Source organism: Ancylobacter sp. (genome assembly GCF_965249975.1).
Lineage (GTDB): Bacteria > Pseudomonadota > Alphaproteobacteria > Rhizobiales > Xanthobacteraceae > Ancylobacter.
The window spans coordinates 1-55,257 of the sequence record NZ_CBDFNE010000014.1; the positions used below are offsets into that span (position 1 = coordinate 1).

Here is a 55,257-nt window from a genome sequence, read left to right on the forward strand (position 1 = left end):
CTCGCTCCCCTGCCCTTCATCGTCATCGTGGTCGACGAAATGGCCGACCTGATGATGGTGGCGGGCAAGGAGATCGAAGGCGCCATCCAGCGCCTCGCCCAGATGGCCCGCGCCGCCGGCATCCATCTCATCATGGCGACGCAGCGCCCGTCGGTGGATGTAATCACCCGCAGCATCAAGGCCAATTTCCCGACCCGTATTTCCTTCCAGGTGACGAGCAAGATCGACAGCCGCACTATCCTCGGCGAGATGGGTGCCGAACAGCTGCTCGGCCAGGGCGACATGCTCTACATGGCCGGCGGCGGGCGCATTTCCCGCGTCCACGGGCCTTTCGTCTCCGATCAGGAGGTCGAGCGCGTGGTCGAGCACCTCAAGAGCCAGGCCCGGCCGGAATATCTCGAAGAAGTCACGGCCGACGAGGACGAGGAGCCGGTGGTCGAGGACGCGGCCGTGTTCGACAAGTCGGCCATGGGTGCCGAGGATACCGGCGATCTCTACGATCAGGCGGTCGCCACCGTGCTGCGCGACAAGAAGGCGTCCACCTCCTACATCCAGCGCCGGCTGCAGATCGGCTACAACCGCGCCGCCTCGCTGATGGAGCGGATGGAGAACGAAGGCATTGTCGGCCCGGCCAACCATGCCGGCAAGCGCGACATCCTGCGGCGACACGCGCTGAACCTTCCCCGCCCGGCCGCGCATCGGCCGGGCGTCCCCACGACGGAACGGGCGCATGCGGCCTCCCCTGTCCTGCGCCTGTCGGCCTTCGGCGCCGTCATGGACTTCGACGGCGCCGACCCCACCGCGCGCCTCGCCTGTACAGGCTGCCTCCCTCGACCGCCCGCGCTCTGGGCGCCACCGCTGCCAAGAGCCTCGCCGCCGGCCTCGTGCTCAGCGTGATGATGCCGACCCGGCAGGCGGCGGCCTCGGGGGAATCGTGCGGCAGCCTCGGTGAAGAGGACTGCCGTGCAGCCTCGGGCTGCGCGTGGATCGGCCTATGCTTCCCAGTCGAACCCTGATCCGCTCCCATGCTCATGCGGCGACGCTGATCTTCGACGATGAATGCGTCAGCTGCTCGGCACTGACGCAGCTCATCGGCGTGCGGGCGCCTGAAATGGCGCGGGTGAGCGTCTGTTCGCCCAGGGCGCAGATCCTGCTGCGCCGGCATTTTCCGCAGGGCTAGGCGATCCGCCCCTATCTGATCGTCGGCGAGGGCGAGCACGAGCGCGTGGTCAGCGGCGCCGCCCTGCTGTTCCGGGTCGCGCGCCTGCTCGGCCCGGCCGGCATGGTGAAAGCCGCTCAGGCGCTGCTGCGCCGGGCGCGGCGGGAGAAGGCGCGCGGCGGCTGGAAGGCCAACCCCACGGCGCAGATGCGCGCCTATTCCCCCGCCAAGCCCCGCCGAAGCGGCCGCCTTTGCCAGCGAGCCGCTGCTGCTGCCCCGCCGCGCAGCCCGGCCTCGGCTTCGAGCGTATTCTGCCATGGTACAATCTGCACGGCGCCTTCCAGACCGCGAGCTACTGGACCCATGGCACCACCGGCACGCTGGTGCTGGAACAGGTGCACCGCCCCTCGCCGCCACCTGCCGTCGAGGGACTGGCGGGCGAGGAGGTGGCGCTCGGCGCGGGGCGCACCGCCCTTCTGCACGTGGCAAATGCCGCTGACGGCGCGACGGCGCTGACCTTGATGGTGCCCCTGCCGGCGGAACGCTGGCTCTCACTGCGCGCCACCGGCATGAACCGGGCCACGCTGCTTTCGCGGCGCCAGACCGCCTATAATCGCGTCTTTTACTCGCCCCCTGCCGGCCGGTCTGCCGGTGGCACTGCACTGGGCGCTCGGCGACAGGGTCGGCCAGGCGGACCGCACCGCGCTTCTGCACGCGCTGTGGGCGGAGGCGGAAAGAGCCGAGATCGGCGGCGCCCCCTTCCTCGTGCCGAGCCGGCGGCTTCTGCCGCTCTATCTCTGCCACCACCTCGAACAGCATCTGTTCGACACGCCGCTGACCCATGGTCTGGGACCTCGCCGAGGTGCTGGAACAGGCCGGCGGCGACATCGGCACGCCGGAATTCGGACGCCTGTGCGACCGCTTCGGCCTGCGCAGGGGGGCGCAGGCGGCGCTGCATCTGACCAGCGCCTGCCTCGCCCTGCCCACCCCCCATGGCGCCGCTGCCGGCGGAAGTGAGCACGCTGCTTCCCGACGTGGTCGCCAATCTCGGGCGGCACCCATCAACGCCGGCGGACGAGCCGAGCCCTGATCTGGTGCTGCTGACCTCTGCTTCCACGCCGTGGCGGGTGCGGCGGGCAGGTGCTGCGCCGGCAGCTGTTTCCCCCGCGCCTGGCGGTGGCGGACGACCGCGCCGGGCCGATCGCCTATGCCGCGCTGTGGCGCGATGTGCTGAGGCGCTTCCTGCGCCTGAGAGTGATGCGGCGGTTCACGACGCCGCCCTCGCTCGCTCGCCCGCGCCGCGCCGCACGGCTCAGCGCCTGGCTGCGCTGAGCCTCCCTCGCCCGGCCGAAACGGCAACCGATGCCCCTACGGCAGCCCCTCGCGCCCCCTTCCCGTCCGGCGTCGCGAGCATTAGGTATGCGGCCAGCATCCTGTCGTGAAAGGTTCGGCCATGCCCCATTCCGTGTCCTACCCCGAGGTTCAGCTCTTTATTGACGGCCAATGGCGCGGGGGCAGTGACCATGGCGGCGCGCCCGCCAGCGAGAACGTCATCAACCCCGCGACCGAAGAGGTGCTCGGCACGCTCGCTCATGCCAGCCGCGCCGATCTCGACGCTGCGCTCGCCGCCGCCGAAAAGGGCTTCGCGGTGTGGCGCCACACGCCGGCGCATGAGCGCTACAAGATCATGCGCAAGGCGGCGGAACTCCTGCGCGAGCGCCATGAGGCCATCTCCACCCTGATGACGCTGGAACAGGGCAAGCCCCTGCCCGAGGCGCGGGTGGAAACGCTGGCGGCCGCCGACATCATCGACTGGTTCGCCGAGGAAGGGCGCCGGCAATATGGCCGGCTCATTCCCGCCCGCGCCGCCGGCGTGCAGCAGGTGGTGCACCGCGAGCCGGTGGGTGTGGTCGCCGCCTTCACCCCGTGGAACTTCCCGATCAACCAGGCGGTGCGCAAGGTCTCGGCCGCGCTGGCTGCCGGCTGCGCGGTGATCCTCAAGGGACCGGAAGAGACCCCGGCGAGCTGCGCCGAGCTGGTGCGCGCCTATGCCGATGCCGGCGTGCCGGCGGGCGTGGTCAATCTGGTCTTCGGCGTGCCGGCGGAGATTTCGCAGTATCTGATCCCGCACCCGGTGGTGAAGAAGATCTCCTTCACCGGCTCCACGGTGGTCGGCAAGCAGCTGGCCGCTCTGGCCGGCGCGCATATGAAGCGCGTCACCATGGAACTGGGCGGCCATGCCCCGGCCGTGGTGTTCGAGGATGCGGATGTGGAAGTGGCGATCAAGCTGCTCTCCGGCGCCAAGTTCCGCAATGCCGGGCAGGTCTGCGTCTCGCCGACCCGCTTCCTCGTGCATGAAGACCTCTATTCCCGTTTCGTCGACGGCTTCACCGAGGCTGTGCAGGCGATGAAGGTCGGCAATGGGCTTGAGGACGGCGTGCGCATGGGCCCGCTGGCCAATTCGCGCCGGGTCGAGGCGATGGAGGCGCTGACCGCCGACGCCCTCGCCAAGGGCGCCACCCTGCACACGGGCGGCTCGCGCATCGGCAATAAGGGCTATTTCTTCGCGCCGACCGTGCTCACCGGCCTTTCCCCGGATGCGCGCATCCTCAATGAGGAGCCCTTCGGCCCGGTCGTGCCGATCATGCCCTTCACCTCCACCGAGGCGGTCATCGCCGAGGCCAACCGCCTGCCCTATGGCCTGGCGGCCTATGCCTACACCACCTCCTCCGCCCGCGCCGACGAGTTCGCCCGCCGGGTGGAAAGCGGCATGGTGTCGATCAACCATCACGGCCTCGCTTTGCCTGAGGTGCCGTTCGGCGGCATCAAGGATTCCGGCTATGGCTCGGAAGGCGGCACCGAGGCGATGGAAGCCTATGTGAACACCAAGTTCGTCACCCAGCTCGGGGTCTGACGCGCCCTCGCCAGCGGCCGCGATGTGGGGTAACGACGTAGTGTCCCCATCGCGGCCCTGTCATGGACCTTGCTGTTCTTCTCGTCGTGCTGCTGTCGGCCCTTCTGCAGGCCGGCTGGAACGTGCTGCTGAAGCTGCGGCTCGATCCGCTCTCGGCGCTTACTCTCGTCGTGCTCGGCGGCGGGGTGGTGGCGCTGCCGGTGGCGCTGGCGCTCGGCCCGCCGGAGCCGGCGCTGTGGCCGTGGATGGCGGGCTCGATGAGCGCGCATCTCGCCTTCTATGGGTGCCTCGTCGGCGCCTATGCGCGGGCCGATCTCGGCCTCGTCTATCCCGTCGCGCGCGGCGGTGCGCTGCTGATGACCGCCGCCGTCGCGATTCTTGTGCTGCACGAGCCGGTGCGCCCCATCGGCGTCGCCGGCATCGCGCTTCTTTCCGCCAGCGTGCTGGTCACCGGCTGGCGCAGCCGGGGCGAAGCCGCGCAGGCGGCCGCGCTCGCGCTGGCGCTCGGCTCGGGGGCAGCGGTCACCGCCTTTTCGCTCATCGACGGCACGGCGGGGCGGCTCGGCTCACCTTCGGTCTATACGGCGTGGCTGTTCGTCGCCGATGCCGTACTGGTGGCTTTGGGCCTGCTGCTGTGGAAGGGCACCGCCTTTTTCGCGCCGGTGCGGCGGCATTGGGGGCTGGCGCTGATCGGCGGCGCCATGCTGTTCGTCAGCTATTATCTGTGCGTCTGGGCGATGACGCGGGCGCCGATCAGCCTGGTGGCGGCGGTGCGCGAGTCGAGCGTGCTGTTCAGCGCCGGCTTCGCCGTGTGGGTGCTGCACGAGAAGCTGCGCCCCGAACGCCTCCTTGCCGCCCTGCTGGTGGTGGCCGGGGTGACGCTGATCAAGCTGCATTGAGCAAGGAACCTCAATTCCCCTCAGAGCCGGTGCGAAAATTCGATAGTCGGATGGGGAACTGGCACTTAACTGTCCATCAGCTCTTTTCGGGCTCGTTGCCACTCCTCCCAGCAATTTTCGGGATCGATATCGAGGTAACCTCTTGCCTCATCGATCTTCCGGGCAACGTCGGACGGAACGGCAACCGCTTCGCAATTGTCGCGGATCTGGATCACCTCTTCCTCTGTCAAAGGGCTTCCCTTGGCTCGCTCCCGGTTGATTAGAGTGGCGACAAGACTTGGAATTGGATAGATAATGAGATACTCGTCCTTGCTCATGGAACATCCTTCAAAGCGGTGACTCATCTTGGCTTGAAGGCGGCTGTAGAGCCCTGAGCAAACAGCCCACTTCTGCGAGAACAGCGAGGCTGAATTCATAGGGGCGATCTCGCCCGCCAATGCAAAACTTGATTGTAGCAATGCTATTCCGAGCAAGAGCAACCTCATACCCCACCTCTCCCCTGAATAGCGCGACGATAGAACTCCCCTGAACCTAACGTCAACGTCAGTCCGGCAACCGATGACATAGTTCTCCCGCAGATGGCCGGAATTTTCGCCTAACTACTGATTCCAGGCCGACTTATGCCTAAACGGAAACGCTATGTGGAACCCGACCACCCGGCGACAGTATAGTCGCAATCGGCCACGATACGAAGCCGACCTGACGCATGCTGAATGGGAAGTGATCGCTCCGCTTCTTCCAGACCGAGCGTCGAGAGGGCGTAAACCAGTCCGGCCGCTGCGCGAAATCTTCAACGCCATCTTCTATGTTCTGCGGGGCGGCATCCCATGGCGTATGATCCCGAAAAACCTTCCTCCCAAGAGAACTGTGTTTGGCTATTTCTGCCACTGGCGCGACGCTGGCGTCTTCACGCGCATCAATCATCGTCTCGGCATGATGGATCGAGAGCGGACAGTCCGAGAGGCATCACCAAGCGCCGCTGTTCTGGATAGTCAGAGCGTCAAAACCACCGAGAGTGGTGGACCTTGCGGTTACGATGAAGGGAAGAAGGTCAAGGGCCGCAAACGTCAAGCTATGGTTGATACGGATGGTCGCGCTCTCGTTCTTGATCCCCAACCATCTGACGTCGGGGATCGGGATGGCGCGATCCCGGTTCTGCCCCTGTTGCGCAAGTCCTTTCCGTTCGTGGTAAAAGCTTTTGCAGACATGGGCTATTCCGGTGGCAAGCCGCGCAACGCGACACTTGTCGATGTTGATATCCTCCGGAAACCGCCAGATCAGATTGGCTTTGCAGTCCATCTCAGGCGGTGGGTCGTTGAACGGTTCTTCGCATGGATCAACCGGAACCGGCGTCTTTGGAAAGACCCAGAAGCGACTATGGAATCCGCCAAGACGCTTCTCTACGCTGCATCCATCATGACACTCGTCAGACGCATTGCTCGCGTACCGTGAATTATCGGACGGACTCTCACGCTCTTCATCATTTGAATTCGTCACAATATGAATAGCAAATAAACAACAATAACAATAATTGCCAATACTGAATAATAGAACTTGTTGCTCCACATCAATTCCGGCACGACACGCTCCTTCACGTCCGACGCGAGCGACTGTTACGCTGCGTCATCACGCCGACGAGGTAGCCGTCGAGCCGATCATCGATAAGTGGTGAATCTACGTAAATCGGAGCGCCACCGGGACGGCTCCCGCGGCCCCACGCATCCGTGATCTGCCCACTTCCCCTAGGGACGGCGAGGATCGACTGGAAGCTGCGGGCTTCGGGCGCCACGTTCCAACCCTTGACGGGGCTGTGGCGCGACTCCTACCACCTGCTCTGCATCGCCGCCCTTCGCGAGCCGTCATCCGATGCGGCGTTCGAGCGCCTGAAGGCTCTGCTCTGCCTGCCGGAACCGAGCCCCTGACGGGATCACACAGCGCGCCCCCTCGTCGCCGGCGTGGCCCTGATCAAGAGCCATGGACGCGATAATTCTCGGCAGGGCGAACGGAATCGGGTAGAGCCCGGCCTCCCTCCTCCGGCCGGTCGCCCCATGGACCTTTCCGTCTTCCTCGCCGTCATCGCCGCCGCCGCGATGCATGCCGGCTGGAACGCGGTGCTGAAAATCCGGCTCGATCCGTTTCTCGCCGTGGTGCTGGTCAATGCCGCCTGCGGCGTGCTCGCCCTGCCGGTGGCGCTGCATCTCGGTCCGCCGGCGGCGCATGTGTGGCCGTGGATCGCCGCCTCGGTCGCCATCCATCTCGTCTATTACCTCACGCTCTCCGGCGCCTATCGCCGCGCCGATATGGGGCAGGTCTACCCGCTGGCGCGCGGCAGCGCGCCGCTGCTCACCACCGTGCTCTCGGTGACGCTGGTAGGCGAGGCGGTGGATGCGCAGGGCTTTCTCGGGGTCGGGCTACTGGCGCTCGGCATCCTGTCCCTCGCCTGGCCGCGCGCCGGCATCGCCGCCATCGACCGCACCGCGCTGCGCCTCGCCCTGATGTGCGGCGTGTCGATCAGCGCCTACACGCTGGTGGACGGGCTCGGCGCCCGCAGCGCCAGTTCGGCGCATGTCTACACCTCCTGGCTGTTCGTCGCCGACAGCCTGGTCATCACCCTGTTCGGCCTCGCCTGGAAGGGGCCGCGCGCGCTGGCGCCGACCCTTTCCTTCCTCGGCCCGGGCCTTGCTGGCGGGGCGATGTCGCTCGCCGCCTACTGGATCTCCATCTGGGCGATGACCAAGGCGCCGATCGGGCTGGTGGCGGCCGTGCGGGAATCGAGCGTGCTGTTCGGCGCGGTGATCGCGGTGGTGGTGCTGCACGAGCCGCTGCGGCGCGAACGCCTCATCGCCGCCGCGCTCATTGTCGCCGGGCTGGTGCTGATCAAGCTGCATTGACGGCCTCGGATTGACCGTCCGCGCGCGCCAGTCGCCCCGCCGGGCCTCCTGTGCTCCATTGCGCCGATGAACGAGAAAGCCGCCCTGCCGATTCGCCCTTCCCTCCCCGCCGATGCCTTTGCCGGGCCGCTCGCGCTGGTCGGTTCCGGTGCGCCGCTCATCATGGTGCTGGGCGGCGCCGGCACGGGGAAGACGACCTTCCTGCACGCGCTGCGCAAGCATGGCGGGGGCAATCAGGCGTTTCTGGCCCCCACCGGCGTCGCGGCGCTGCAACTCGGCGGGCAGACCATCCATTCCTTCTTCGGCCTGCCGCCCCGGTTGATGGACCCCGACCAGGTGCGCCCGCGCTCGCCGAAGCGCACGCTGATGAAGAAGCTGGAACGCCTCGTCATCGACGAGATTTCCATGGTCCGCGCCGATGTGCTCGACGCGGTGGACCGCAGCCTGCGCATTGCCCGCGGCAATCCCGAGCCGTTCGGCGGGGTGCAGGTGGTGCTGGTCGGCGATTTCCTGCAATTGCCGCCGGTCGTGCCGCAGGCCGAACGGGAGATACTCGGCCATCTCGGCTATGAGGGCCCCTTCGCCTTCGATGCCCGCGTGCTGCGCGAGGTGGAGCCGGCGCGGCTGCCCTTCCTGCAGGTCTACCGCCAGACCGACGACACCTTCGTCCAGCATCTGGCGGAACTGCGCACCGGCCGCTTTGTCGGCGATGCCATCGCCGCCATCAACGCCGCCTCGCATCGCGACCACCGCCCCGGGCGCATCCCGGTCGTGCTGGCGCCGACCAATGCGCGGGTGGACGCCTATAACCGGCGCGGCATGGAAGCGCTGTACGACGACGGCCGGCTGTTCGAGGGCAAGAGCGAGGGTGAGTTCGATCTCGCCAATGACCGCCTGCCGGTGCCGGAAACGCTGGCGCTGAAGGTCGGCGCCCGCGTCATGACGGTGCGCAACCATCCCGAGCGGCAATGGGTCAACGGTTCGGTCGGCACCATTACCGGCCTCGCTCCGGACCGCGCCTATGTCCGGCTCGACGGCGGCGGCATCGTCGAGATCGAGCGCACCAGCTGGGAGCGCATCCGCTATGACTGGGACGACGCCACCGGCAAGGTCGCGGCCAAGGTGGTCGGCACCTATACCCAGCTGCCCCTCGTGCCGGCCTGGGCGGTGACAGTCCACAAGGCGCAGGGACTGACGCTGGAGGATGTGCGGATCGACTTCGACGCCGGCGCCTTCGCCGCCGGCCAGGCCTATGTCGCCCTTTCGCGCGCCCGCTCGCTGGAAGGGCTGTCGCTGGCCCGGCCGCTGCGCGCCTCCGACATCCGCATCGACCGCCGCGTCGCCGCCTTCACCGCCGCGTTCGAGGGCAATGGCAATCTGATGACCGCCGCGCGCGGGCTGGATGACGACTGACCCTTTACATATTCCTACATGGTCGATAGATTACTCTCCGACTGGAGAGTGACCATGAGCCAGACCGGCCTCCGCCGCACCCGCGACAAGCTGCTATTCGCCTTGGCCTATGGCGCCGTCATCGCCGCCGTGCTGTTCCTGCATCCCGTGCCGGAAACGCGCGACGCGGGCAAGCTTGCCGCCAATGTCGAGACGGGCGCCGCTGCGCGCTGACCGCCGGCACGGCACTGGCCGAATCGGCGCCGGTCGCTCATTTTGCCGGCAAGGACGGCGGTGCCCGGCTCCGCCCGCCCTTCCATCCAACCCCGGGGGCGGCGACATGACGAAGCGGACATGCTGACCAACAAGGGCAAATACGGCCTGAAGGCGATGCTCTATCTCGCCCGGCTCGAACCGGGCGCGAGCGCGATGGGGCAGGAGATCGCCACCGCCAACCACATCCCGAAGAAATTCCTCGACGCCATTCTGCTTGAACTGCGCAACGCCGGCATGCTGCGCTCCAAGAAGGGGCCGGGTGGCGGCTATGCGCTGGCCAAGACCCCGCGCGAGATCCGCATCGGCCATATCATCCGCGTGCTCGACGGCCCGCTGGCCCCGCTCAGCTGCGCCAGCAAGAGCGCCTATGTGGCCTGCGACGACTGCGAGGACCTCGCCACCTGCTCGGTGCGCATCACCATGAGCAAGGTACGCGACGCCATGTCCGATATTCTCGACGGCATGTCGCTGCACGACATGGTCATCTTCTCCCACGCCCCCAATGCCGACCTGATGTACAGCATCTGAGCGGAGGCGGCCTCCGGTCGCATTGCACTCACACCGGTCATCCCGGCCGAAGCGAAGCGCAGAGCCGCCATCGCGCCCCGAACAGCCTTCACGTCACGCGATCCCGGAGAGGACCTGACGGTCCTTCCGGGATGACGGCTGTCGGATGACGAACAAGTCGCGCTCAGAAGAACGCCTGATGCCCGGTGATAGCCCGGCCGAGGATCAGCGCGTGGATGTCGTGCGTGCCCTCATAGGTGTTCACCGTTTCCAGGTTCACCATGTGGCGCATGACCGGGAACTCGCCGGAAATGCCGTTGCCGCCATGCATGTCGCGGGCGGCGCGGGCGATGTCGAGCGCCTTGCCGCAATTGTTGCGCTTGAGCATGGAGATGGTCTCCACCGGCAGCTGTCCGGCGTCGAACAGCCGGCCCGCGCGCAGGGCGAGTTGCAGGCCGAGCGTGATCTCGGTCGCCATGTCGGCGAGCTTCTTCTGGATCAGCTGCGTCGCCGCCAGCGGCTTGCCGAACTGCTTGCGGTCAAGCGTGTACTGGCGCGCGGCGCTGTAGCAGGCTTCCGCCGCCCCCATCGTGCCCCAGCCAATGCCGAAGCGGGCGCGGTTGAGGCAGCCGAAGGGGCCCTTCAGGCCGGAAACGTTCGGCAGCAGGTTCTCTTCCGGCAATTCGACCCCATCCAGCACGATCTCGCCGGTGATGGAGGCGCGCAGCGAAAGCTTGTGCTCGATCTTCGGGGTGGTGAACCCCTTCATGCCGCGCTCCACCAGGAAGCCGCGAATCTCGTCGCCATGGGCGGCGGACTTGGCCCACACCACCGCGACATCGGCGATCGGCGAATTGGTGATCCACATCTTGGCGCCGGAGAGGCGGTAGCCGCCGTCGATCTTCTCGGCGCGGGTGCGCATGCCGGCGGGGTCGGAGCCGGCATCCGGCTCGGTCAGGCCGAAGCAGCCGACAAGTTCGCCCGTGGCGAGCTTCGGCAGGAATTTTCGCTTCTGCTCCTCGCTGCCATAGGCGTTGATGGGGTGCATCACCAGCGAGGACTGCACGCTCATCGCCGAGCGGTAGCCCGAATCGACCCGCTCCACCTCGCGCGCCACCAGCCCGTAGGAGACATAGCCGAGACCCGCCCCGCCATATTCCTCGGGGATCGTGGGGCCGAGCAGGCCGAGCGCGCCCATCTCGCTCATGATCTCGCGATCGAAGCGCTCCTCCATATAGGCGGCGGTCACGCGCGGCTGCAGCTTTTCCTGCGCATAGTCGCGCGCCGTATCGCGCACCAGGCGTTCTTCCTCGGTCAGCTGCGCATCGAAATCGACCGGATCGGCCCAGTCGAAGGAAACCTTGGCGGCGGACGGCGCGGCACTCATGCGACTTCTCCCGGACGTACCGGCACCCGAGGCCGGCCGCCTCTCTTACAACGTCGTGCGGCGCTGTGCATCCGCCCTTCGACGGAAGGCGCGATCCCGTGAATGACGCTAGGGAATACGACTTAGGTCGGGGGGTGGGGTACGATTGCGCAATAGTGGGACACGTGTTTCAGTTGTGAAATCGGACCGTCGCGATGACGCAATAGGCCGGCCCAAACAATGGGCACGGATCGCGCGGTTCATGAGAGGGGAATTCAGAGATGCCGGCTTTTCCTGCCAAGGCAGCCCTTGCGGCTGCAATGCTCGTGGCGCTGTGCGCGCCGTCCTACGCCGCCAAGACGCTGGTCTATTGCTCCGAAGGGAGCCCGGAGAACTTCACCCCCGCCCTGAACACCACCGGCACCAGCTTCGACGCCGCCCGCCCGGTATACAACCAGCTCGTCGAGTTCGAGCGTGGCACGACCAAGGTCGTTCCCTCCCTCGCCGAGAGCTGGACGGTGAGCGACGACGGGAAGGAAATCACCTTCAAGCTGCGCAAGGGCGTGAAGTTTCATTCCGGCGTGAACGGCTTCACCCCGACCCGCGATTTCAACGCGGACGACGTGCTGTTCTCGTTCGAGCGCCAGTGGAAGCCGGAAAACCCGTACCACAAGGTCACCGGCGGCGCGTATGACTACTTCAACGACATGAGCATGCCCGATCTGCTCAAGTCGATCGACAAGGTGGACGATTACACCGTCAAATTCGTGCTCACCGAGCCGAATTCGCCGATGCTGGCGAATCTCGCCATGGATTTCGGCACCATCACCTCGAAGGAATATGCCGACTTCCTGCTCAAGAAGGGCACGCCCGAGCAGTATGACCAGATTCCGGTCGGCACCGGCCCGTTCTCCTTCGTCAACTACCAGAAGGACGCGGTGATCCGTTACAAGGCCAACCCGGCCTATTTCGCCGGCAAGCCGGCGCTGGACAATCTCGTCTATGCCATCACCCCGGACCCGACCGCGCGCTACGCCAAGCTGAAGAAGGGCGAGTGCCATGTGATGATCGCGCCGAACCCGGCCGACATCGCCGGCATGAAGACCGATCCGGTGGTCAACCTGATCTCCCAGCCGGGCCTCAACATCGGCTATCTCTCCTTCAACACGCAGAAGCCGCCCTTCGACAAGAAGGAAGTCCGGCAGGCCTTCAACATGGCGATCGACAAGGCCGCCATCATCAAGGACGTGTATCAGGGCGCCGGCCAGGCGGCGATCAACCCGATCCCGCCGACCATCTGGTCCTACAACACCGCGATCAAGGACTACCCCTACGATCCGGAGAAGGCCAAGAAGATGCTGGCCGATGCCGGGGTGAAGACGCCGCTCGACATCGATCTGTGGTGGATGCCGGTGCAGCGCCCCTACAACCCGAACGCCAAGCGCATCGCCGAGATCATGCAGGCGGACCTCGCCAAGATCGGCGTCAACGCCAAGCTCGTCTCCTATGAGTGGGGCGAGTACCGCAAGCGGCTGCAGCAGGGCGAGCACATGACCGGCCAGCTCGGCTGGACCGGCGACAATGGCGACCCGGACAACTTCTTCTTCCTGCTCGGCTGCGCCGCGGCCCGCCCGGGCGGCCAGAACCTGTCCAAATGGTGCAACAAGGACTTCGACGCGCTGATCAACAAGGCGAAGACCATTTCGGACACCGCCGAGCGCACCAAGCTCTATGAGCAGGCGCAGGTGATCGTGAAGGAAGAGGCGCCCTGGTTCACCATCGCCCATTCGGTGGTCTATGAGCCGACCCGCAAGGAAGTGGTGGACTACAAGGTCAGCCCGCTCGGCCGCCACGAATTCTACGGCGTCGATCTGAAGTGACCGGCCGGCCGGGGCCGCAAGCCCCGGCATGCCCCGCCTCCCGGACGCGGCCCGCCGCGTTCGGGGACACTCCGCCCGCTGAGACGTCGCGCCGCCCTGCGCTCCCCGGAGTGCCGCCGCGCGGCGTCCGGGACGACGGCGCCTTTCCGGGAAAGGCCCGACCCATGGGTACGCCCCCCACATGCTGAAACTCATCCTCCGACGCGTCGCGCTGACCGTGCCGACTTTCGTGGCGCTGATGTTCGTCACCTTCGTCGCCGTGCGCCTCGTGCCCGGCGACCCCATCGAGGCGCGCACCGGCGAGCGCGGCATCGCCCCGGAGCGGCTGGCGGCGCTGCGCCACGAGCTCGGCCTCGACCAGCCGGTGTGGAAGCAGTTCCTCGATTACGTCTACGCCCTGCTGCACGGCGATTTCGGCGTCTCCATCGTCACCAAGACGCCGGTGCTGCACGAATTCCTCATCCTGTTCCCGGCGACGCTGGAACTCGCGCTCTGCGCCCTCGTCTTCGCCGTGGTGCTCGGCGTGCCCGCCGGCGTGCTGGCGGCGGTGCGGCGTGGCTCGGTGCTGGACCATTCGGTCATGGCGGTGGCGCTGGCGGGCTATTCCATGCCCATTTTCTGGTGGGGCCTGCTGCTCATCATGTTCATGTCGGAATATCTGGGCCTGACCCCGGTCTCCGGCCGCATGGACCTCATCAACTATTATTTCGAGCCCGTGACCGGCTTCATGCTGATCGACAGCCTGCTGTCGGGCGAGGACGGCGCCTTCAGCGCGGCGGTGGCGCATCTCATCCTGCCCACCATCGTGCTCGGCACCATTCCGCTGGCGGTGATCGCGCGCATGACGCGCTCCTCCATGCTGGAGGTGCTCGGCGAGGATTATGTGCGCACCGCCCGCGCCAAGGGCCTCTCGCCGCTGCGTGTGGTCGGGCTGCACGCGCTGCGCAACGCGCTGATCCCCGTCGTCACCGTGGTCGGGCTGCAGACCGGCACGCTGCTCGCCGGCGCGGTGCTCACCGAGACCATCTTCGCCTGGCCGGGCGTGGGCAAATGGCTGATCGAATCGATCTCCCGCCGCGACTATCCGGCGCTGCAGGGCGGCATCATGCTGATCTCCGCCATCGTCATCCTCGTCAATCTCATCGTCGACATGCTCTATGTCGCGATCAACCCGAGGATCCGGCATGGCTGAGGAAAACGCCATCGACGATCCGATGCCGACCGCGCCCGAGCGGCTGCTCGTCAGCGATTCCGGCCTCAGCCTCAGCGCCGCCGCCGTAGCGGAGGTGGAGCCGGTGGGCGCCGAGCCCTCGCCGCTGCGGGCCTTCTGGTCCGCCTTCAGCGAGAATCGCGGCGCCGTTCTCGGCCTCGCCGTCGTCGTGTTCATCACCCTGCTGGCGCTGTTCGCGCCCTTCGTGGCGCCGCATTCGCCGATCGAGCAGTTCCGCCAGAGCGTGCTGCTGCCCCCGGTCTGGGCCGGCGGCAACTGGACCTTCCCGTTCGGCACGGATGCGGTGGGGCGCGACGTGCTCTCCCGCCTGATCTATGGCGCGCGCATCTCGCTCGGCATCGGCCTGTCGGTGATGGTCGTCTCGGTGGCGCTCGGCATCGTGCTCGGCCTCGCGAGCGCCTTCCTGCGCGGCCTCGTCGAGGTGGTGATCATGCGCGTCATGGACATGGTGGTGGCGATCCCCAGTCTCGTGCTCGCCATCCTCATCGTCGCCGTGCTCGGCCCCAGCCTCACCAACACCATCGTGGCGGTGACGGTGGTGTATCTGCCGCGCTATGTGCGCCTCGTGCGTGCCGCGGCGCTGGCGGAACTGTCGAAGGAATATGTCGTCGCCGCGCAGGTGGCCGGCGTCGGCCGGCTGCGGCTGATGTTCGTCACCGTGCTGCCGAACTGCCTCGCCCCGCTCATCGTGCAGGCCGCGCTCGGCATTTCCGACGCCATTCTGGAAGCGGCGGCGCTCGGCTTCCTCGGCCTCGGCGCACAGCCGCCGACGCCGGAATGGGGCGCCATGCTGGCCGATGCGCGCGAATTCATCCGCTCCGCCCCGTGGATCGTGACCCTGCCCGGCCTCGCCATTCTCGTCACCGTGGTCGCCATCAACCTGATGGGCGACGGCCTGCGCGACGCGCTCGACCCGAAGCTGAGGCGCAGCTGATGTCCCTGCTCTCCATCCGCAATCTCTCCGTCACCTTCGCCACCGGGCGCGGGCCGTTCCGCGCCGTGGACAAGGTGGACCTCGATGTCGCCCCGGGCGAACTCGTCGCCATTGTCGGCGAATCCGGTTCCGGCAAGTCGGTGGCGATGCTGGCGGTGATGGGGCTCCTGCCTTGGATCGCCACCGTCACCGCCGACCGGATGATGTTCGACGGGCGCGACCTGCTCGCTCTCTCCGCCCGCGAGCGGCGCAAGATCATCGGGCGCGACCTCGCCATGATCTTCCAGGAGCCGATGTCGAGCCTCAACCCGTGCTTCACCGTGGGCTTCCAGATCCGCGAAGCCATGGCCGCGCATCTCGATCTCTCCCGCGCCCAGCGTCAGGCGCGCGCGGTGGAATTGCTCGAACTCGTCGGCATTCCCGAGCCGGAGCGGCGGCTCAAGGCGTTTCCGCACCAGCTGTCCGGAGGCATGAGCCAGCGGGTGATGATCGCCATGGCGCTCGCCTGCAACCCCAAGCTCATCATCGCCGACGAGCCCACCACCGCGCTCGATGTCACCATCCAGGCGCAGATTCTCGATCTGCTGCTGAAGCTGCAGAAGGAGAGCGGCGTCGGCCTCGTGCTCATCACCCATGATATGGGCGTGGTGGCGGAGACGGCGCAGCGCGTCTGTGTGCATTATGCCGGCCAGCAGGTGGAGATGCAGGACACGCGCGGCCTGTTCCGCGACCCGCACCATCCCTACACCGCCGCGCTGCTGGCGGCGCTGCCGGAGCGGGCGCAGGGCCGGCTGCTGCCTTCCATTCCCGGCATCGTGCCGGGGCTGGCGGACCGGCCGGCGGGCTGCCTGTTCTCGCCGCGCTGCCGCTTCGCCACCGAGACCTGCCGCACCGTGCCGCCGCCGCGGGCGGGGGCGGAACTCGGCCTCGCCCTCTGCCACACGCCGCTCATTGCCGGTGTGCCCCAGCGCCGGGAGTTCGCGGCATGAACGCGCCCCTGTCCCACGCCACCCCGCCGGCCGACGCGGTGATGGAAGCCATCGATCTCGCCCAGAGCTACGAGGTCTCGCGCGGCATATTCGCCGCATCCGCCACCGTGAAGGCGGTGGCCGGCATCAGCTTCCGCCTCGCCGCGCGCTCCACCCTGGCGGTGGTGGGCGAATCCGGTTCCGGCAAATCGACGCTGGCCCGCATGCTCACGCTGATCGAGCGGCCGGGCCAGGGCTCGCTGCGGCTCGACGATGTCGATGTCGCGGAGGCGGATGCGCGCACGCTGCGGCGCTACCGCGGCGAGGTGCAGATGGTGTTCCAGAATCCGTTCGGCTCGCTCAACCCGCGCCAGACCATCGGCAAGGCGATCGAGGAGCCGCTGCTGGTCAACACGTCGCTTTCCGCCGCCGAGCGCCGCGCGCGGGCGCTGGACATGATGACCCGCGTCGGGCTGCGGCCCGAACATCACGGCCGCTACCCGCATATGTTTTCCGGCGGCCAGCGCCAGCGCATCGCCATCGCCCGCGCGCTGGTGCTGCGGCCGAAAATCCTGGTGCTGGACGAGCCGGTCTCCGCGCTCGACGTGTCGGTGCGGGCCCAGGTGCTGAACCTCTTGGTGGAGCTGCAGGAACAGCTCGGCGTCGCCTATGTCTTCGTCAGCCATGATCTCGGCGTGGTGCGGCACATGGCGGACGAGGTGCTGGTGATGTATCTCGGCCGCGCCGTCGAGCACGGCCCGCGCGACGCCATTTTCGACGCGCCGCTGCACCCCTATACGCGCGCGCTGCTCTCGGCCACGCCGGTCGCGGACCCGGAAGCGAAGAAGGAGCGCATCGTGCTGGAGGGCGAATTGCCCTCGCCCTTCAACCCGCCACGCGGCTGCCCCTTCAACCCGCGCTGCCCGCTGGTGGTGGAGCGCTGCCGGGTGGAGATGCCGCCGCTGGCCGCCAAGGGCGCGCAGCGCGTGGCCTGCTGGGTCACCGGCGCCGACGCGCCGGCCGCCAGCCCCTCCCTCACCTGAGGCTGAACAGCACCGGGACGGTGAAGGTGATGGTGCTGCCGGCGACTTCCGGCGGCGGGGGCGGTACCGGGGAGGCGCGGCGCACCATGGCCACCGCCTCCTCATCGAAGCGCGGATTGCCGGACGAGCCCGCCAGCCGCGCCGAGAGCACCTGCCCCGCCCGGTTGATCGAGAACGCCACCCGCGCCTTGCCGCTGGCGCTCTCCCCACCGGGATAGCGCTTGTGCCGGTTGAGATGCGCCATCAGCCGCGTGCGCCAATTGGCCGGCACCCGGCTGTTGGAGGTCGCCGCGCCCGCCGTCGGGGCGGCGATGCGCTCGGAATTCTGCGCGTCGATCGCCGGCGCGGCCGAGGTGCGCGGCGCGGGGGGAAGATCGCTCTTCTTCTCCTTCTTCGGCTTCGGCTTGGGCTTCGGCTGCTCCTTGGGCGGCTCCGGCTTTTCCTCCGGCGGGGGAATTTCCTGCACCAGCGGCGGGGGCGGCGGCAGCGGCACCTCGATATCCTTGGCCGGGCTTTCCGCGACCTCGGGTATCGGCTCTTCCGGCGGCAGCGGCTCGGGCGGCGGGGTGTCCTCCACCTCCTCGGCCAGCGGGTCGGGCGGGGTCTCTTCCTCCACCTTCTCCTGCGCCTCGACCATTTGCGGGCCGGGCGGCAGCTCGGTCGGCTCGGCCGCCGGCGCCACCGGCATTTCCGCCAGCTCGATCATGATCGCCGCCGGCTCCTCGGTCATGACGACCGGGGGATCGGTCAGCATGTAGCCGAGCGCGCCGCCATGCAGGACCAGCACCACGGCGCCGCAGCCGAGCCACAGCCCGGCCTCGCGCAGGCGATGCCCGCCACCGCCCCGGACCAGCAGCAGGCTCATGGCACTGGCGCTCCAGATGCGGGCGCTCCGGGCGCGGGCACGGCGGGTGCGGCCGGGGCCGGCAGAGGCGCGGTGCCGGGCGCGGTCCCGGTGGCGGGCGCGGGCGCGGCGGCAGCCGGTTGGCCCGTCATCTCGATGCCGACCAGCGCGATCTTGAGATAGCCGGCGGCGCGCAACAGGTTCATCACCTCCATCAGCGCGCCATAGTCGACGGTCTTGTCGGCGCGCAGGAAGATGCGGGTGTCGCGCTTGCCCTCGGTGGTCCGGTCCAGCGTCGCCCCCAGCGTCTCGCGCGCCACATCGTCATTGCCGATGGCGAGCACGAGGTCGCTCTTGACGGTGAGATAGACCGGCTTGTCCGGGCGCGGCTGCACCTGCGCGTTCGAGGCCGGCAAATCCACCGCCACATCGACGGTGGAAAGCGGCGCCGCCACCATGAAGATGATCAGCAGCACCAGAATCACGTCGATGAACGGGGTGACGTTGATCTCGTGGTTCTCGACCAGATCGTCGCTCTCGGTGCTCTGCAGCTTGGCGCCCATGGCGGCTCACTCCGCCGCCGCGCGCACGCGCTGCGGGGCGGCGCGGGCGGCGTCGCGGCGGTCGAGATCGCGCGAGAGCAGCCGCAGCACTTCGGCCGAGGCATCGCCCATCAGCACGCGATAGCCCGACACCTGGCGCGAGAAATGATTGTAGATCACCACCGCCGGAATGGCGGCGACGAGGCCGATGGCGGTGGCGAGCAGCGCCTCGGCGATGCCGGGCGCCACCACGGCGAGATTGGTGGTCTGCGCCTTCGAGATGCCGATGAACGAGTTCATGATGCCCCACACCGTGCCGAACAGGCCGACGAAGGGCGCGGTGGCGCCGATGGTGGCGAGAAGGCCAGTGCCACGGGTGATCGCCCGCCCGGCCGCCACCTCGATGCGGGTGAGCGAGATCGACACGCGCTCCTTGATGCCGTCGGCCGGCAAGGGGCCGGAGCGCTTCAGTTCCAGATCGGTGGCGCGCAGCATCGCCCCGGCCGGCCCGCGCGGATCGACGCGGCGTGCCTCCTCCAGCGTGGCGCTGGCGAGATAGCCCTTCAGCGCCCGCCGCAGCCGGCCCTTGGCGACGGCGAGTTCCATCGTCTTGGCCAGCCACACCGTCCAGGTCACGACCGAGGCGAAGGCAAGGCCGATCATCACCGCCTTCACCACCCAGTCCGCCGCCATGAACATGCCCCAGGGGGACAGGTCATGCGGGAGTTGGGCGGCGACGCTGGCATCTTCGCCCGCCTCGGGCGTAACGCCCGCCGCCGGGTCGGCTGCCGCATCTGCGGTGGCAGGAACGGCGGCAGAGGGAGCGTCAGCGGGCGCGGCAATGGGTGCGGCCTCGCCGGCCGGCGGCGGCACAGCGGCGCCGCCGGTGGCCGGAGCCGTGGTGCCGGAAGCCGGCGGCACCAGCGGATCAAACGCCGGGGCAGAGGGTGTGGTCGCCGCCGGCGGCGCGGAGAGGGCGGGCGACGCCGGTGCCGTTTCCTGCGCCCACGCCCCTACCGGGCCGGCGACCAGCAGCGCCAGCGCCAGAACGAGGTTCAGCGCGCGGCGCAGGGCGGTGGTCTTGGGTGTCGTCGGCATGGCTTCCCGAAGCTCCGGTCTTCCCCGGCGCTCCAGCCCACAGGCGGAGATGTCCACGGGGACGTCCTCAGTCCCGGCTTCCATAAACCTGCGACGACTAGGTCGACAACACAAAATCCTTCACAAATACAAATGTAGAACCCTTCAAAACTGGAGTTAAGCAGGATTGTACAATTTTACATTATTCTAGACTAAGATTTCAGCCCACCGAGACACCGATCACCTTGCCGGGATTGAGCGTGCCGGCGGGGTCGAGCGCGTCTTTGACCCGGTGCATCAGGTCGAGCGCCACGGGGTCGGCGTAACGCACCAGTTCCTCGCGCTTCAAAAGGCCGATGCCGTGCTCGGCGGCGATGGAGCCGTCCATATCGTCGACGATGTCGTGGACGATGCGGTTGAACCGCTCCCACAGCGCCAGGAAGGCGGCCTTTTCCATGCCCACGGGCTGGCTGAGGTTGAAATGGATATTGCCGTCGCCGACATGGCCGAACGGGCACGGGCGCAGTCCCGGCAGCGCCGCGAGGCAGGCGGGCAGCGCGCGCTCCAGAAATTCCGGCACGCGCGAGACCGGCACCGAGACATCGTGCTTGATCGAGCCGCCCTCATGCTTCTGCGCTTCCGACATGTCCTCGCGCAGCCGCCACATATTGGCCGCCTGCGCCTCGCTGGTGGCGATGGCGGCATCCAGCACCTCGCCCGCCTCCATGGCGGCGCCGAGGCCCCCCTCCATCAGCGCGGCGAGGTCGAAGGCGCGGGTGGGCGAGGAAAGCTCCGCCAGCACGTACCAGTCATAGGTCTCGCGCAGCGGGCGCACAGTGCCTGGCATGTGTTTCAGCACCGTCTCCACCCCGAAGGCGGCCATCAGCTCGAAGGTCGTGAGCGCGTCGCCTGCCTCCCCACGCAGCCGCTTGAGCAGAGCGAGCGCGGCGGCCGGATCCGGCACGGCGAGGAAGGCGGTGGCGCGCTGCGCCGGCTGCGGGAACAGCTTCAGCACGGCAGCGGTGATGATGCCGAGCGTGCCCTCGCTGCCGAGGAAAAGCTGCTTGAGGTCGTAGCCCGCATTGTTCTTGCGCAGCCGCTTCAGCCCGTTCCACACTCGCCCGTCGGCCAGCACCACTTCCAGCCCCAGCGCCAGCTCGCGCGCATTGCCATAGCGCAGCACGGCGGTGCCGCCAGCATTGGAAGCGAGGTTGCCGCCGATGCGGCAGGAGCCCTGCGAGGCGATGTGCAGCGGGAACAGGCAGCCGACCTCCTCCGCTGCCGCATGCACCTTGTCGAGAATGCAACCGGCTTCCACCGTCATCGTCATGTCGACAGGATCGACGGCGCGGATGCGGTCCAGCCGGGAGAGGGAGAGAAGCATCTGGCCGAAGGGCATCTGCCCGCCCACCAGCCCGGTATTGCCACCCTGCGGCACCAGCGGCACACCGGCCCGCGCGCAGGTCTCGACCACGAACGCCACCTCTTCGGTAGACCCGGGCCGCAGCACCGCCGGCGCCTCGCCCTTATACAGCCCGCGCTCCTCGTGCAGATAGGGCGCCATGTCGGCCGGATCGGTGAGCACATGCGCGGCGCCGATGCGCTGGGCGAGGGTGGCGAGCAGGGGGGAGAGGGGGGACATGGAGAACCCTGGAGCTAGCGGGAGGCGTCGATGACATGGACATGGCCGGCGTTACCATAATCGAGAATGGCACGGTCGGCGGTAAGCAGTGGAAAACCCAGATGCCGCGCCGTGGCGATGATCAGCCGGTCGGCGGGATCGGCATGCAGCGTGCCGGGCAGGCGCACACTGTCGACGGCGATGGCCGGCTCCAGCGCCGCCAGCCGCAGCGCCGGCAGGGCCAGAACCGTTTCCAGCCACGCGCCCACATCGTCGGCCAGCGCCAGCCGGCCCTTATGCACCAGCATGGCGATTTCCCACGGGGTGATGGCGGAGACGAACACGCCGCTAGCTTGCCCCGCTTCATCAATGGCCGCGCGCGCCTGCCCGCCGAGGCGGGCGTCATCGTCCAGCGCCCAGATCAGCACATGCGTGTCGAGAAGGATCACGAAGCGGCGGCCCAGTCGCCCGCTTCCGACACCGGCGCGAACGGATCGTCATAGCGGGTGACCACCCCGCGAGAAGCACCGATCAGCGACCGCGCCGGCGAGGCGGGGACCGGGCTCAGCACCGCCACCGGCTTGCCCCGGCGGGTAATGGTCACCGGCTCGCCGGTCTCGTTCATCTCATCGATCAGGCGCAGGCATTCGGCCTTGAACTGCGCGGCCGGGACGATCCTTGCGCTCATGAGCCTGCCTCCTGAAACATGTACATGATTTATGTACATCATAACCCCGTAATGGCAAGTCGCGCACCCGCCCGGTGCGACGCTCATCGCGGACATGGCTCCATTGTCGCCCCGGCGCGCCCCACCCCTTGCCCCCGCGCGGCTTTCCCCCTATCCCCGCGCCATGGCGCCTCCTCTTCTTCTGCTTCAAGATACCAAGCTCACCTTTGGCGGCACGCCGCTGCTGGAGGGGGCGGAGCTTTCCGTTTCCGCCGGCGAGCGCGTCGGCCTTGTCGGCCGCAACGGCTCGGGCAAATCCACCCTGCTGAAAATCGCCGCCGGCCTCGTCGCGGCCGATAGCGGCGCGCGCTTCGTGCAGCCCGGCGCGACGGTGCGCTATCTGCCGCAGGAGCCGGACCTCTCCGGCTTCGAGACCACGCTGGCCTATGTCGAGGCCGGCATGGGGCCGGGCGATGCGGAGTACCGGGCGCAATATCTGCTCGGCGAACTCGGCCTCACCGGCACCGAGCACCCGGCCAATCTCTCCGGCGGCGAGGCCCGCCGCGCCGCGCTTGCCCGCGTGCTGGCGCCGGAGCCGGACATTCTGCTGCTCGACGAGCCGACCAACCATCTCGACCTGCCGGCCATCGAATGGCTGGAAGCGGAGATCGCCTCGCTGCGCTCCGCCCTCGTGCTCATCAGCCATGACCGCCGCTTCCTGCAGGACCTCACCCGCGCCACCGTCTGGCTCGACCGGGGTCGCACGCGGCGCATGGAGCGCGGCTTCGGCTTCTTCGAGGAATGGCGCGACCAGGTGCTGGAAGAGGAAGAGCGCGACCAGCAGAAGCTCGCCCGCAAGATCGTCGCGGAAGAGCACTGGATGCGCTACGGCGTCACCGCACGGCGCAAGCGCAACGTCCGCCGCGTCGGCGAGCTCGCCGCCCTGCGCGCGCAGTTCCGCGAGCATCGCGGCGCCGTCGGCACCATTTCCGTCACCGCCACCGAGGCGGAAGTCTCCGGCAAGCTGGTGATGGAGGCCGAGCACATCTCCAAGGCCTATGGCGATCGCGTCATCGTGCGCGATCTCTCCATCCGCATCCAGCGCGGCGACCGCATCGGCATTGTCGGGCCCAATGGTGCCGGCAAGACCACGCTGCTGAAGATGCTGACCGGCGAACTGGCCCCGGACACCGGCAAGGCCAAGATGGGCACCAATATCGAGATGGCGACGCTCGACCAGCGCCGCGCCGCGCTCGACCCCAACCGCTCGGTGCGCGAGACGTTGACCGACGGGCGCGGCGACCAGGTGTTCGTCGGCGGCAATCCGCGCCATGTCATCGGCTATATGAAGGACTTCCTGTTCACGCCGGAACAGGCCGGCACCGCCGTCTCCAAGCTGTCAGGCGGCGAGCGCGGGCGGCTCTTGCTGGCCTGCGCGCTGGCGCAGGCGTCCAACCTCATGGTGCTGGACGAGCCGACCAACGACCTCGACCTTGAGACGCTCGACCTCCTGGAAGAGATGATCGACGATTATGCCGGCACGGTGCTGCTGGTGAGCCATGATCGCGACTTCCTCGACCGCACCGTCACCGCCACCATCGCCTATGAGGGCGACGGCCATTGGGAAGTCTATGCCGGCGGCTATTCCGACATGGTGGCCCAGCGCGGCCATGGGGTGAAGGCGAAGGCGGCCGCTGCGGCGGCGAGCGCGAAAGCTACGCCCGCCAAGGCGGGCGCCGCCCCGGCAGCCTCCGGCGCCAAGCGCAAGCTCTCCTTCAAGGAAAAGCACGCGCTGGACCAGCTGCCCAAGCGCATGGCGCAGCTGGAATCCGACATCGCCCGGCTCAACAACACGCTGCACACGCCGAATTTCTACACCCGCGACCCCGCCGGCTTCCAGAAGGCCACCGCCGAGCTGACCAAGGCCCAGGCCGAACTCGCCAAGGCCGAGGAGGAATGGCTGGAGTTGGAAATGCGGCGCGAAGAGCTGGAGGGGTGAACCCTTCTGCGCGTGGGACCTAAGGCCTGCGTGCTTCGAGACGCGGCGCGGCGCTCCTCAGCATGACGAGCGCGTGTTACGGGACCTCAGCCTCCTTCGTCACCTCGGGGTGACGAAGCAAACACTTCGTCATCCTGAGGTGCCCGGCACAGCCGGGCCTCGAAGGACGCACACCCTTCCCGCGCCTGCCCCCGCGCAGGCGTCTTTGTCGAACACGCCCGAACCCGCCATGCCCCGCCTCATCCCCCTCACCTCCCCCGACGACCCGCGCATCGACGCCTATCGCGTCATCAAGGAGCGCGATCTGGTGGGGCGCGGCGGGCGCTTCATCGTCGAGGGGCGCACGGTACTGGATGTCGCGCTCTCGCCCCGCAACCGATTCGCGCTGGAATCGCTGCTGCTGGCGGAAAGCCGGATCGAGGCGCTCGCCCCCCTGCTGGCGCAGGCGCCGCGCGACCTGCCGGTCTACACCGCCAGCCAGGCGATCCTCGACGGCATCACCGGCTTCCACATCCATCGCGGGCTGCTCGGCATTGGGTTGCGCGGCGAGATGCCGTCCATGGCGGCCACCATCGCCGCCCTGCCGCACGAGGCGCTTGTCGTGGTGCCGCTCGGCATCACCAATCACGACAATGTCGGCGGCATCATGCGCAACGCCGCCGCCTTCGGGGCGGATGCGGCGCTGTTCGACTTCGCCTCCTGCGATCCGCTGTACCGCAAGGCGATCCGCGTCTCGGTCGGCGGCAGCCTCATCGTGCCCTTTGCCCGCGAGGGTACGGCCGAAGCGCTGCTCGACCTCCTCGCCGCCGCCGGCTTCGCGATTCTGGCGCTCAGCCCCGCCGGGACAGCGACGCTGGACGAGGTGCGGCCCGCCCGACGCACCGCGCTGCTGCTCGGCGCGGAAGGGCCGGGATTGCCCGATTCCATCCTTTCACGCACCCGCACGATCCGCATTCCCATGCGCGGCGGCTTCGATTCCCTCAATGTCGCGACGACAAGCGGTATCGCACTACACGCGCTTGCCCGTGACCGGTAAACCACGCGTGAGATACGAATCAAGGCTCGACAATTCGGGGGCCGAGGCGCATCTTCAGCTGCACTTCTACAGGCGGCGTGCCGTCTGATTGATCGTCAACTTCCAAAGGCCCGAGGCATGTCCTCGGGCCTTTTTTCTTGGCGCCGCCCGCTTTGGCCGCAGCGCTTTTGCTGGTATGGCGGCAGGTGCGCGGCGTGCCTTTGGCCGGAAGGCGGAACCGCTTAGAGCACGTTCCGATCTGATTGCACCGCAATCAGATCGGTGAAACGTTCTCTATGCATCACTTAGAGACTGATTCACCGATCAGGTTGTTTCAACCTGATCGGATCAGGCTCTAGGCTGGGGAGCCTGAGCGACGCGGCCGGCCCGACGGCCCGAACGGAAGCTGAACGATGCCGGACCACCTCCCCCCTCCCCGCCCTGCCGTCGTCAAGCTCGGCGGCAGCCTTGTCGGCGCCCCCGCCTTGACGCCGCTGCTGGCGACGCTGGCCGGCCGGGGCGCGCCGCTCGTTCTCGTCGCCGGCGGCGGCCCGCTGGCGGATGGCGTGCGCGCGCTGCAGCCGCGCCTCGGCCTGTCCGATGCCGCCTGCCACCGCATGGCGATCCTCGCCATGGAGCAGACTGCCCACGCCTTCGCCGATCTCGCGCCCGGCCTCGCCCTTGCCGCCACGCCGGAGGAGATCGCGCAGGTGCACGCAAAGGGCCGCGCCGCGCTGTGGCTGCCCGCCGCGATGGCGCTGGCCGCCCGCGACCTGCCGGAAAGCTGGGAGCTGACCTCCGACAGCCTCGCCGCCTGGCTCGCCCACGCCCTCGGTGCCACGCGCCTGACGCTGGTGAAGTCGGCCCCCGCCCCCACCGGCAGCGGCCCGGCGGACTGGGCGGCGGCGGGGCTCGTCGATCCGCTGTTTCCCGCCTTCGCCGCCCGCCTCGCCGGCCCGGTCGAGGTGGCCCTGCCGGCGGCGCTCACCGCCGCCTCCGCCCAGAAGGACATCGCCGCATGAGCGCGACCAAGGGACTTTATCCGCGCTGGGCCTGGGCGCTCACCGGCTCCGGCCATTACTTCACCGAATCCATCGCCCTGATCAAAGCGCTGGACGCGGTGGACCTGTTCGTCTCCAAGGCGGCGGACGAGGTGCTGCGCATGTACAAGCAGGACCTGCCCAAGGACACCCGCATCTTCAAGGAGACGACGGCCAGTTCCGCCCCGGTCGGCCGGTTCTATGAGGGCCTGTACCACACGCTCATCGTCTCCCCCGCCTCCTCCAACACGGTGGCGAAAGCGGTGTTCGGCATTTCCGACACGCTGGTGACCAATTGCTTCGCCCAGGCCGGCAAGTGCCGCGTCCACGCGATCGTCTTCGCCTGCGACACCGCGCCTGAGATGATCACCATGGCGCCGAAAGGCCTGGTCTCGGTCTATCCGCGCCGCATCGACCTGGAGAACACCGCCAAGCTGAAGGAATTCGACGACACGGTGGTGGTCGAATCGATCGGCGATCTGGAAGCCGCCATCGCCGCGCGGCGCCTCCACCTCGCGGAAAAGGCCGCCACCTGACATGGCGGAGAACCCCGCCCCGCCCGCCCGGCCGGAAAAGGTCGCCCTCGTCACCGGCTCGCTGGCCGAGCCGCGCCTGACCAAAATCGCCGGGGAGATCGCCGATGCCAGCCTCGCCCCGGTGGTGGTCAATGTCGGGGTGAAGGTCGCGGCGCTGATGACGGCGGAGATCGTGGAGCGCCGGCTGAAACTGCCCGAGGGCACCGACCGCGTGCTGATGCCCGGTCGCTTCCGCGGCGATCTCGACCGGCTGGAGCGCTTCTTCGGCGTGCCCTTCACCCGCGGCCCGGACGAGATGGCCGATTTGCCGGATTATTTCGGCCAGAAGCGCCGGGCGGCCGACCTCTCGCAGCACGATGTGAGCATCTTCGCCGAGATCGTCGACGCCACCGTGCTCAGTGTCGAAGCCCTCGTGGAGCGCGCCCTGTTCCTCAGGGGCGAGGGCGCCGATGTGATCGACCTCGGCTGCCTGCCGGACACGCCCTTCCCGCATCTGGAAGAAGCCATCGCCGCCCTGCACGAACAGGGGCTGAAGGTCAGCGTCGATTCCTTCGATCTCACCGAGCTCACCCGTGCCACCCGCGCCGGCGCGGATTATCTGCTGAGCCTGAACGAAAACACGCTGGACGTGGCCAAGGAAGGCCCCGCCGTCCCCATTCTCGTGCCGGCGACGCAGGGCGATCTCGCTTCGCTCTGCCGCGCGGTGGACGCCTGCCTCGCCTCCGGCCAACCCTTCTTTGCCGACCCGATCCTCGACCCGATCCATTACGGCTACACCGCCTCCGTGGTGCGCTATGCCGAGCTGCGCCGGCGCTACCCGGACATTCCCATCCTCATGGGCATCGGCAATGTCACCGAGCTGACGGATGCGGACACGACCGGCATCAACGCCATCCTCATGGGCATGATCTCGGAACTGCATATCCAGGCCGTGCTGGCGGTTCAGGTGAGCCCGCATTGCCGCACGGCGGTGCGCGAATTCGACCGGGCGCGGCGGGAATACTTCGCCGCCCGCCAGGCCGGCGCGCTGCCGCAAGGCTTCGGCGGCGGGCTGATGGCGCTGCGCGACCGCAAGCCCTATGCCGCCTCGCCCGAGGAGATCACCCGTCTGGCGGGCGAGGTGCGCGACCGCAATTTCCGCATCGATGTCACCGAGGCCGGCATCCACATCTACAATCGCGACGGCCACCATGTGGCCAGCGAGCCCTTTGCGCTGTTTCCCCATCTCGGCGTCGAGGCCGACGGCGCACATGCCTTCTATCTCGGCGTCGAGACCGCGCGGGCGGAAATCGCCTATAAGCTCGGCAAGCGCTACGCGCAGGATGAGGGGCTGAAATGGGGCGCGGCGGGCGATATCGCCGGCAGCCCGGAGGCCGCCCACCGTTTGACATTCAAGGAGGCCGGCACGACCTTGCAGGCCAAAGCCAGCACCAAGGCCGCGCCGAAAGCCGGAGAGACGCCGTGATCCGTGAAGCCATCGTCACCACCCGCTCGCTCAATGGCGAGCCGCACATCGCCCCGATGGGCGCGACGGTGATCGAGGGCGGCTATCTGCTCATGCCCTTCCGCCCCTCGCGCACGCTGGACAATCTCGCCAGCACCCGCATCGCCGTGGTCAATTTCACCGATGATGTGCGCATTTTCGCCAGCTGCGTCGTCGGCCGCCGGCTGAATGTGGATGTGAAAAAGGCGACCTATATCGACTGCCCCCGCCTCGCCGATGCGCTCTCGCATGACGAGGTGACGGTGGAGCGCGCGGAGGACGACCCGCAGCGGCCGAAATTCTTCTGCAAGACCTATCATTCCGAAGGCCATACCCGCTTCGACGGCATGAACCGCGCCAAGGCGGCGGTGCTGGAAGCCGCCGTGCTGGTCAGCCGGCTGAACATGCTGCCGGACGAGAAGGTCGATCAGGAAATGGCCTATCTCGCCATCGCGGTGGAGAAGACCGCCGGGCCGGACGAGTTGGAAGCCTGGGGCTGGATGCTGGAGGCCGTGGCGGAACACCGCCGCCGGCGCGCCTCGTGAGCACGGCCGCGCCTGGCCTGCTGGCCAGCGTCACCGATCTGCACGAAATGGAGCTGGCGCGGGCCGGCGGCGCCGATATCGTCGATCTCAAGCAGCCGGCCTTTGGCGCGCTGGGGGCCTGGAGCACGCAGGCGCTCACCGCCGCCGTGATGCTGTGGAGCGCCTGGGGCGAGCAGCTCGGCGCGGCCGGGCGCCCGGCGCTCAGCGCCACGGTGGGCGACCAGCCCATGGTGCCGGCGCTGGTCCGCGCCGCCGCCGAGCGTGTGGCCGCCACCGGCGTGCCGCTGGTCAAGGTGGGCCTGTTCGTCTCCCCCCATGCCAATGAGTGCATCGAGGCGCTGGCCCCGCTCGCCAGCCGGGTGCGGCTGATCGGCGTGCTGTTCGCCGATGAAGCGCCCGATTTTGCCGTGCTCGCCGCGCTCGGCCGCGCCGGCTTCGCCGGGGTGATGGTCGACACCGCCGACAAGAAGGCGGGGCCGCTGACCGCGCATCTCGACCCGCTCACTCTGGGCCAGTTCGTCGCCGAGGCGCGCCGGCACGGGCTGATGACCGGCCTCGCCGGCTCGCTGCGGCTGGAGGACATCCCGGCGCTGGTCGGTGTCGGGGCGGACTATCTCGGCTTTCGCGGCGCGCTGTGCGAGGGCGGGCGCACCGGCACGCTCGACCCCGTGCGCCTCGGCCAGGTCCACGCCCGCCTGCGCGAACCGAGCGACCATTAGCGCGGCCCTTCGTTCCCCGGAAAGCCGCGCGTTCCACTACCGTCATCCCGGCCGGAGTGCAGCATAGAGCCGGGATCGCTTGCTGGGCGCGGGCGTGGAGACGATCCCGGATCGGTCCTGACGGACCGTCCGGGATGACGGCGAAGCCCGGATGCGTGCGGCATGCGTGCCGCCTTGACTTTACCATCGTGCAGGTTCATTTCCCCGCCCGCCGCGTGTCACCGCGGCGCAATTGGAATCCCCTAACCATGCCCAGCGACAGTACCAGTCGATTGTCCGGCCGGCCGCGGCCGGCGCTGTGATCCGGCATCGGGCCTGACCCGGTTTCGGCTCCCCGCGCCGCCCGCCAAGGGCCGGACAGCGGAAAGAGAGCCGAAATGGACGAACGGACGGAAGACCGCCGCGACGACGCGCTCGTGGATACCGCAGCCCTGGCGGCGGAACTCGCCGAGGAACACCCCGCAGATATCGCCGAAGCGCTGGACGAGCACGAGCCGAGGACCGCCTCGGCCCTGCTCGCCAGCCTGCCGCGCGAGCAGCAGGTGGAGGTGCTGGACGGCCCCGATGTCGATCTCACCAGCGAACTGATCGAGGCGCTGCCGGTCGAGGAGGCGGTGCGCCTCGTCTCCGACATGTCGGCCGACCGCGCGGCGGACCTGTTCCGCTGGATGGACGAGCCCGCCCGCTCGCATCTGTTCGCCCGCCTGCCGCACGAGACGCAGGTCGAGCTGAACAAGCTGCTGGCCTGGCCCGAGCACAGCGCCGGCGGGCTGATGACCACGGAATTCGTCACCGTTCCGTCGAGCTGGACGGTGGGCGAGACACTGCGCCATCTGCGCGAGATCGAACGCACGCGCGAGACCATCTACGCCATCTATGTGCTCGACCCCGCGACGCAGAAGCTGCTCAAGGCGGTGACGCTGCGCCGCCTGATCACCGGCGAGCCCGACGACCCCATTCTCTCCGTCGCGCCCAAGCACGACCCGATCACCGCCGACCCGCTGATGGACCGCGAGGATGTCGCGCGCCTCATCACCAAATACGACCTGCTCGCCGTCCCCGTGGTGGACGCCAACGAGCATGTGCTCGGCATCGTCACCGTCGACGACATGATCGACGCCATCATCGAGGAAGGCACCGAGGACGCGCAGAAATTCGGCGGCATGGAAGCGCTGGACGAGCCCTATATGGAAATCGGCTTCTTCAACATGCTGAAGAAGCGCGGCGGCTGGCTCTCCATCCTGTTCCTCGGCGAAATGCTCACCGCCAACGCCATGCAGCATTTCGAGGATGAGCTGGAGCGCGCCATCGTGCTCACGCTGTTCATCCCGCTGATCATGAGCTCCGGCGGCAATTCCGGCTCGCAGGCGACCTCGCTTATCATCCGCGCGCTGGCGCTGGGCGAGATCAAGCTGAAGGACTGGTGGCGCGTCGCCCTGCGCGAGCTGCCCTCGGGCCTCGTGCTCGGCTCCATGCTCGCCACGCTGGGCGTGACCCGCATCACCGTCTGGCAGCTCGCCGGCTTCCATGATTATGGCGAGCACTGGGTGCTGGTGGCGGCAACGGTGGGCGCAGCGCTGATCGCCATCGTCACCTTCGGCTCGCTGATCGGCTCGATGCTGCCCTTCGTGCTGCGCCGGCTCGGCTTCGACCCCGCCAGCGCCTCGGCGCCCTTTGTCGCCACCTTCGTCGATGTGACGGGACTGGTGATCTATTTCACCGTCGCGCTGGTCATCCTCAAGGGCACGCTGCTGTAAGGCGCACAACGTCATCCCGGCCGAGCGCCGCGAGAGCCGGGATCGTCCTACCTTGCGGAACACGATCCCGGATCGGCCTCTCGGCCGTCCGGGATGACAACCAACGGCCCTTACGCCCGCGCCAGCACCTCGCCCTGCCCGCCGATCAGCGTGTCGCCGACGATGCGGCGGGCATGGGTCCAGCCCTCCAGCCGGGCGGAAAGCTCCGGCACGCGGCGGGCGATGAGGCGCAGCGCCACGAGTTCATGCGTGCCGGTGTCGACGAAGCCGGCCGGCAGTTCCGGCACGGCGTCGACAAAAACAGTGCCGCGCTTCATGCCGCGCCCCATCAGCGGGCCGATGGCGCCGCCGACGCTCACCGTGCCGGCGATCATGTCGGTGGCGAGTCCCTCCCCGGCCTGGCCGGCGATGGTGATCAGCCCGCCGCGCTGGCGCTCGGCCGCGCGCGGGCCGGCATTGCCGCCAATCGCCAGCACCCCGCCGGAAAGCCCGCGCCGCGAACCCGATCCCGCCGCGCCAGCATGCGAGCCGGCATTGCCCGCCAGTTCGATCCGCCCGCCGGACATCTCGCTGCCGAGGAAATCCCCAGCGTCGCCGGCGATGCGCAGCACGCCGCCGCTCAGGCCGCGCCCGGCGAAGGCGCCGACCCGCCCGTCGACGATCAGTTCGCCCTTCGTCATGCCGGCGCCGACACCGTCGAGCCTGATATCGCCGATCTCGATCAGCAGCACGCCGTCGGGCGCGCCCTCGATGAAGAACAGTTCCGCCAGCTTCACGCTGCGCCCGCCATACGGCACCTCAAGGTGCTCCAGCTCGCGCAGCGGCAGCGGGCAGGTGACTTCCGGTGTCAGGCCCGAGAGGTCGACGCGGGCCTCGAAGGGCGCGCGCGGCTTGAGAGAAACCCCGCTCATGCCGTCTCTCCCGCACCCTGCATGATCTCGCGCAGCTTGAAATGGAACGGCCCGAGATTGCCGCCATAATTGCCGGCGTCGATCGCCACCACGCCGGCTTCCGCGCCCAGCGCGCAGACGGCGGTGATGCCCACCTTTGTCGCTTCCGCCACCGCTTCGAAGCTCACCCCGTCAATGACGATCTCCAGCACCGAGCCGACTTCAGGCGGAAGCTGGCTCGGCACCGTGCCGCGCAGCGTCGGGCAATAGGCATCGTTGGAGGAGGCGAACAGGCCCTTATATTTCGAACCGACCTTGGAGCCGGAGCGCACCACACCGCCGGGGAAGGGCAGGATGATGCCCGGCACCTGCACCATGGCCGCCACCGCCGCCTCGGCGGCTTTGAGCGCCTCGCCGCGCGAGCGGGCGAGGATGAGGAAATTGCCGCCGCCGACGCCTTCCACCGAGCCGGTGTCCTCGTCGCAGACGAACTCGCCTTCCATGACCGGCACGCGCCAGAAGCGCTTATCGCCGATCTTCTTGGAAATCTGGTGCCCGTCGCCGAAATAGCGGATGGTTTTCGCCAGCGGCACGCGCTTGCCGCCCTCGATGCCGGCATAGCAGGCCGTGGTCGGGCAGGTCAGCACGCATTGGCCGAGCCGCAGCGGCACTACCTTTTTCAGCGAGCCGAAATCCATCGCGAAGATCAGCAGGGAAACGCCCGGCCGCCCGTCCGGCGTCTCCTCGGGACTGAGCGTGCGCTCGATCCCGGCCTCGCAGCCGCAACCGATAACGGACGTGGCGAAGCCCGTGGTGGTGCGCCCGGCGATCAGCGCCCATTCCGGCGTGTCGGCGGTGACGATGAGCCGCGTGCCCACCATCGGAAAGGCTTCCGCGAAGGTGTCGCGGATCTCGACGCCATTGAGGATCATCGGGCGCCCTCCCGTAACGTCGACAGCACGCCGCAATCTTTCCGCCCTGCTCCCTCTCCCCGACGGGGAGAGGGTTGGGGTGAGGGGCCGGGACGCCCGGACGTGCGGAGCGCGTGCCCCCTCACCCGGCGCTCCGCGCCGACCTCTCCCCCACGGGGAGAGGTGCAAAGTCCGTCGATCCCGCTCACGACGCGCCCCCTTCGCATTTCAGGATGGTCGGGCCGGCGCCGTTGCGCAGTTCGCCGTCGGCAATGCGGAAATGCTGGGCCTTCAGCCCCACCGCCTCGTCGAACCAGCGCTGCATGTCCTTCTCGACCGAGCGGTCGAAATCGGGGCGGGCGACATGGGTGGTGCCCTGCGCCAGTTCCACCACCACGCCGTCCTTCACGATCAGGCGGCCGTTCTTGAACACCATGCGGGTGGTCGAGAACATCGCCTCGCGGTCGGCGTCCTCGGTGTGCACGGCAATGTCGGCCACCGCGCCGGGGCCGAGATGGCCCTTGTCGGTCAGCCCGAGAATGCGGGCCGGCGCGGCGCGGGTGAGGATGGCGATCTCCTCCAGCGTATATTCGCGGGTGATCTGCCCCAGCAGCGTGTGCGCCTGCGCCGCCTTGTTCAGCGTGGCGAGCTGGGCGTTGCGGAAATCGCGGTCCATCAGCAGGCGGATGAGGTGCGGATAGGTGGTGAACGGCCCGCCATTGGGATGGTCGGTGGTGAGGAAGATCCGCCAGGGGTCTTCCACCAGCAGGAACAGCTCCAGCCCGATCGCCCATTGCAGCGCGTTGACGAAGGACTTGTCCTTGTACTCGAACGGCACCACGCCGCAGGCGGCGTCCAGCTCGATATCCATGCCGATGGATTTCTTCGGGCTGGCGAGGGCGCGATTGCGGTACTGCGACATGTAGTCGGCCGAAGCCGTAATGGTCTGGCCAAACATCACCTGCCCGACATCGACGGAGATGTTCGGGTTGGCGTTGACCATTTCCGCGATGCGCGCCGCCGAGGAGGAGAAGCGCCGGTCGCCCTCTGTGCCGTAGGAATGGAACTGCAGATGCGTCAGATGCAGCCGCCGCCCCTCGGTGGCGAGCATGGTGGCAAGCGTCGTGTCGTCATTGCCGGGCACGCCGAGATTGCAGCCATGCAGATGGATCGGGTGCGGAATGCCGAGTTCCGTCACGGCCCGGATCAGCGTGGTCAGCACCTTGCGCGGCGTCACACCGTAATGCGGGTTGGCCTCGTCGAGGTCCATCTTGCGGGCATTGAACTTGAAGGCGTTGATGCCGCCGGGATTGACGATCTTGATGGCAAAGGCCTGCGTCGCCTCGATCATCCAGCCGACATAGGCGTTCACCTGCTCCTGACCGGCCCCGGCGGCCAGCAGGCGCTGGAAATAATCGTCATTGCCCAGCACCAGATAGGCGCCGGTGTCGAGATTGGGGATGTCCGCCATTTCCAGATGCGCGCCGCGCGCATTGGCGCCGACCATGGCCGGCTCGAACACGGTGGTGTAGCCGAGTTCGGCGTAGCGACAGCCGGTGGCGTGGGCGGTGGGCACCGCCCGGCCGCCGCCGCAGCCGCAGAAATTGCCCGGCATTTCGGGGAAGGCCCGCCGGTCTTCCTGCATCAGCAGGCGGGCGAGGTTCATCTTGCCGCCGGCGATATGGCTGTGCAGATCGATGCCGCCAGCCATGACGACGGCGCCGCCAAGCTCGTATTCCGCATCGGCCTTGCGATCGGTGGCGGCGACGATGCGCCCGTCCTCGATCTCGATATCGCGCACGGCGCCGCTGGCGACACCGTTTTCGCCATTGGCCGGGTCGAGCACACGCCCGCCCTTCAGCCGCAGTCTCATTTACCCCTCCGCTATGCGACGCACAGCCTCGGCGACGCTGGGGAGCGTCGCGACGCGCAAGGCGCCGAGCGGCAGGCTTACGATGGAATCCATGCGGAACACCGTGCCGGCGTGGTCGACGCCGGGAGTGCCCACGGGGATCAGAACATCCGGTTCTTTGTCGAATATTGTCTCGGGATGGGCAAGAGCGATGATCTTGCCCGCGAAGGCCGGCGGCGGCTCCGGCCGGAAGGCGGAAATCCACACCAGCACATCGGCATCGGCGAGCGCCGCCTCGGTGGCGAACAGCGTGCCGTCATGCGTGCTCGCCTGCCCGCGCACGGCGGTACGCAGCGGATAGCCCAGCCGCCACAGCAGCAACTGGTTGACGCCGATGAGGTTGTCGCGCCCGCCGAGCGGGAACACGCCGGCCCGTGTGGTGACGTTCAGCCGGTCGACCAGCGCGGTGGCGCGCGCGGCGACGAAATCGCCATCGGCACGTTCCGCCGCGTTCCAGGTCACGACCGCGTAATGGGCGTTGCGCAGATCCTCGGCCAGCGCGGCGAGCGCCTCAGCGCCAATGCCGCCGAAGCTCTCCCCCGGCGGGCGGCGGCCGGACACCAGCGTGCCGAGCGCTTCCAGCGCCGCCACCGGGTCCTCGGTGGCGTGGTGAACGACCTGCGCGCCGGCAAGCTGCCCGCGCGCCTTCTCCCCCGGCGCGCCGCCGAGGAAGACCACGCGGCGGTTGGCGCCGGCGAAGAGCGGCGTCGCGGGAAAGAAGCGCTCGAACAGCCGGCCCCAGGTCGCGCTGGGGTCGTCGCCGACGACGAGCAGCAGGTCGCAACGGTTGCGCACCTCCGCCAGCGTGGTGGAGAGCCAGCCGGTGCGCTGGGCGGCGGCATAGTTCCGGAACAGCCCCTCGGAGGCATAATGATCCAGCACCCCGCCGAAGCGGATGGCGAGATCGACGGCCGCCCCGGCACCGGCCATGTCGACGCCGAGCCCGCCAATCAGCGGCGCACGGGCCGCAGCGAGAATCTGGCGGGCCGCGTCGGCCGCTTCGGTCTCACTGGCGGTCTCACCGGCCACACGCGCCACCGGATCGGCGGTATCCAGACGCCGCAGAAGACGCGCCGCCTCGGGGCAGACCGGGGCCTTCGCCCGCACCTGCCGGCCCTCGACCTCGACGGTCAGGTCGTCGCAGCCGAGCCCGCAGAAGCCGCAGGCCACATTCTCGATCGTCTGAACATCGGCCATTGCTAATTACCTGAAACGTCAGTCGTATTTGATATAGGCGAAACGCAGGTCGCCGCGCGGCGTGCCTTCCAGCGCGCTGTCGGGCTCGGTCCCCGGCTGCCAGCCGACGACCTCTTCGATCTTCGTCGCCAATTGGAAATCCCGCTCGGTAATGCCCTTGGCGTCGTGCGACATCAGCCGCACCTCGACCCAGGCATAGGAAGCGGTGATGTCAGGATGGTGCCAGGCGGCCTCCGCCAGATGGCCGACGGCGTTGATCACCATCAGCGTGCCCTTCCAGCTGGAGGTGCGATAGGTACGCCGAATCCAGCCCTCCTGCAGCTTCCAGTGCGGCAGGCAGGCGGCAAGGCGTTCCTCCACCTCCTTGTCGGTGAAGGTCTTTTTGGGATCCAGCGCCATCCCTGGCGTCCTCCTGGCGGCATGTGCCCGTTCTGCTGCGGGCGTCGGTTAACGATTCGGTAGCACGCAAGCGCGGCATCCGGCAAACCCGGAAATGATCACCGCGCTTGTCCCAGACGGCGTCCGGGCCTTACGATGGCGGACGAGGAAACGCTGGTGAACACCACGACACGCCAATTGCACTCGGCAAACGAGCCCCAGGACCGGGCGACGGTGCGCATCACCGCGCCGGGGCGTCTGCATCTGGGATTCCTGGATCTCGCGGGCACGCTCGGCCGGCGTTTCGGCAGCCTCGGCATCACGCTGGACCGCCCCTCGACCGTCGTGCGCCTGCGCCGCGCGGCCACACTTTCCGCCAGCGGGCCGGATGCCGGCCGCGCCCTTGTCGCCGTTGAGAAAGCGGCCGCCCGCTTCGGCCTCGACACGCGGGTGGAGGTGACGGTCGAAGCGGCGCTGCCACCGCATTCCGGCCTCGGCTCCGGCACCCAGCTCGGCCTCGCCGTGGCGACCGGGCTCTGCCTCATCAACGGGTTGGAGCTTTCCACGCGCGAGGTCGGCGCGGCTTTGGGTCGCGGTGCGCGCTCGGCCATCGGCATCGGCGCCTTCACCGAAGGCGGGGTGATCCTCGACGGCGGCAAGAAGCGCGGGTCGGACGCCCCACCGCCCATCCTCTCGCGCCTGCCCTTTCCCGAGAACTGGCGCATCCTGCTGGTATATGACCACGGCCATCAGGGACTTAGCGGGCCCGAGGAAGTGCAGGCGATGGAAGGGCTGCCGCCCTTCGCCGACACGCTGGCCGGGCACATGGCGCGGCTCGCGGTCATGGTGGCGCTGCCGGCGCTGGCAGAAGGCGATGTGGATTACTTCGCCGCCGCCGTCGGGGAAATGCAGCGACTGCTCGGAGACCACTATGCGAGCGCCCAAGGTGGCCGCTATACAAGTTCATCCGTCGCCGAGGTGATGGAGTGGCTGGAGGCGCGCGGTCTGCGCGGCCTCGGCCAAAGTTCCTGGGGTCCCACGGGTTTCGCCATTGTCGGCAGCCCCGAGGAGGCCGACCAGCTTCTCAGCGAGGCCCGGGTCCGCTTCGGCGACCGGCCCGCTCTGGCTTTCGACTGCGCGCGCGGCAGCAATGCCGGGGCGCGGATCGAATGGCTTGCCTGCGTCGAGCAGTGCTAGCGACGGTTTTGGCGTAACGCCCGCGTCGCTCCCTTCTTCTTCCGCAAGAGAGGCCGCAAGGCCCGATTCTGACCTAGGGAACGCACGCCATGGCGGATATCGCCCCCATCCTCCACATCATCTCGCCGCTTCGCCACGTCAGCCCGTTCGACGTGAACATGGCGGTCGACGCCGGCTACACCACCATCCTCCCCTATTCCGGCGTCACGCTCGACGAGGTCGGCGACCTCACGCAGGACATGATGTTCTCGCGCCATCCCGACGCCGCCCCGCGCACCGGCCTGTTCATCGGCGGCAAGGATGCGGGCCTCGCGCTGGACATGGCGAACAAGGCGAAGAGCGTCCTGTTCCCGCCCTTCGAGATTTCCGTCTTCGTCGATCCCGCCGGCTCTTTCACCACCGCCGCCGCCATGGTGGCCGAGGTGGAGCTGAAGCTGCGCCCGGCCCGGCCGGAAGGTCTCAAGGGCGTGAAGGTGCAGGTCTATGGCGCCACCGGCGTCGTCGGTGGCATTGCCGGGGTGATCGCCGCCCAGGCGGGCGCGGAGGTGACGCTGGTCAGCCACCGCGAAATCGAGGCGGTGGAAGCCAAGGCGCGCGATTTCAAGCAGCGCTTCGGCGTCGACCTCGCCAGCGCCTCCGGCAAGAGCGAGGACGACAAGCGCGCCTTGGTGGCGGAGGCCGAGGTGGTGCTGGCCTGCGGCCGCGCCGGCGTGGAAATTCTCTCCGCCGACGTGCTGGCGGGCGCGCCCCATCTCAAGGTCGCCGCCGATGTCAACGCCGTGCCGCCTTCCGGCATTGCCGGCATCGACGCCCATGCCAATGGCACGCCGCTCGCCCATGGCGCGCTCGGGATCGGCGCCCTGACCATCGGCCATCTCAAATACCGCGTGCAGCATGAACTTCTGCAGCGCATGCGCGTCGCCCCGGCGGCGATGACGATCGGGTTTGAAGATGCCTTCCTGCTCGCGCGATCGCTCACAGCCTGAGGACGCGTTCGATGTCGTCCTTGTCGGCATCGCCGCGCGCGGGCTGGCGGCGAGCGCCCGTCGCGCCGGCCTCAACGCCCTCGTCCTCGACCTGTTCGCGGATGAGGACACGCGTGCGCTGGCCGCACGCAGCCTCCAGCTGTGTCGCCGAGACGGGCTCGCGCTCGACCCGGCCGACCTGTTCATCCAGCTCGCCCGCCATGCCGGGCCGGACACGCCGCTCGTGCTCGGCACCGGCTTCGAGGACGCGCCCGACCTCGTCGCACGGCTCGACGCGCGCTATCGCCTCGCCGCCAGCGGGGCGGAGACCATCGCCGCGCTCAAGGACCCGTTCCGCTTCGCCGAAACTCTCGCCTGTCTCGGCATTCCCCATCCCCGGCTCTTTGCCGGCCCGGCCCCGGACGGTGTTCCGACACTGGAAAAGCGCGTCGGCGGGTCGGGTGGGGGGCATGTCCGCCCGTCGCCACAGGCGCGCGGGCCAGGCTGGTATCTGCAGGAACGGGTGGACGGGCGCGCCGTCTCAGCCCTGCTCCTCGGCAATGGAAAGGCCGCTCGGCTTCTCGCCTTTTCCGAGCAATGGTGCGCACCGGCCGAGGCCGCGCCCTTCCGCTATGGCGGCTGCGCGGGCCCGCTCGCACTGGAACCTCGCCTTGTCGCGGAGATCCACTCCGCGCTGTCCCGCCTCACCGCCAGCGTCGGCCTCAAGGGGATGGCGAGCGCCGATCTCATCATCGGTGCGGGGGCGTGGCATCTCATCGAGATCAACCCGCGGCCCGGCGCAACCCTCGACATCTTCGACGCGCCGCCGCTCCCGCCGCTGCTGCGCCTTCACCTCGACGCCTGCGCGGGCGAACTGCCGGAGCTTCCGCTCCTTGTCCCCGGCGCGGGCGTGGAAGCCCGGGCCGCCGGCCTATTTTACGCACCCGCCGCCATCGAGGTGAGGGAGGCCCTGCCCAACTGGGCGGCGGACCGTCCCGCGCCGGGCACGCGCATCGCGGCGGGAGACCCCGTCTGCACGGTGCTGGCGACCGGACGCGACCTTGCCGAGGCCCGCGCCGTTCTGGCGCGGCGCATGGATCATCTTTCGCGCGCTCTCGGCACGGCCGGCCGCGCTGCTGCGGAGTAACTCTCCCATGTCGACCCCCCTCCAGAACGCGCCGGGCCTGAGCGTGGCCGCATTGTCGGCACCGCTCGTCGAGGACCTGCTGGCCAAGGCCGCCACGCTGCGGCTCACTGTGAGCCAAAGCCCGTGCGGCGCCCGCCTGATCGATGCCGGAATCGCCGCCCGTGGCGGGCTCGAAGCCGGCCGGCGCATCGCCGAAATCTGCCTCGGCGGCCTCGGCTCGGTCAGCCTGTCCACCAGCGGCCGGTTCGCGCGCTGGGGCACGATGGTGACCGTGACCACCACCGATCCGGTCCTCGCCTGCCTCGGCAGCCAGTATGCCGGCTGGAGCCTCGCGGAAGGCGACTTCTTCGCCCTTGGCTCCGGCCCCGCCCGCGCCCTGTGGGCGAAGGAGGCGCTGTTCCAGGAACTCGGCTATCGCGACCGTGCCGATCATGCCTGTCTCGTGCTGGAAGTCGACAAGCTGCCGCCCGACGTGCTGGTGGCGCGCATCGCCGAAGAATGCGGCATCGCGCCGGAAAAGCTCACCCTCATCCTGACCCCCACGTCGAGCCTGGCCGGCACGGTGCAGATCGTCGCCCGTGTGCTGGAAGTGGCGCTGCACAAGACGCACGCGCTACATTTCCCGCTCGACCGTGTGGTGGACGGTATCGGCGCCTCGCCCCTGCCGCCGCCGGCGCCGGACTTCGTCGCCGCCATGGGTCGCACGAATGACGCCACGCTCTATGGCGGCGACGTGCAGCTCTTCGTCACCGGACCGGAGGAAGAGGCCCGCGCGCTGGCGGAAGGCCTGCCCAGTTCGTCCTCGCGCGACCATGGCCGCACCTTCGCGGAAATCTTCACCGCCTATAAGGGCGATTTCTACGCCATGGACCCGATGCTGTTCAGCCCCGCCCGCGTCACCGTGACGGCGCTGGAAACCGGCCGCAGCTTCACCTTCGGCGCCTTCCACGACGACATTCTGGAGCGCTCCTTCGCATGAGCGTGGAACGCTCCGACACGGTCGTCATCTTCACAGAGGATGCCGACTGGCACACGCGCCGGCTGAAGGCGGCGATCGAGCGCGAGGGCTTTCCCGTTCTCGTGCTCTCCCTCAACGACTGCGGCTTCGCTATTGGCGGCACCGCCCACGGGCTGGTGCTGCCGGGTCTCGGCGACGCCCTGCCGGCCGCGGCCTTCGTGCGCCTCATCGCCAAGGGCTCGACCGAGCAGATCACCGCGCGGCTCGGGCTGCTGCACGCGCTCTCCGCGCTGGGGGTGAAGGTGATGAACGACGCCCGCGCCATCGAGCGCTGCGTCGATAAATCCATGACCAGCTTCCTTATCGCCCAGGCCGGCCTGCCGACCCCGCGCAGCTTCGTCGGCGAGGACCGGGCGGCCATGCAGGCGCTGCTCGACGCCGCGCCGGGCGACATGGTGCTCAAGCCGCTGTTCGGCGCGCAGGGGCGCGGCATCCGTCGCCTTTCGCCGCGCGCTCTGCTGCCCGACCCGGAAAAGGTCGGCGGCCTTTACTATCTGCAGGATTTCGTCGCCGCACCCACCGCCGAGAGCTACCAGGACTGGCGGGTCTTCGTCATTGGCGGCACGGTGGCGGGGGCGATGCTCCGCCGCTCGCCGGTGTGGATCACCAATATCCACCAGGGCGCCGTCGGCGTGCCGGCACCGTTCGACGCCCGCGCGCATGACCTCGCCATCCGCGCCACGGCGGCGGTCGGCGCCGATTATGCCGGGGTGGACCTGATCGAGGACGCGCGGGGCCAATTTCAGGTGCTGGAGGTCAATTCCATGCCGGCCTGGAAGGGATTGCAGCAGGCGACGGGGCTCGACATCGCGCGTGCTTTGGCCCGCCATCTCGCCGCGACGCTGGCGGTGACGGTGGCGGCATGAACGCCAACGCCATCGCGGCCGCGTTCCGCGCTGCCTGCCATGCCGAACTCGACGCGCTGAAAGCCGGTAATGTCCACCGCTTCAGCGCCGGTCACGGCATGGAGGTCGCGCATTTCGAGCGCGCGGCCGAAGCGGCGGCGCCCCGCCTCACCGCACCCGGCGCCCGTGTGGGGGAACGGATCGAGAGCGCGGTGGCGGCCTCGTTAGCGGCGACGGGCCTCAACACCAATCTCGGCATCCTCCTGCTCTGCGCGCCGCTGGCGGCGGCGGCGGAGAGGCCCGGCCCGCTGCGGGCGTCTCTCGATTCCGTGCTCGCCGGTCTCGACATCACCGATGCGCAGGCCACCTTCCGCGCCATCGCGGCGGCCAATCCCGGCGGGCTCGGCCGGCACGGGGCGCATGATGTGGCCGCGCCCGCCCGTATCGGCCTTGTCGACGCCATGGCGGAGGCGGCGGGGCGCGACCGGATCGCCCGGCAATATGTCACCGGCTTTGCCGATGTGTTCGAGATCGGCCTCCCTCGCCTCGCCGCCCTCGCCGATGCCGAGCCGGAAGCGCGCACCGAGGCGGTGCATCTTGCCTTCATGGCGGCTTTTACCGACAGCCATATCGCCCGCAAATTCGGCGACGCCGCCGCCGAAGGCGTGCGCCGTGAGGCGGCCTCCATCGCCGAGACCGTCGACTTCCGCGCCCCAGCCGCGAGGCGCCGAGCCCCGCTCCTCGCCTTCGACGTCCGCCTGAAGGCGCGCGGCCTCAACCCCGGCACCAGCGCCGACCTCACCGTGGCGACGCTGTTCGCGCAGGCGCTGCTTAGCCCATGAACGCCGCGATATCCGCCTTGGACAGCCGCCCGTCATGCAGCGCGCTCGCCAGCAGCACGCCGGCGACGCCGAGCCCGGCCAGACGATGAAGGTCGTCCACGTCGCGCACACCGCCCGCCGCATAGACGCGCCGGCCCTCCGCCCGTTCGAGGGTGGCGGCGAGGCGTTCCACGTCCGGCCCCTGCCCGGCGCCGACCCGCGCCAGCGTCATCACGATGACCGACTCCGGCCACAGCGCCGCATTGTCGTGCAGGCCCTCCGGCCCGCGCGGCCCTTCCGGTCCGTAGTCGAGCGACAGCAGACCGGCTCCGGCGGCGAGCGCCGCCTCGGCCTGGGCGCGGTCGGAGAGGCTTTCGCTGCCGATCACCGGCCGGCCGGGCCCCTCGGCGACACGGCGGGCCAGCACCTCGGGAGAGGCCTCCCCCGCATCGACCCACAGGGTGAGCCCGGGATGGCGCCCCGCGAGGGCTTGCAGCTGCGCATCATGCCCCCCGCGCCCGGCGATGGCGTCGAGGTCGGCGATGTAGAGCGTGCGGAAGGCGCCGAGCGCCAGCAGCCCGTCGGCCACGGCCTGCGGGGCGGCGCTGGCGGAGAGTGGCGTTTCGATCGGCCGGTAGGCGTCGCGGGCGCCGCGCCGTGCGTGGACCACCGCACCTCCCATCAGGTCGATCACCGGTATAAGTTCCACCTTCGGCCTTCCTCTCTGGTACGCGGGTAGATGCTGGTCTTTGTCGTTGAAACGGTCACCGGGGGAGGCGCCCTCGGTGCGGAACTCCCGGCCTCGCTGATAGCCGAAGGCGCGCTGATGCGCGACACGCTGATTGGCGACCTCGAAGATCTTCCCGGCGTGCGGGTGGTCACCACCCATGACGCGCGTTTCCCCTCCCCGCCGCGCGGCACCAGCACGGCGCTGCGCCTCGGCGACGATCCCGCCTCGGTGTGGCGGCTGATGGCGCGGGAGGCCGATTGCTGCTGGCCGATCGCGCCTGAAAGCGCGGGCGTGCTCGAACGTCTGGTCCGCGACCTGCGCGCCCAGTGCCGGCGCGTGGTGGCGCCGGAGCCGGAGACCCTTGCGCTCTGCGCCAGCAAGCTGGGAACCGCGCGGGCGCTGGAGCAGGCGGGCGTTAAGGTGGTGCCCACCTGGCCACTCGACGCGCTGCCGGCGGAGGTTCCCGGCCCCTTCGTGGTGAAGCCGGATGACGGCGCTGGCGGGGTTGGGCTGCGCGTCATTGACCACCGCCCGGCGCCGCCCTACCCGCCGGGCCATGTCATCCAGCCCCTGGTGGCGGGCGAGGCGGCGAGCCTCACCTTGCTGTGCCAGAACGGCCGGACCCATGTTCTGACCGCCAACCGCCAGCACATCGCGCATGGCGACGGCACGTTGCGCTTCACCGGCGTCACCGTCGGCGCGTTCCCGGTTGACGAGGCGCTGCGGTCTTTCGGGGAGAGCATTGGCGCGGCATTGCCGGGCCTGCACGGTCTCGTCGGGGTCGACTACATCGCCACAGCGGAAGGCCCGGTGGCGGTCGAAGTCAATCCGCGCCTCACCACCTCTTATGCCGGCCTGCGCCGGTCGCTGGCGGTCAACCCGCTGGCCTTCATGAGCGAATTCATCCGCGACGGCATGGTGCCGGACCTGCCGCACCTGCCGCCCGCCCTCCCCGTCGACATCGTGCCTGAGGAATGACCGTGAAGAGAATTGCCCGCCTGGGATGGGATGTCGGCGGCGCCCATGTGAAGCTCGCCGCCTTCGGGCAGGACGGACGGCTGAAGGCCGTGCGCATCGCGCCCTGCCCGGTATGGAAGGGCGAGGCGGAACTCGCTGCCACGTTGCGCGAACTGCGCGCGGAGTTCGAGCCCGCCGTGCCCTCCGCCGTCACCATGACCGCCGAGGGCGCCGATCTGTGGCCGGACCGCCACGCCGGCGTGGTCGGAACGGTGGGGCTGCTGATGCAGGCGCTGGCGGGCGCGCCGCTGGCGCTGTTCGCCGGGCCGGAAGGCTTCGTGCCGCCCGAGCGCGCGGCCGAGCATGCCGACCGCATCGCCTCGGCCAATTGGTACGCCACCGCCGCCGTGCTGGCGCATCTCCTGCCCGGCGGCGTTCTGGTCGATATCGGCTCGACCACCGCCGACCTCATCCCCTTCGAGGCCGGGCGGGTGACGGCGCGCGGCTTCTCAGATGCCGAACGCCTCGCCAGCAACGAGCTGGTCTATTCCGGCGCCGCCCGTACCCCGGTGATGGCGCTGGCGGCCGAAGCGCCATTCGCGGGCCGCTGGCTGCCGCTGATGGCGGAGCTCTTCGCCACCACGGCGGACATCCACCGCCTCACCGGCGACCTGACCGAGGAGGCTGATCTCTACCCGAGCGCCGATGGCGGGCCGAAGACGGTGGAGGCCAGCGCCCGCCGCCTGCTGCGGATGATCGGGCAGGATTTCGCGGCGCCTCTGCTGCCCAAGGCGAAGGCGCTGGCGCGCCACCTCGCGGAAGCGCAGCTCAGCCGCATCGGCCGCGCCTTCGACTGTGTCGCCTCGGCGCAGGAGAATGCGCCGGAGATGCTGGTTGGCGCCGGCGTCGGCCGTTTCATGGCGCAGCGGCTCGCCGAACGGTGCGACCTGACCTATCTCGACCTTGCCGATGTGCTGACCGACGATCCCACCCTCTCCCGCCAGGCGGCGGACTGCGCCCCGGCCGTGGCCGTCGGCCTGCTCGCCGCCGCACTCGACGCTGCCTGACCCACCGAAGAACCCACGGGAATTCCGCTCATGTCCGACCGCATCTTCCTCCGGGGCGTCGAATTGCACGCCTGGCACGGCCTGCATGAGGAGGAAGCGCGGCTCGGCCAGCGTTTCATCGTCGATATCGACTGGTGGCTCGACGCCGGCGACGCCGCCGCCCACGACAATTACGCCGAGACAGTCGGCTATGAGAAAGTGTTCGAGGTCATCCACGAAGTGTCCTCCAGCCACCGCTTCCACATTCTCGAAGCCTTCGCCCAGGCCATCGCCGAGGCGGTGCTGAGCCGCTATCCCCGGGTGGAGAAGGTGCGGGTGGAACTGCACAAGCCTTCCGCGCCGATCGCCGGTATTTTCCGCGACGCCGGGGTCGAGATCACCCGCCATCGCTAAAGCCAGCGCCACGCCCGCTCCCGGCTTCCGGCGCGCGCCGGAATTGACTACCTCTTGACGTTCAGACCGCTTTCCCGGAGTCGACCATGTCGCGCGATGCTGTGCCCCCGCCTGTCCGTCTCGGCGACTACCGGCCGCCGGACTGGCTCGTCGACACCGTGCATCTCGATGTGCATCTGCACCCGACCGCCGCGCGCATCCGCGCCCGGCTGGCGCTGCGCCCGAACCCGGAGGGACGGGAGGGGGCACCGATCGTACTCGATGGCGACGAGTTGCAGCTGAAGGCGCTCCACCTCGACGGCACGCCGCTCGCCGGCACCGCCTATGTCGTCACCCCGCAGGCGCTGACCCTGCTCGCCCCGCCCCAGCGCGCGCTGACGCTGGAGATCGAGACGGTGGTGAACCCCACCGCCAACACCAAGCTGATGGGCCTCTACCGCTCCAGCGGCACCTATTGCACCCAGTGCGAGGCGGAGGGCTTCCGCCGCATCACCTATTTTCCGGACCGGCCGGACGTTCTCGCCATCTACACCACCCGCATCGAGGCGGAGCGCGAGGAGGCACCGGTTCTGCTCGGCAATGGCAATCCGGTGGAAAGCGGGCCGGTGGAGGGCACCAGCCGGCACTACGCGGTGTGGCATGACCCCTGGCCGAAGCCCTGCTACCTCTTCGCCCTGGTCGGCGGCCGGCTCGACCGCATCGCCGACGACTTCGTCACCGCCACCGGCAAGAAGGTCGAGCTCGGCATCTATGTCGAGCCCGGCAAGACCGAGCGCGCGGGCTACGCCATGGACGCGCTCAAGCGCTCCATGCGCTGGGACGAGGAGGTGTTCGGCTGCGAATACGACCTCGACGTGTTCAACATCGTCGCCGTGGCCGATTTCAACATGGGGGCGATGGAGAACAAGGGGCTGAACATCTTCAACGACAAGTATGTTCTGGCCAGCCCGCAGACCGCCACCGATGCCGACTACGCCAATATCGAGACCATCATCGCCCACGAGTATTTCCACAACTGGACCGGCAACCGCATCACCTGCCGCGACTGGTTCCAGCTGTGCCTCAAGGAGGGCCTCACCGTCTTCCGCGATCAGGAGTTCTCTTCCGATGCGCGCTCGCGCCCGGTCAAGCGCATCAGCGATGTCCGGCTGCTGAAGTCGCACCAGTTCCCGGAAGATGCCGGCCCGCTGGCGCATCCGGTGCGCCCGTCCACCTATCGCGAGATCAACAATTTCTACACCGCCACCGTCTATGAGAAGGGCGCGGAAGTGGTGCGGATGCTGAAGACCCTGCTCGGCGAGGAGGGTTTCCGCGCCGGCATGGACCTCTATCTCGACCGCCATGACGGCGACGCCGCGACGGTGGAGGAGTTCCTCGCCTGCTTCGCCGATGCCAATGGCGTCGATCTGACCCAGTTCGCCCTCTGGTACGCGCAGTCCGGCACGCCGCAGCTCGCCGTCAGCGGCACATGGGACGCCGCGACCCACCGCTACCGGCTCGACGTGGCGCAGAGCCTTCCCGCCACCCCCGGGCAGGACCACAAGCAGCCCATGGTCATCCCGCTCGCCCTCGGGCTGGTCGGGCCGGATGGGCGCGACCTGCCGCTCACCCTCGACGATGGCAGCAATGCCGAGCGGGGCGTGCTGCGCATTACCGAGCCGCGCCAGAGCTTCGTCTTCCGCGACATCGCCGAGCGGCCGGTGCCCTCGCTCAATCGCGGGTTCTCCGCGCCGGTGAAGCTGTCCAGCGACCTCACCACGGCCGACCTGCTGTTCCTCGCCCGCCATGACAGCGACCCGTTCAACCGCTTCGACGCCGCCCAGACCATCGCCCTCGGCCATCTCGTGGCGGCGACCGCCGCCGCCCGCGCCGGCGCCGATCTGCCGGTGCCGGACGCGCTGGTGGAGGCGCTGGGGGCGACGCTGGCGGACGGCGCGTTGGACCCGGCTTTCGTGGCGCAGGCGCTGTCCATCCCGTCCGAAGCGGATGTCGCCCGCGAGATCGGCGCGAATGTCGATCCCGACGCCATCCATCTCGCCCGCACCCGGCTGCGCCGGGCGGTGAGCGCGGCACTGGCCTCGCAGCTGGCGGCGACCTATGACCGCCATGCACCCGCGGGCACCTATTCCCCGGATGCCGCCTCCGCCGGTCGGCGCGCGCTGCGCAATAGCTGCCTCGATCTTCTCGCCGCCGGCGGAACGCCCGACGCGCTGGCACGGGCGCAGGCGCATTTCGACACTGCCGACAACATGACCGACCGCTTCTTCGCCCTCGCCGTTCTCGCCCATGCCGCGCCACAGGCGCGCGAGCCGGCGCTGGCGGCGTTTCACGAGCGGTTCCGCGACGATCCTCTGGTGGTCGACAAATGGCTGGCGCTGCAGGCGCAGATCGCCGAGCCGGAGGCACTGGAACGGGTGCGCGGCCTCACCCGCCACCCCGCCTTCGCCTGGACCAACCCCAACCGTGTGCGCGCGCTGATCGGCAGTTTCGCCGGGCTCAACCCGACTCAGTTCCACCGTGCTGACGGCGCCGGACACGCGCTGCTCGCCGAGGCGGTGATCGATATTGACGGGCGCAACCCGCAGCTCGCCGCCCGGCTTCTCGCCGCCTTCAAGAGCTGGCGCTCGCTGGAGCCGGTGCGGCGGACCTCGGCCGAGGCCGCGCTGCGGCGCGTCGCCGCCAAGCCCGGCCTGTCGCCGGATGCGAGCGACATTGTCGGCCGCTCGCTGGAGTGAGGCGCCCAGACGCCCCGCACCTGCCCGCCCCGCACCTACCCGCCCGGCGGGACAGCGCGGGGCGCGCGGCTCAGTACTCGACGACGCCGTCGAGGGCGTAGTGCTTGACGGTCTTGCGGTTGGCGATCAGCTCGTCGACCGTCGGCTTGCCGGTCATGGCGCGTTCCAGCGCCAGCTTCATCGCCTCGTAATTGGTGCGGTAGAGATCCGCCTTGTCGAGGTTCGGGTCCTCGGCGCAGCGCGGGTCGAGCCACACCATCACGATCATGCACAGCTCGTCCGCCTGGTCCTTGGGCAGAATGCCCTCGGCCAGCGCGTCGACGATTGCGTCGCCAATGGCGCCCTGCACCACGCCGCCGAGCAGATCGACATATTCCAGCGTGTGGATGGTGGCCTTGGTGGTCATCATCGTCGCCGGGCGCACCTGCTGGTTCAGGTCGCGCACGACGAACATGCGGGTGTGCCCCTGCACCTGCCCCATCATCGAGGCGAAGGCCTGCCCGGCCGGACCGCGCACCGAGCCGATCAGCACTTCGGGCATCGCGTCGGTGAACTGACCGTCGGCCGCGAGTACGGTCGCCTCGCCGGTGCGGAACCAGATGTCGCTCATGTGAACCTCTTTATTTCTGCCGCCACCCGCCAGCCGGGCAAAAGCGCATAGCATCAGGGCCCGCGCGCCGTCCATGCGGCGTGGTTGTCGGCAGGCGTCACCCTCCTTGTCCCGCAGCGCCACACACCCTGGCACCCCTGGTGCCGCCGGAGGTTGCTGAATCGTTAACTTGACTCTCCCGGACTCTGGACAGGGAGGGGTCGGTTCGATTCAAATCGGAGTGATTCGGAGAGATGCGGCACATCGCTCCTGTCGTGATGGGAACGGGTTTTGGGACTTCGGGGGAGGCCGGCGATGGCGCGCGCCAACGCTGCAGGCGCGTCCGTGCGCGTACAAGCCATGCGAGGGCTTGCACGCAGCGTGGCGCGACCTGCTTATCAGCGATTGGTCGACGCCGAGCCTTTCATGCGCAAGGCCGTCCCGGCGTTGATCGTGGCGTTCATCGCCTCGGTCGCCATTGCCGCGATCGTGCAGATTCACGCCTACCGCGCCGACGCCATCGCCAATGCCAAGGATGAGCTGGCGCTGTTCGCCGCCGCCATCGCCAGCGAGGCCAGCCGCCAGCCCCCCGGCGCGACCACGCCCGACACGCTGCTGAAAAACAGCCTGCCGCCGCGCGCCGCCGAGGATGGCCGGCGTTACGGCCTGATCGACGGCAACGGCAAGATCCTCGCCACCCATGACGAGACCGCCACCGCCGCCGACCAGATCACCCAGCTGCTCGCCAACACCCAGGCGCTGACCATCTTCGCCGAGAATGCCGGCGTGCTCGATGTGGTGATGCCGGACGGCAGCGCCGCCCTCGCGACCGTGCGCAACCTGCCGGGCGGGGCGCTCCAGCTGGTGGTGGTGCAGCCGCTCGCCGGCGCCCTGTCCACCTGGCGCTCCGACACCGTCCTCACCGTCACCCTGCTCTCCACGACAGGCGCGGTGCTGCTGATCCTCGGCTTCGCCTTCCACTGGCAGGCGACGCGGGCCCGCGAGGCCGACGGCATTTATGAGACGGTGCGCGCCCGCATCGACACCGCCCTCTCGCGCGGCCGCTGCGGCCTGTGGGACTGGGACATGGGCCGGGGCCGCATGTTCTGGTCGGAATCGATGTTCGAGATGCTCGGCCACGAGCCGCGCGAGGACCTGATCTCCTTCGGCGAGGTGACGAGCCTCGTCCATCCCGACGACACCAATCTCTACGACATCGCCCGCGAGATCGCCGACAAGCCCGGCCGCACCATCGACCGGGTGTTCCGCATGAAGCATGCTGACGGCCATTGGGTGTGGCTGCGCGCCCGCGCCGAAGTCGTGCCGCAGCACAATGGCGAGCCGCCGCATCTCGTCGGCATCGCGGTGGACGTGACCGAGGAGCGCCGCCTTGCCGAGCGCACCGCCACCGCCGACATGCGCCTGCGCGACGCCATCGAGAGCATCTCCGAATCCTTCGTGCTGTGGGACGCGGCGAACCGGCTGGTGCTGTGCAATTCGCGCTTCCAGTCGCTCTACGGCATCGGCGACGCGCATGTGACGCAGGGCACCGAGTTCGAGACCATCGCTTCGCTCGCCCGCCAGCCGGTGGTGCGCATTCCGCTGCGCACCGAAGACCGGCCGGAGGAAGGCGCCCGCGCCTTCGAGGCGCAGCTGGAAGGCGGACGCTGGCTCAAGGTCGCGGAGCGGCGCACCAAGGATGGCGGCTACGTCTCCGTCGGCACCGACATCACCGCCCTCAAGCGCCATGAAGAGCGCCTGATGGAAAGCGAGAAGCGGCTGATGGCGCTGGTCGCGGATCTGCGCAAATCGCAGCAGACGCTGGAACTGCAGGCGCTGCAGCTCGCCGAGCTGGCGCAGAACTATGCCGACGAGAAGACCAAGGCCGAGGACGCCAACCGCGCCAAATCGGAATTCCTCGCCAATATGAGCCACGAGCTGCGCACGCCGCTCAACGCCATCATCGGCTTCTCCGAGCTGATGGAGAGCGGCCTGTTCGGCCCGCTCGGCAATGACAAGTACAATGAATATTGCCGCGACATCCGCGATTCCGGCCGCTACCTGCTCGACGTGATCAACGACATTCTCGACATGTCGCGCATCGAGGCCGGACGCGTGCAGCTCAACCTGCAATCGGTCCAGCTGGACGAGGTGGTCACCGACGCCATCCGCGTCATGTCGGTGCGGGCGGCCGAGAAGCAGCTCACCATTGTCGACGAATCCGATACGGCGGTGACGGTGGAGGCCGACAAGCGGGCGCTGAAGCAGATCACCCTCAACCTGCTCTCCAACGCCATCAAGTTCACCCCCGAGCAGGGCCGCATCAGCCTGCGCACGCGGCGCTCCAAGCATGCGGCGCTGCTGGTCATCGAGGACAGCGGCATCGGCATCGCCAAGAGCGCGCTTGCCAAGATCGGCCGCCCCTTCGAGCAGGTGGAAAGCCAGTTCACCAAGACGCACAAGGGCTCGGGCCTCGGCCTTGCCATCGCCAAGTCGCTGGTGGAACTGCATGGCGGCTCGATGCGCATCCGCTCCTCCGAGGGAGTCGGTACCACGGTGGTGATCCGCCTGCCCTTGAATGGCCGCCCGGCGTTGCAATACCGTACCGGCCGCTCTTCCGTCGCCGAGTAGCCTTGCATGCACAGCCCTGAAGAACATGCCGTCGACTGCGTCGTCGCCGGCGCCGGCGTGGTCGGCCTCGCCATCGCCCGCGCGCTCGCCCTGAAGGGCCATGAGGTCCTGGTGCTGGAGGCGACCGGCCTCGTCGGCTCCGACACCTCCGCCCGCAACAGCGAGGTGATCCATGCCGGCATCTATTACGCCCCCGGCACGCTCAAGGCCCGGCTCTGCGTCGAAGGGCGCGCGGCGCTCTACGCTTATTGCGAGGCGCGCGGCCTGCCGCACCGGCGCGCCGGCAAGCTCATCGTCGCCAGCAGCGCGGCGGAACTCGACAAGCTCGCCGCCATCGACGCCCATGCCCGCGCCTGCGGCGTCACCGATCTCCAGCCGCTGACGGGTGCGGAGGCGCGGGCGCTCGAACCGGCGCTGAGGGCGGAGGCGGCTCTGCTCTCGCCCTCCACCGGCATCATCGACAGCCACGCGCTGATGCTGGCGCTGCGCGGCGATCTCGAAGACGCCGGCGGCATGATCGCCTTCAACGCGCCGATCCTCGCCGGCGAGGTCACGGCGAAAGGCATAACCCTTGATGTCGGCGGCACGGAGCCGATGCGGCTGTCCTGCACGCGCTTCGTCAATGCCGCCGGCCATGGCGCGGTGCCGCTCGCCCGGGCGCTCGCCGGCCTTCCCGTCGAGGCGATCCCGCCGGCCTATTTCTGCAAGGGCTCCTATTTCACCCTTTCCGGCCGCGCGCCGTTCAGCCGGTTGATCTATCCCGTGCCGGAGCAGGCCGGGCTAGGCGTGCATCTCACCCTCGATCTCGGCGGTCAGGCCCGTTTCGGCCCGGACACCGAATGGATCGACGCGCCGGACTACACGGTCGATCCCGTGCGCGGCACGGCGTTCTATGCCGCCATCCGCCGCTACTGGCCGGCGCTGCCGGACGGGGCGCTGAACCCCGGCTATGCCGGCATCCGCCCGAAGATCGTGCCCGCTGGCGCGCCGGCGGCGGATTTCCGCATCGATGGGCCGGAGGCGCACGGCGTTGCCGGGCTGGTGCAGCTGTTCGGCATCGAATCGCCCGGGCTCACCGCCAGCCTCGCCATTGCCGATCTGGTAGCGGAAAAGCTCGGTTAGGCCCGCTTGCGCCGCCTTTTGGGCTCGGCGCGCAGCAGCCGCTCGAAGGTGGCGCGCACCGCCCGCTGGGTCTCGAACAGATGCGCTTCCAGCGTGGAGAAATCCGGCATCGCCCCGGCCCGTGCCAGCAGGCGGCGCAGCGCCGGGCTCGCTTCCGCAGGCTTGAACGGCTCGGTGATGGCAAGGCGCAGCACCTGCGTCAGATCGTGCAGCAGCCGGCAGGCATCGGCCAGCACCTGCCCGTCCTGCACGTCGATGAGACCGACCCGCTGCGCGGTCTCGATCACCCGCAGCGTCGAGGTGTCGATGATGCGCGGCTCATGCGCGGCATGGGCGAGCACGAGATACTGGGCGATGAACTCGATATCGACCAGCCCGCCGCGCGCATATTTCAGGTCCCAGGGCTCGTCCTCGCCCTTCTCGTCGGCGATGGCGCCGCGCATGTCGAGGATATCGGCCGCGAGCCGGGCCGGATCGCGCTCGCGTGCTAGCACATCGCCGATCGCCGCCTCCACCCGGGCGCGGAAAGCGGGCGAGGCCGCCACCACGCGGGCGCGGGTCAGCGCCATATGCTCCCAGGTCCAGGCCTCCTCGGCCTGATAAAGCTCGAAACGCGTCAGGCTGGTCGCCACCGGGCCGGAACGACCGGACGGGCGCAGCCGCAGATCGACCTCATAGAGTTGGCCGGCATTGGTCGGGGTGGTCAGCGCGTTGACGATGCGCTGGGTCAGCCGGGCGAAATACTGCCCGCCATAGAGCGGGCGCGGCCCGTCGCTGTCGGGGTGTTCCTCGTCGAAATCATACAGCACGATGAGGTCGAGATCGGAGCCCGCCGTCATCTCCCGCCCACCGAGCTTGCCCATGGCGAGCACCGCGACTTCCGCCTGTGGCAGTGTGCCATGCGCGGTGCGGAAGCGGGCGATAACGTCCTCTTCCAGCGAGCGGATCAGCACATCGGCGAGGCGGGCGAAAGCCTCGCCGGCGCGGGCGGCGGGCAGCGTGCCGGAGAGGATGCGCACGCTGATCAGCACATGGTGCTCCTGCCGGAAGCGGCGGGCACGGTCGAGCCGGTCCTCCTCATTCTCGGCCTGGGCGAGATCGGCGGCGAGGCGGGCGGCGAGTTCCGGTTCGTCCGGCAGCGCGCCGAAAAAGGCGGGGTCGAGCAGCGCGTCGAGCAGCGAGGGCCGGTGCGCCAGCATCTCGCCGAGGCGTGGGGCGGTGCCGAGAATGGTGGCGAGCAGCCGCACGAGATCAGGGTTGTGCCGCAGCGCCGCCAGCAGCCGCTGCGCGGTCGGCATTTCGCGGAAGAAGCGGTCGGCAGCGTTCAGCCCGGCATCCGGGGCGCCGCCGCGCGCCAGCGCGTCGACCAGCAGCGGCACGATGGCTTCCAGTTCCTCGCGCACGCCCTCCACTCGCAGGGCACGGGGCTCGCCCGCCAGCCAGCCGCGTACCGTGGCGCTGGCCGCCTTGGGGTCGGCATAGCCGAGCCGGTGCAGCGTCGCCAGCGTCTCGCGGTCGTCCGCGCCTTCCGGGAAGTCGAGCCGCCCTTCCACCGCCGCGCGCGGCGGGGCATCCTCGAACAGCTTGGAATAATGGTGCTGCACCCGGGTGAGGCGCTGGGTCAGCGCCTGGGCGAAGCTCTCGCGGTCGGCATAGCCCATGAAGCGGGCGAAGCCGGCCAGCGCCTCCTCGTCCTCCGGCAGGCTGTGGGTCTGCGCGTCGCCCACCATCTGCAGCCGGTGCTCCACCCGACGCAGGAAATGGTAGGCCTCGTCCAGCTCGGCGCGCGCGCCCTCGCCGATCCAGCCGGTCTGCGCCAGCACGGCGAGCGCTTCCAGCGTGCGCGGGGTGCGCAGGCGCGGGTCGCGGCCGCCGGCGATCAGCTGCTGGGTCTGGGCGAAGAACTCGATCTCGCGAATGCCCCCGCGCCCCAGCTTGACGTTGTGACCCTCGACCGCGATCGCCTCATGGCCGCGAAAGGCGTGAATGTCCTGCTTCATCGCGTGGACATCGGCAATCGCCGCATAGTCCAGCGCCCGGCGCCAGACGAAGGGCGCGAGCTGGCGCAGGAATTCGTGGCCGAGCGCGATATCCCCGGCGATGGGCCGCGCCTTGATATAGGCCGCGCGCTCCCAGGTGGCGCCTTCGCGCTCGTAATAGTCGAGCGCCGCCTCCAGCGACAGCGCGGCGGGGGTGGAGGCAGGGTCGGGGCGCAGGCGCAGGTCGACGCGGGCGACATAACCCTCGCTGGTCCGCTCCTGGATCAGCCGCACCAGCCGCTGCGTCATCCGCACGAAGAACGGCCCGGCCTCCACATCCTTGGCGAGCGGCGCGACTTCGGCATCGTAGAGCACGATCACGTCGACATCGCTGGAATAGTTGAGCTCGCGGGCGCCGTGCTTGCCCATGGCGAGCACGGTATAGCCGAGGCCGTCCACCCCGGTCTT

At 68.9% G+C, this 55,257-nt stretch carries 52 protein-coding genes (1 of these 52 only partly in view); 36 read left to right on the forward strand and 16 right to left on the reverse strand.

The window, feature by feature from the left end; translation table 11 throughout:
- From ACP2AH_RS10535 to ACP2AH_RS10560, 6 genes are all read left to right on the forward strand, one after another.
- Positions 1-897 (forward strand): DNA translocase FtsK (locus tag ACP2AH_RS10535; protein ID WP_425105757.1); only part of this gene is annotated, 897 nt, incomplete at its 5' end.
- A gap of 97 nt (positions 898-994) precedes the next feature.
- A complete protein-coding gene (locus ACP2AH_RS10540; RefSeq protein ID WP_425105758.1) occupies positions 995-1,180 on the forward strand; it encodes a hypothetical protein in 186 nt (61 codons plus the stop codon).
- 820 nt (positions 1,181-2,000) lie between these two features.
- Positions 2,001-2,249, forward strand: a complete 249-nt coding sequence (locus tag ACP2AH_RS10545; RefSeq protein WP_425105759.1) for a hypothetical protein — start codon at positions 2,001-2,003, stop codon at positions 2,247-2,249.
- Between the two features lie 50 nt (positions 2,250-2,299).
- Positions 2,300-2,491 (forward strand): hypothetical protein, encoded by a 192-nt coding sequence (locus ACP2AH_RS10550; protein WP_425105760.1) that lies wholly within the window; start codon positions 2,300-2,302, stop codon positions 2,489-2,491.
- A gap of 121 nt (positions 2,492-2,612) precedes the next feature.
- Positions 2,613-4,073: an NAD-dependent succinate-semialdehyde dehydrogenase gene (locus ACP2AH_RS10555; RefSeq protein WP_425105761.1), complete on the forward strand. Its 1,461-nt coding sequence runs from the start codon at positions 2,613-2,615 to the stop codon at positions 4,071-4,073.
- 62 nt (positions 4,074-4,135) lie between these two features.
- The gene (locus ACP2AH_RS10560; RefSeq protein WP_425105762.1) at positions 4,136-4,972 is read left to right on the forward strand and encodes an EamA family transporter; all 837 of its coding nucleotides are present in this window, start codon (positions 4,136-4,138) and stop codon (positions 4,970-4,972) included.
- A gap of 65 nt (positions 4,973-5,037) precedes the next feature.
- On the opposite strand, the gene ACP2AH_RS10565 is transcribed toward ACP2AH_RS10560, so the two are convergent.
- Complete coding sequence (locus ACP2AH_RS10565; RefSeq protein WP_425105763.1) at positions 5,038-5,289, reverse strand: hypothetical protein; 252 nt, start codon at positions 5,287-5,289, stop codon at positions 5,038-5,040.
- A 322-nt stretch (positions 5,290-5,611) separates the two neighbouring features.
- Between ACP2AH_RS10565 and ACP2AH_RS10570 the strand changes: the two genes are divergently transcribed.
- The 5 genes from ACP2AH_RS10570 (at position 5,612) to ACP2AH_RS10590 (ending at position 10,059) form a co-directional block, all read left to right on the forward strand.
- Entirely contained in the window at positions 5,612-6,424 is an 813-nt protein-coding gene (locus tag ACP2AH_RS10570) for an IS5 family transposase (protein WP_425105764.1), read from the forward strand.
- 596 nt (positions 6,425-7,020) lie between these two features.
- Positions 7,021-7,863, forward strand: a complete 843-nt coding sequence (locus tag ACP2AH_RS10575; RefSeq protein ID WP_425105765.1) for an EamA family transporter — start codon at positions 7,021-7,023, stop codon at positions 7,861-7,863.
- Between the two features lie 66 nt (positions 7,864-7,929).
- On the forward strand, positions 7,930-9,276 hold the full coding sequence (locus tag ACP2AH_RS10580) for an ATP-dependent DNA helicase (RefSeq protein WP_425105766.1): 1,347 nt from the start codon (positions 7,930-7,932) through the stop codon (positions 9,274-9,276).
- Between the two features lie 54 nt (positions 9,277-9,330).
- Complete coding sequence (locus ACP2AH_RS10585; protein ID WP_162841810.1) at positions 9,331-9,489, forward strand: hypothetical protein; 159 nt, start codon at positions 9,331-9,333, stop codon at positions 9,487-9,489.
- A gap of 120 nt (positions 9,490-9,609) precedes the next feature.
- Entirely contained in the window at positions 9,610-10,059 is a 450-nt protein-coding gene (locus ACP2AH_RS10590; RefSeq protein WP_421697032.1) for an RrF2 family transcriptional regulator, read from the forward strand.
- 163 nt (positions 10,060-10,222) lie between these two features.
- On the opposite strand, the gene ACP2AH_RS10595 is transcribed toward ACP2AH_RS10590, so the two are convergent.
- The gene (locus ACP2AH_RS10595) at positions 10,223-11,425 is read right to left on the reverse strand and encodes an acyl-CoA dehydrogenase (protein WP_425105767.1); all 1,203 of its coding nucleotides are present in this window, start codon (positions 11,423-11,425) and stop codon (positions 10,223-10,225) included.
- A gap of 260 nt (positions 11,426-11,685) precedes the next feature.
- Between ACP2AH_RS10595 and ACP2AH_RS10600 the strand changes: the two genes are divergently transcribed.
- From ACP2AH_RS10600 to ACP2AH_RS10620, 5 genes are all read left to right on the forward strand, one after another.
- Complete coding sequence (locus ACP2AH_RS10600) at positions 11,686-13,284, forward strand: ABC transporter substrate-binding protein (RefSeq protein WP_425105768.1); 1,599 nt, start codon at positions 11,686-11,688, stop codon at positions 13,282-13,284.
- Positions 13,285-13,465: 181 nt separating this feature from the next.
- The gene (locus ACP2AH_RS10605) at positions 13,466-14,476 is read left to right on the forward strand and encodes an ABC transporter permease subunit (RefSeq protein WP_425105769.1); all 1,011 of its coding nucleotides are present in this window, start codon (positions 13,466-13,468) and stop codon (positions 14,474-14,476) included.
- The gene (locus ACP2AH_RS10610) at positions 14,469-15,449 is read left to right on the forward strand and encodes an ABC transporter permease subunit (protein WP_425105770.1); all 981 of its coding nucleotides are present in this window, start codon (positions 14,469-14,471) and stop codon (positions 15,447-15,449) included. The genes ACP2AH_RS10605 and ACP2AH_RS10610 overlap by 8 nt, the downstream gene beginning before the upstream one ends.
- Entirely contained in the window at positions 15,449-16,438 is a 990-nt protein-coding gene (locus tag ACP2AH_RS10615; RefSeq protein ID WP_425105771.1) for an ABC transporter ATP-binding protein, read from the forward strand. The genes ACP2AH_RS10610 and ACP2AH_RS10615 overlap by 1 nt, the downstream gene beginning before the upstream one ends.
- Positions 16,435-17,460, forward strand: coding sequence for a dipeptide ABC transporter ATP-binding protein (locus ACP2AH_RS10620; RefSeq protein WP_425105772.1), 1,026 nt, complete (start codon positions 16,435-16,437; stop codon positions 17,458-17,460). The genes ACP2AH_RS10615 and ACP2AH_RS10620 overlap by 4 nt, the downstream gene beginning before the upstream one ends.
- Here ACP2AH_RS10620 and ACP2AH_RS10625 read toward each other — a convergent pair.
- The 6 genes from ACP2AH_RS10625 to ACP2AH_RS10650 form a co-directional block, all read right to left on the reverse strand.
- Positions 17,453-18,325: an energy transducer TonB family protein gene (locus ACP2AH_RS10625; protein WP_425105773.1), complete on the reverse strand. Its 873-nt coding sequence runs from the start codon at positions 18,323-18,325 to the stop codon at positions 17,453-17,455. The two genes, ACP2AH_RS10620 and ACP2AH_RS10625, sit on opposite strands and share 8 nt — an antisense overlap.
- On the reverse strand, positions 18,322-18,867 hold the full coding sequence (gene exbD, locus ACP2AH_RS10630; RefSeq protein WP_425105774.1) for a TonB system transport protein ExbD: 546 nt from the start codon (positions 18,865-18,867) through the stop codon (positions 18,322-18,324). The genes ACP2AH_RS10625 and exbD overlap by 4 nt, the downstream gene beginning before the upstream one ends.
- Positions 18,868-18,873: 6 nt before the next feature.
- A complete protein-coding gene (gene exbB, locus ACP2AH_RS10635; protein ID WP_425105775.1) occupies positions 18,874-19,944 on the reverse strand; it encodes a tonB-system energizer ExbB in 1,071 nt (356 codons plus the stop codon).
- Between the two features lie 199 nt (positions 19,945-20,143).
- A complete protein-coding gene (locus tag ACP2AH_RS10640) occupies positions 20,144-21,565 on the reverse strand; it encodes an FAD-binding oxidoreductase (RefSeq protein WP_425105776.1) in 1,422 nt (473 codons plus the stop codon).
- A 14-nt stretch (positions 21,566-21,579) separates the two neighbouring features.
- Positions 21,580-21,993, reverse strand: a complete 414-nt coding sequence (locus tag ACP2AH_RS10645) for a type II toxin-antitoxin system VapC family toxin (protein WP_425105777.1) — start codon at positions 21,991-21,993, stop codon at positions 21,580-21,582.
- Positions 21,990-22,232 (reverse strand): type II toxin-antitoxin system Phd/YefM family antitoxin, encoded by a 243-nt coding sequence (locus tag ACP2AH_RS10650; RefSeq protein WP_425105778.1) that lies wholly within the window; start codon positions 22,230-22,232, stop codon positions 21,990-21,992. Before ACP2AH_RS10650 ends, ACP2AH_RS10645 begins: the two co-directional genes overlap by 4 nt.
- Positions 22,233-22,395: 163 nt before the next feature.
- Here ACP2AH_RS10650 and ACP2AH_RS10655 point away from each other — a divergent pair, with 163 nt between their 5' ends.
- The 8 genes from ACP2AH_RS10655 to mgtE all read left to right on the forward strand — a co-directional run bounded on the left by ACP2AH_RS10655 (position 22,396) and on the right by mgtE (position 31,305).
- Positions 22,396-24,210: an ABC-F family ATP-binding cassette domain-containing protein gene (locus ACP2AH_RS10655; protein WP_425105779.1), complete on the forward strand. Its 1,815-nt coding sequence runs from the start codon at positions 22,396-22,398 to the stop codon at positions 24,208-24,210.
- A gap of 229 nt (positions 24,211-24,439) precedes the next feature.
- Complete coding sequence (locus tag ACP2AH_RS10660; RefSeq protein WP_425105780.1) at positions 24,440-25,246, forward strand: TrmH family RNA methyltransferase; 807 nt, start codon at positions 24,440-24,442, stop codon at positions 25,244-25,246.
- A 392-nt stretch (positions 25,247-25,638) separates the two neighbouring features.
- Entirely contained in the window at positions 25,639-26,247 is a 609-nt protein-coding gene (locus tag ACP2AH_RS10665; RefSeq protein ID WP_425105781.1) for an aspartate kinase, read from the forward strand.
- Positions 26,244-26,801 (forward strand): flavoprotein, encoded by a 558-nt coding sequence (locus tag ACP2AH_RS10670; RefSeq protein ID WP_425105782.1) that lies wholly within the window; start codon positions 26,244-26,246, stop codon positions 26,799-26,801. Before ACP2AH_RS10665 ends, ACP2AH_RS10670 begins: the two co-directional genes overlap by 4 nt.
- A 1-nt stretch (position 26,802) precedes the next feature.
- Entirely contained in the window at positions 26,803-28,266 is a 1,464-nt protein-coding gene (locus tag ACP2AH_RS10675; protein ID WP_425105783.1) for a DUF6513 domain-containing protein, read from the forward strand.
- Positions 28,263-28,829, forward strand: coding sequence for a DUF447 domain-containing protein (locus ACP2AH_RS10680; RefSeq protein WP_421697015.1), 567 nt, complete (start codon positions 28,263-28,265; stop codon positions 28,827-28,829). Before ACP2AH_RS10675 ends, ACP2AH_RS10680 begins: the two co-directional genes overlap by 4 nt.
- Positions 28,826-29,548, forward strand: a complete 723-nt coding sequence (locus ACP2AH_RS10685) for a (5-formylfuran-3-yl)methyl phosphate synthase (RefSeq protein ID WP_425105784.1) — start codon at positions 28,826-28,828, stop codon at positions 29,546-29,548. Before ACP2AH_RS10680 ends, ACP2AH_RS10685 begins: the two co-directional genes overlap by 4 nt.
- Before the next feature lie 377 nt (positions 29,549-29,925).
- Positions 29,926-31,305, forward strand: a complete 1,380-nt coding sequence (gene mgtE / locus ACP2AH_RS10690) for a magnesium transporter (protein WP_425105785.1) — start codon at positions 29,926-29,928, stop codon at positions 31,303-31,305.
- Positions 31,306-31,415: 110 nt separating this feature from the next.
- Here mgtE and ACP2AH_RS10695 read toward each other — a convergent pair whose 3' ends face one another.
- The 5 genes from ACP2AH_RS10695 to ACP2AH_RS10715 all read right to left on the reverse strand — a co-directional run bounded on the left by ACP2AH_RS10695 (position 31,416) and on the right by ACP2AH_RS10715 (position 36,614).
- Positions 31,416-32,216, reverse strand: coding sequence for a formylmethanofuran dehydrogenase subunit C (locus ACP2AH_RS10695; protein WP_425105786.1), 801 nt, complete (start codon positions 32,214-32,216; stop codon positions 31,416-31,418).
- Positions 32,213-33,127 (reverse strand): formylmethanofuran--tetrahydromethanopterin N-formyltransferase, encoded by a 915-nt coding sequence (gene fhcD, locus ACP2AH_RS10700; RefSeq protein WP_425105787.1) that lies wholly within the window; start codon positions 33,125-33,127, stop codon positions 32,213-32,215. The genes ACP2AH_RS10695 and fhcD overlap by 4 nt, the downstream gene beginning before the upstream one ends.
- A gap of 184 nt (positions 33,128-33,311) precedes the next feature.
- Positions 33,312-34,979 carry a formylmethanofuran dehydrogenase subunit A gene (locus ACP2AH_RS10705; RefSeq protein WP_425105788.1) on the reverse strand — a complete coding sequence of 556 codons (1,668 nt, stop codon included), beginning with the start codon at positions 34,977-34,979 and terminating at the stop codon, positions 33,312-33,314.
- The gene (locus ACP2AH_RS10710) at positions 34,980-36,215 is read right to left on the reverse strand and encodes a formylmethanofuran dehydrogenase (protein ID WP_425105789.1); all 1,236 of its coding nucleotides are present in this window, start codon (positions 36,213-36,215) and stop codon (positions 34,980-34,982) included.
- Between the two features lie 18 nt (positions 36,216-36,233).
- Positions 36,234-36,614, reverse strand: coding sequence for a 4a-hydroxytetrahydrobiopterin dehydratase (locus ACP2AH_RS10715; protein ID WP_425105790.1), 381 nt, complete (start codon positions 36,612-36,614; stop codon positions 36,234-36,236).
- A gap of 135 nt (positions 36,615-36,749) precedes the next feature.
- Here ACP2AH_RS10715 and ACP2AH_RS10720 point away from each other — a divergent pair, with 135 nt between their 5' ends.
- The 6 genes from ACP2AH_RS10720 to ACP2AH_RS10745 all read left to right on the forward strand — a co-directional run bounded on the left by ACP2AH_RS10720 (position 36,750) and on the right by ACP2AH_RS10745 (position 42,607).
- Entirely contained in the window at positions 36,750-37,790 is a 1,041-nt protein-coding gene (locus ACP2AH_RS10720) for a beta-ribofuranosylaminobenzene 5'-phosphate synthase family protein (protein ID WP_425105791.1), read from the forward strand.
- A gap of 89 nt (positions 37,791-37,879) precedes the next feature.
- Positions 37,880-38,776, forward strand: a complete 897-nt coding sequence (locus ACP2AH_RS10725) for an NAD(P)-dependent methylenetetrahydromethanopterin dehydrogenase (RefSeq protein ID WP_421697006.1) — start codon at positions 37,880-37,882, stop codon at positions 38,774-38,776.
- The gene (locus ACP2AH_RS10730; protein WP_425105812.1) at positions 38,742-39,902 is read left to right on the forward strand and encodes an ATP-grasp domain-containing protein; all 1,161 of its coding nucleotides are present in this window, start codon (positions 38,742-38,744) and stop codon (positions 39,900-39,902) included. The genes ACP2AH_RS10725 and ACP2AH_RS10730 overlap by 35 nt, the downstream gene beginning before the upstream one ends.
- A 7-nt stretch (positions 39,903-39,909) precedes the next feature.
- The gene (mch, locus tag ACP2AH_RS10735; protein ID WP_425105792.1) at positions 39,910-40,881 is read left to right on the forward strand and encodes a methenyltetrahydromethanopterin cyclohydrolase; all 972 of its coding nucleotides are present in this window, start codon (positions 39,910-39,912) and stop codon (positions 40,879-40,881) included.
- Entirely contained in the window at positions 40,878-41,786 is a 909-nt protein-coding gene (locus ACP2AH_RS10740; RefSeq protein WP_425105793.1) for an ATP-grasp domain-containing protein, read from the forward strand. The genes mch and ACP2AH_RS10740 overlap by 4 nt, the downstream gene beginning before the upstream one ends.
- A complete protein-coding gene (locus ACP2AH_RS10745) occupies positions 41,783-42,607 on the forward strand; it encodes a triphosphoribosyl-dephospho-CoA synthase (RefSeq protein WP_425105794.1) in 825 nt (274 codons plus the stop codon). Before ACP2AH_RS10740 ends, ACP2AH_RS10745 begins: the two co-directional genes overlap by 4 nt.
- On the opposite strand, the gene ACP2AH_RS10750 is transcribed toward ACP2AH_RS10745, so the two are convergent.
- Entirely contained in the window at positions 42,597-43,295 is a 699-nt protein-coding gene (locus ACP2AH_RS10750; RefSeq protein ID WP_425105795.1) for a HisA/HisF-related TIM barrel protein, read from the reverse strand. The genes ACP2AH_RS10745 and ACP2AH_RS10750 overlap by 11 nt on opposite strands.
- Before the next feature lie 30 nt (positions 43,296-43,325).
- Between ACP2AH_RS10750 and ACP2AH_RS10755 the strand changes: the two genes are divergently transcribed.
- The 4 genes from ACP2AH_RS10755 (at position 43,326) to pepN (ending at position 48,468) form a co-directional block, all read left to right on the forward strand.
- Positions 43,326-44,294, forward strand: coding sequence for an ATP-grasp domain-containing protein (locus ACP2AH_RS10755; protein ID WP_425105796.1), 969 nt, complete (start codon positions 43,326-43,328; stop codon positions 44,292-44,294).
- Positions 44,291-45,340 carry a hydantoinase/oxoprolinase family protein gene (locus ACP2AH_RS10760; RefSeq protein ID WP_425105797.1) on the forward strand — a complete coding sequence of 350 codons (1,050 nt, stop codon included), beginning with the start codon at positions 44,291-44,293 and terminating at the stop codon, positions 45,338-45,340. The genes ACP2AH_RS10755 and ACP2AH_RS10760 overlap by 4 nt, the downstream gene beginning before the upstream one ends.
- Before the next feature lie 30 nt (positions 45,341-45,370).
- Positions 45,371-45,733 carry a dihydroneopterin aldolase gene (gene folB, locus ACP2AH_RS10765; RefSeq protein ID WP_421696999.1) on the forward strand — a complete coding sequence of 121 codons (363 nt, stop codon included), beginning with the start codon at positions 45,371-45,373 and terminating at the stop codon, positions 45,731-45,733.
- A gap of 86 nt (positions 45,734-45,819) precedes the next feature.
- Positions 45,820-48,468 carry an aminopeptidase N gene (gene pepN / locus ACP2AH_RS10770; RefSeq protein WP_425105798.1) on the forward strand — a complete coding sequence of 883 codons (2,649 nt, stop codon included), beginning with the start codon at positions 45,820-45,822 and terminating at the stop codon, positions 48,466-48,468.
- 70 nt (positions 48,469-48,538) lie between these two features.
- Here pepN and fae read toward each other — a convergent pair whose 3' ends face one another.
- A complete protein-coding gene (gene fae / locus ACP2AH_RS10775) occupies positions 48,539-49,078 on the reverse strand; it encodes a formaldehyde-activating enzyme (protein ID WP_244377817.1) in 540 nt (179 codons plus the stop codon).
- Positions 49,079-49,483: 405 nt separating this feature from the next.
- On the opposite strand from fae, the gene ACP2AH_RS10780 reads away from it, so the two are divergent.
- Both ACP2AH_RS10780 and ACP2AH_RS10785 read left to right on the forward strand, forming a co-directional pair.
- A complete protein-coding gene (locus ACP2AH_RS10780) occupies positions 49,484-51,688 on the forward strand; it encodes a PAS domain-containing sensor histidine kinase (protein ID WP_425105799.1) in 2,205 nt (734 codons plus the stop codon).
- A 6-nt stretch (positions 51,689-51,694) separates the two neighbouring features.
- A complete protein-coding gene (locus tag ACP2AH_RS10785) occupies positions 51,695-52,810 on the forward strand; it encodes an NAD(P)/FAD-dependent oxidoreductase (RefSeq protein WP_425105800.1) in 1,116 nt (371 codons plus the stop codon).
- Here the strand turns inward: ACP2AH_RS10785 and ACP2AH_RS10790 are convergent.
- A protein-coding gene (locus ACP2AH_RS10790; protein WP_425105801.1) for a bifunctional [glutamine synthetase] adenylyltransferase/[glutamine synthetase]-adenylyl-L-tyrosine phosphorylase crosses the window boundary here: on the reverse strand, positions 52,807-55,257 show its 3' portion. 531 nt of this gene lie beyond the right edge of the window; 2,451 of the gene's 2,982 nt are visible here — the last part of the coding sequence; its start codon lies off the right edge, out of view — the gene reads right to left on this strand; its stop codon occupies positions 52,807-52,809. The two genes, ACP2AH_RS10785 and ACP2AH_RS10790, sit on opposite strands and share 4 nt — an antisense overlap.

What these genes read in the sequence shown, in the direction of transcription:
- exbD (WP_425105774.1), bottom strand. Translation starts at nt 18,867, where the DNA reads ATGGGCGCCAAGCTGCAGAGCACCGAGAGCGACGATCTGGTCGAGAAC.
- ACP2AH_RS10785 (WP_425105800.1), top strand. Translation starts at nt 51,695, where the DNA reads ATGCACAGCCCTGAAGAACATGCCGTCGACTGCGTCGTCGCCGGCGCC.
- pepN (WP_425105798.1), top strand. Translation starts at nt 45,820, where the DNA reads ATGTCGCGCGATGCTGTGCCCCCGCCTGTCCGTCTCGGCGACTACCGG.
- ACP2AH_RS10665 (WP_425105781.1), top strand. Translation starts at nt 25,639, where the DNA reads ATGCCGGACCACCTCCCCCCTCCCCGCCCTGCCGTCGTCAAGCTCGGC.
- ACP2AH_RS10575 (WP_425105765.1), top strand. Translation starts at nt 7,021, where the DNA reads ATGGACCTTTCCGTCTTCCTCGCCGTCATCGCCGCCGCCGCGATGCAT.
- ACP2AH_RS10740 (WP_425105793.1), top strand. Translation starts at nt 40,878, where the DNA reads ATGAGCGTGGAACGCTCCGACACGGTCGTCATCTTCACAGAGGATGCC.
- fhcD (WP_425105787.1), bottom strand. Translation starts at nt 33,127, where the DNA reads ATGATCCTCAATGGCGTCGAGATCCGCGACACCTTCGCGGAAGCCTTT.
- ACP2AH_RS10585 (WP_162841810.1), top strand. Translation starts at nt 9,331, where the DNA reads ATGAGCCAGACCGGCCTCCGCCGCACCCGCGACAAGCTGCTATTCGCC.
- ACP2AH_RS10610 (WP_425105770.1), top strand. Translation starts at nt 14,469, where the DNA reads ATGGCTGAGGAAAACGCCATCGACGATCCGATGCCGACCGCGCCCGAG.
- ACP2AH_RS10710 (WP_425105789.1), bottom strand. Translation starts at nt 36,215, where the DNA reads ATGGCCGATGTTCAGACGATCGAGAATGTGGCCTGCGGCTTCTGCGGG.
- ACP2AH_RS10655 (WP_425105779.1), top strand. Translation starts at nt 22,396, where the DNA reads ATGGCGCCTCCTCTTCTTCTGCTTCAAGATACCAAGCTCACCTTTGGC.
- ACP2AH_RS10605 (WP_425105769.1), top strand. Translation starts at nt 13,466, where the DNA reads ATGCTGAAACTCATCCTCCGACGCGTCGCGCTGACCGTGCCGACTTTC.
- ACP2AH_RS10725 (WP_421697006.1), top strand. Translation starts at nt 37,880, where the DNA reads ATGGCGGATATCGCCCCCATCCTCCACATCATCTCGCCGCTTCGCCAC.
- ACP2AH_RS10640 (WP_425105776.1), bottom strand. Translation starts at nt 21,565, where the DNA reads ATGTCCCCCCTCTCCCCCCTGCTCGCCACCCTCGCCCAGCGCATCGGC.
- ACP2AH_RS10545 (WP_425105759.1), top strand. Translation starts at nt 2,001, where the DNA reads ATGGTCTGGGACCTCGCCGAGGTGCTGGAACAGGCCGGCGGCGACATC.
- ACP2AH_RS10650 (WP_425105778.1), bottom strand. Translation starts at nt 22,232, where the DNA reads ATGAGCGCAAGGATCGTCCCGGCCGCGCAGTTCAAGGCCGAATGCCTG.
- ACP2AH_RS10670 (WP_425105782.1), top strand. Translation starts at nt 26,244, where the DNA reads ATGAGCGCGACCAAGGGACTTTATCCGCGCTGGGCCTGGGCGCTCACC.
- ACP2AH_RS10580 (WP_425105766.1), top strand. Translation starts at nt 7,930, where the DNA reads ATGAACGAGAAAGCCGCCCTGCCGATTCGCCCTTCCCTCCCCGCCGAT.
- ACP2AH_RS10705 (WP_425105788.1), bottom strand. Translation starts at nt 34,979, where the DNA reads ATGAGACTGCGGCTGAAGGGCGGGCGTGTGCTCGACCCGGCCAATGGC.
- ACP2AH_RS10695 (WP_425105786.1), bottom strand. Translation starts at nt 32,216, where the DNA reads ATGAGCGGGGTTTCTCTCAAGCCGCGCGCGCCCTTCGAGGCCCGCGTC.
- ACP2AH_RS10745 (WP_425105794.1), top strand. Translation starts at nt 41,783, where the DNA reads ATGAACGCCAACGCCATCGCGGCCGCGTTCCGCGCTGCCTGCCATGCC.
- ACP2AH_RS10715 (WP_425105790.1), bottom strand. Translation starts at nt 36,614, where the DNA reads ATGGCGCTGGATCCCAAAAAGACCTTCACCGACAAGGAGGTGGAGGAA.
- ACP2AH_RS10780 (WP_425105799.1), top strand. Translation starts at nt 49,484, where the DNA reads ATGCGCAAGGCCGTCCCGGCGTTGATCGTGGCGTTCATCGCCTCGGTC.
- ACP2AH_RS10660 (WP_425105780.1), top strand. Translation starts at nt 24,440, where the DNA reads ATGCCCCGCCTCATCCCCCTCACCTCCCCCGACGACCCGCGCATCGAC.
- ACP2AH_RS10675 (WP_425105783.1), top strand. Translation starts at nt 26,803, where the DNA reads ATGGCGGAGAACCCCGCCCCGCCCGCCCGGCCGGAAAAGGTCGCCCTC.
- mgtE (WP_425105785.1), top strand. Translation starts at nt 29,926, where the DNA reads ATGGACGAACGGACGGAAGACCGCCGCGACGACGCGCTCGTGGATACC.
- ACP2AH_RS10560 (WP_425105762.1), top strand. Translation starts at nt 4,136, where the DNA reads ATGGACCTTGCTGTTCTTCTCGTCGTGCTGCTGTCGGCCCTTCTGCAG.
- fae (WP_244377817.1), bottom strand. Translation starts at nt 49,078, where the DNA reads ATGAGCGACATCTGGTTCCGCACCGGCGAGGCGACCGTACTCGCGGCC.
- ACP2AH_RS10620 (WP_425105772.1), top strand. Translation starts at nt 16,435, where the DNA reads ATGAACGCGCCCCTGTCCCACGCCACCCCGCCGGCCGACGCGGTGATG.
- ACP2AH_RS10540 (WP_425105758.1), top strand. Translation starts at nt 995, where the DNA reads ATGCTTCCCAGTCGAACCCTGATCCGCTCCCATGCTCATGCGGCGACG.
- ACP2AH_RS10755 (WP_425105796.1), top strand. Translation starts at nt 43,326, where the DNA reads ATGCTGGTCTTTGTCGTTGAAACGGTCACCGGGGGAGGCGCCCTCGGT.
- ACP2AH_RS10570 (WP_425105764.1), top strand. Translation starts at nt 5,612, where the DNA reads ATGTGGAACCCGACCACCCGGCGACAGTATAGTCGCAATCGGCCACGA.
- ACP2AH_RS10565 (WP_425105763.1), bottom strand. Translation starts at nt 5,289, where the DNA reads ATGAGCAAGGACGAGTATCTCATTATCTATCCAATTCCAAGTCTTGTC.
- exbB (WP_425105775.1), bottom strand. Translation starts at nt 19,944, where the DNA reads ATGCCGACGACACCCAAGACCACCGCCCTGCGCCGCGCGCTGAACCTC.
- mch (WP_425105792.1), top strand. Translation starts at nt 39,910, where the DNA reads ATGTCGACCCCCCTCCAGAACGCGCCGGGCCTGAGCGTGGCCGCATTG.
- ACP2AH_RS10555 (WP_425105761.1), top strand. Translation starts at nt 2,613, where the DNA reads ATGCCCCATTCCGTGTCCTACCCCGAGGTTCAGCTCTTTATTGACGGC.
- ACP2AH_RS10600 (WP_425105768.1), top strand. Translation starts at nt 11,686, where the DNA reads ATGCCGGCTTTTCCTGCCAAGGCAGCCCTTGCGGCTGCAATGCTCGTG.
- ACP2AH_RS10760 (WP_425105797.1), top strand. Translation starts at nt 44,291, where the DNA reads ATGACCGTGAAGAGAATTGCCCGCCTGGGATGGGATGTCGGCGGCGCC.
- ACP2AH_RS10720 (WP_425105791.1), top strand. Translation starts at nt 36,750, where the DNA reads ATGGCGGACGAGGAAACGCTGGTGAACACCACGACACGCCAATTGCAC.
- ACP2AH_RS10595 (WP_425105767.1), bottom strand. Translation starts at nt 11,425, where the DNA reads ATGAGTGCCGCGCCGTCCGCCGCCAAGGTTTCCTTCGACTGGGCCGAT.
- ACP2AH_RS10590 (WP_421697032.1), top strand. Translation starts at nt 9,610, where the DNA reads ATGCTGACCAACAAGGGCAAATACGGCCTGAAGGCGATGCTCTATCTC.
- ACP2AH_RS10625 (WP_425105773.1), bottom strand. Translation starts at nt 18,325, where the DNA reads ATGAGCCTGCTGCTGGTCCGGGGCGGTGGCGGGCATCGCCTGCGCGAG.
- ACP2AH_RS10730 (WP_425105812.1), top strand. Translation starts at nt 38,742, where the DNA reads ATGCCTTCCTGCTCGCGCGATCGCTCACAGCCTGAGGACGCGTTCGAT.
- folB (WP_421696999.1), top strand. Translation starts at nt 45,371, where the DNA reads ATGTCCGACCGCATCTTCCTCCGGGGCGTCGAATTGCACGCCTGGCAC.
- ACP2AH_RS10615 (WP_425105771.1), top strand. Translation starts at nt 15,449, where the DNA reads ATGTCCCTGCTCTCCATCCGCAATCTCTCCGTCACCTTCGCCACCGGG.